Annotated in this window: 59 protein-coding genes and 1 riboswitch; of the genes, 6 read left to right on the forward strand and 53 right to left on the reverse strand. The window is 39.2% G+C overall.

Translation table 11 applies throughout. The features are described from left to right. From H0Z36_RS09115 to H0Z36_RS09175, 13 genes are all read right to left on the reverse strand, one after another. Positions 1-316 (reverse strand): polysaccharide biosynthesis protein (locus tag H0Z36_RS09115; protein ID WP_296865683.1); only part of this gene is annotated, 316 nt, incomplete at its 3' end. Positions 317-499: 183 nt separating this feature from the next. Then, entirely contained in the window at positions 500-1,906 is a 1,407-nt protein-coding gene (locus H0Z36_RS09120) for a hypothetical protein (RefSeq protein WP_296865684.1), read from the reverse strand. 177 nt (positions 1,907-2,083) lie between these two features. Then, positions 2,084-2,326, reverse strand: coding sequence for a hypothetical protein (locus H0Z36_RS09125; RefSeq protein ID WP_296865685.1), 243 nt, complete (start codon positions 2,324-2,326; stop codon positions 2,084-2,086). Positions 2,327-2,388: 62 nt separating this feature from the next. Continuing rightward, positions 2,389-2,619, reverse strand: coding sequence for an ATP-binding protein (locus H0Z36_RS09130; RefSeq protein ID WP_296865686.1), 231 nt, complete (start codon positions 2,617-2,619; stop codon positions 2,389-2,391). Positions 2,620-3,151: 532 nt separating this feature from the next. Next, positions 3,152-3,343 carry a hypothetical protein gene (locus tag H0Z36_RS09135; protein WP_296865687.1) on the reverse strand — a complete coding sequence of 64 codons (192 nt, stop codon included), beginning with the start codon at positions 3,341-3,343 and terminating at the stop codon, positions 3,152-3,154. A 329-nt stretch (positions 3,344-3,672) separates the two neighbouring features. Further along, positions 3,673-4,029 carry a hypothetical protein gene (locus H0Z36_RS09140; RefSeq protein WP_296865688.1) on the reverse strand — a complete coding sequence of 119 codons (357 nt, stop codon included), beginning with the start codon at positions 4,027-4,029 and terminating at the stop codon, positions 3,673-3,675. A gap of 124 nt (positions 4,030-4,153) precedes the next feature. Next, on the reverse strand, positions 4,154-4,897 hold the full coding sequence (locus H0Z36_RS09145; RefSeq protein WP_296865689.1) for a hypothetical protein: 744 nt from the start codon (positions 4,895-4,897) through the stop codon (positions 4,154-4,156). Between the two features lie 74 nt (positions 4,898-4,971). After that, positions 4,972-6,090 (reverse strand): glycosyltransferase, encoded by a 1,119-nt coding sequence (locus H0Z36_RS09150; protein ID WP_296865690.1) that lies wholly within the window; start codon positions 6,088-6,090, stop codon positions 4,972-4,974. A gap of 183 nt (positions 6,091-6,273) precedes the next feature. Further along, positions 6,274-7,392 (reverse strand): glycosyltransferase family 4 protein, encoded by a 1,119-nt coding sequence (locus H0Z36_RS09155; RefSeq protein ID WP_296865691.1) that lies wholly within the window; start codon positions 7,390-7,392, stop codon positions 6,274-6,276. A gap of 33 nt (positions 7,393-7,425) precedes the next feature. After that, positions 7,426-8,853 carry a sugar transferase gene (locus tag H0Z36_RS09160; protein ID WP_296865692.1) on the reverse strand — a complete coding sequence of 476 codons (1,428 nt, stop codon included), beginning with the start codon at positions 8,851-8,853 and terminating at the stop codon, positions 7,426-7,428. 89 nt (positions 8,854-8,942) lie between these two features. Next, complete coding sequence (locus tag H0Z36_RS09165; protein WP_296865693.1) at positions 8,943-11,843, reverse strand: O-antigen ligase family protein; 2,901 nt, start codon at positions 11,841-11,843, stop codon at positions 8,943-8,945. Positions 11,844-11,905: 62 nt separating this feature from the next. Next, positions 11,906-12,868 (reverse strand): Wzz/FepE/Etk N-terminal domain-containing protein, encoded by a 963-nt coding sequence (locus H0Z36_RS09170; RefSeq protein WP_296865694.1) that lies wholly within the window; start codon positions 12,866-12,868, stop codon positions 11,906-11,908. 150 nt (positions 12,869-13,018) lie between these two features. After that, the gene (locus H0Z36_RS09175; RefSeq protein ID WP_296865695.1) at positions 13,019-13,183 is read right to left on the reverse strand and encodes a hypothetical protein; all 165 of its coding nucleotides are present in this window, start codon (positions 13,181-13,183) and stop codon (positions 13,019-13,021) included. A 118-nt stretch (positions 13,184-13,301) separates the two neighbouring features. Next, positions 13,302-13,421, forward strand: a riboswitch (molybdenum cofactor riboswitch). 186 nt (positions 13,422-13,607) lie between these two features. Between H0Z36_RS09175 and wtpA the strand changes: the two genes are divergently transcribed. The 3 genes from wtpA to H0Z36_RS09190 all read left to right on the forward strand — a co-directional run bounded on the left by wtpA (position 13,608) and on the right by H0Z36_RS09190 (position 16,522). Continuing rightward, positions 13,608-14,627 (forward strand): tungstate ABC transporter substrate-binding protein WtpA, encoded by a 1,020-nt coding sequence (wtpA, locus tag H0Z36_RS09180; protein WP_296865696.1) that lies wholly within the window; start codon positions 13,608-13,610, stop codon positions 14,625-14,627. Positions 14,628-14,723: 96 nt separating this feature from the next. Continuing rightward, complete coding sequence (locus H0Z36_RS09185) at positions 14,724-15,518, forward strand: ABC transporter permease (RefSeq protein ID WP_296865697.1); 795 nt, start codon at positions 14,724-14,726, stop codon at positions 15,516-15,518. Next, positions 15,515-16,522, forward strand: coding sequence for an ABC transporter ATP-binding protein (locus tag H0Z36_RS09190; protein WP_296865698.1), 1,008 nt, complete (start codon positions 15,515-15,517; stop codon positions 16,520-16,522). The genes H0Z36_RS09185 and H0Z36_RS09190 overlap by 4 nt, the downstream gene beginning before the upstream one ends. 420 nt (positions 16,523-16,942) lie before the next feature. Here H0Z36_RS09190 and H0Z36_RS09195 read toward each other — a convergent pair whose 3' ends face one another. The 3 genes from H0Z36_RS09195 to H0Z36_RS09205 all read right to left on the reverse strand — a co-directional run bounded on the left by H0Z36_RS09195 (position 16,943) and on the right by H0Z36_RS09205 (position 19,458). Then, the gene (locus H0Z36_RS09195) at positions 16,943-18,508 is read right to left on the reverse strand and encodes an amidohydrolase (protein WP_296865700.1); all 1,566 of its coding nucleotides are present in this window, start codon (positions 18,506-18,508) and stop codon (positions 16,943-16,945) included. Between the two features lie 52 nt (positions 18,509-18,560). Then, a complete protein-coding gene (locus H0Z36_RS09200) occupies positions 18,561-18,971 on the reverse strand; it encodes a secondary thiamine-phosphate synthase enzyme YjbQ (RefSeq protein WP_296865702.1) in 411 nt (136 codons plus the stop codon). A 103-nt stretch (positions 18,972-19,074) separates the two neighbouring features. Beyond that, positions 19,075-19,458, reverse strand: a complete 384-nt coding sequence (locus tag H0Z36_RS09205; RefSeq protein ID WP_296865703.1) for a helix-turn-helix transcriptional regulator — start codon at positions 19,456-19,458, stop codon at positions 19,075-19,077. A 164-nt stretch (positions 19,459-19,622) separates the two neighbouring features. Between H0Z36_RS09205 and H0Z36_RS09210 the strand changes: the two genes are divergently transcribed. After that, positions 19,623-19,769: an aspartyl-phosphate phosphatase Spo0E family protein gene (locus tag H0Z36_RS09210; RefSeq protein WP_296865705.1), complete on the forward strand. Its 147-nt coding sequence runs from the start codon at positions 19,623-19,625 to the stop codon at positions 19,767-19,769. A 262-nt stretch (positions 19,770-20,031) separates the two neighbouring features. Here H0Z36_RS09210 and H0Z36_RS09215 read toward each other — a convergent pair whose 3' ends face one another. The 7 genes from H0Z36_RS09215 to H0Z36_RS09245 all read right to left on the reverse strand — a co-directional run bounded on the left by H0Z36_RS09215 (position 20,032) and on the right by H0Z36_RS09245 (position 26,230). After that, a complete protein-coding gene (locus H0Z36_RS09215; protein WP_296865706.1) occupies positions 20,032-22,524 on the reverse strand; it encodes an N-acetylmuramoyl-L-alanine amidase in 2,493 nt (830 codons plus the stop codon). A gap of 206 nt (positions 22,525-22,730) precedes the next feature. Next, on the reverse strand, positions 22,731-23,258 hold the full coding sequence (locus H0Z36_RS09220; protein ID WP_296865707.1) for a type II toxin-antitoxin system antitoxin SocA domain-containing protein: 528 nt from the start codon (positions 23,256-23,258) through the stop codon (positions 22,731-22,733). A gap of 19 nt (positions 23,259-23,277) precedes the next feature. Beyond that, positions 23,278-23,667 carry a hypothetical protein gene (locus tag H0Z36_RS09225; protein WP_296865708.1) on the reverse strand — a complete coding sequence of 130 codons (390 nt, stop codon included), beginning with the start codon at positions 23,665-23,667 and terminating at the stop codon, positions 23,278-23,280. A gap of 11 nt (positions 23,668-23,678) precedes the next feature. Next, positions 23,679-24,209, reverse strand: a complete 531-nt coding sequence (locus H0Z36_RS09230) for an HD domain-containing protein (RefSeq protein WP_296865710.1) — start codon at positions 24,207-24,209, stop codon at positions 23,679-23,681. 24 nt (positions 24,210-24,233) lie between these two features. After that, positions 24,234-24,641 carry a nucleotidyltransferase domain-containing protein gene (locus tag H0Z36_RS09235; RefSeq protein ID WP_296865711.1) on the reverse strand — a complete coding sequence of 136 codons (408 nt, stop codon included), beginning with the start codon at positions 24,639-24,641 and terminating at the stop codon, positions 24,234-24,236. Positions 24,642-24,747: 106 nt separating this feature from the next. After that, positions 24,748-25,113: a DUF86 domain-containing protein gene (locus H0Z36_RS09240; RefSeq protein ID WP_296865712.1), complete on the reverse strand. Its 366-nt coding sequence runs from the start codon at positions 25,111-25,113 to the stop codon at positions 24,748-24,750. 88 nt (positions 25,114-25,201) lie between these two features. Next, positions 25,202-26,230, reverse strand: coding sequence for a hypothetical protein (locus H0Z36_RS09245; protein ID WP_296865715.1), 1,029 nt, complete (start codon positions 26,228-26,230; stop codon positions 25,202-25,204). A 139-nt stretch (positions 26,231-26,369) separates the two neighbouring features. On the opposite strand from H0Z36_RS09245, the gene H0Z36_RS09250 reads away from it, so the two are divergent. Both H0Z36_RS09250 and H0Z36_RS09255 read left to right on the forward strand, forming a co-directional pair. After that, positions 26,370-26,609 carry an AbrB/MazE/SpoVT family DNA-binding domain-containing protein gene (locus H0Z36_RS09250; RefSeq protein ID WP_296865717.1) on the forward strand — a complete coding sequence of 80 codons (240 nt, stop codon included), beginning with the start codon at positions 26,370-26,372 and terminating at the stop codon, positions 26,607-26,609. Further along, the gene (locus H0Z36_RS09255; protein ID WP_296865846.1) at positions 26,609-26,941 is read left to right on the forward strand and encodes a type II toxin-antitoxin system PemK/MazF family toxin; all 333 of its coding nucleotides are present in this window, start codon (positions 26,609-26,611) and stop codon (positions 26,939-26,941) included. Before H0Z36_RS09250 ends, H0Z36_RS09255 begins: the two co-directional genes overlap by 1 nt. Positions 26,942-26,972: 31 nt before the next feature. On the opposite strand, the gene H0Z36_RS09260 is transcribed toward H0Z36_RS09255, so the two are convergent. The 30 genes from H0Z36_RS09260 to tilS all read right to left on the reverse strand — a co-directional run bounded on the left by H0Z36_RS09260 (position 26,973) and on the right by tilS (position 57,642). Then, on the reverse strand, positions 26,973-28,424 hold the full coding sequence (locus H0Z36_RS09260) for an MBOAT family protein (protein ID WP_296865718.1): 1,452 nt from the start codon (positions 28,422-28,424) through the stop codon (positions 26,973-26,975). A gap of 171 nt (positions 28,425-28,595) precedes the next feature. After that, positions 28,596-29,717: an LCP family protein gene (locus H0Z36_RS09265; RefSeq protein WP_296865720.1), complete on the reverse strand. Its 1,122-nt coding sequence runs from the start codon at positions 29,715-29,717 to the stop codon at positions 28,596-28,598. 14 nt (positions 29,718-29,731) lie between these two features. Next, entirely contained in the window at positions 29,732-30,799 is a 1,068-nt protein-coding gene (locus H0Z36_RS09270; RefSeq protein ID WP_296865721.1) for an MraY family glycosyltransferase, read from the reverse strand. A gap of 171 nt (positions 30,800-30,970) precedes the next feature. Continuing rightward, entirely contained in the window at positions 30,971-33,013 is a 2,043-nt protein-coding gene (locus tag H0Z36_RS09275) for a DUF5693 family protein (protein ID WP_296865723.1), read from the reverse strand. Between the two features lies 1 nt (position 33,014). After that, entirely contained in the window at positions 33,015-34,520 is a 1,506-nt protein-coding gene (gene murJ / locus H0Z36_RS09280) for a murein biosynthesis integral membrane protein MurJ (RefSeq protein ID WP_296865725.1), read from the reverse strand. A 39-nt stretch (positions 34,521-34,559) separates the two neighbouring features. Then, entirely contained in the window at positions 34,560-35,618 is a 1,059-nt protein-coding gene (csaB, locus tag H0Z36_RS09285) for a polysaccharide pyruvyl transferase CsaB (RefSeq protein WP_296865727.1), read from the reverse strand. Between the two features lie 26 nt (positions 35,619-35,644). Next, a complete protein-coding gene (locus tag H0Z36_RS09290) occupies positions 35,645-35,824 on the reverse strand; it encodes a hypothetical protein (protein WP_296865728.1) in 180 nt (59 codons plus the stop codon). Positions 35,825-35,964: 140 nt separating this feature from the next. Further along, positions 35,965-37,458 carry a lysine--tRNA ligase gene (lysS, locus tag H0Z36_RS09295; RefSeq protein WP_296865730.1) on the reverse strand — a complete coding sequence of 498 codons (1,494 nt, stop codon included), beginning with the start codon at positions 37,456-37,458 and terminating at the stop codon, positions 35,965-35,967. A 62-nt stretch (positions 37,459-37,520) separates the two neighbouring features. Continuing rightward, positions 37,521-38,000, reverse strand: a complete 480-nt coding sequence (greA, locus tag H0Z36_RS09300) for a transcription elongation factor GreA (protein ID WP_296865731.1) — start codon at positions 37,998-38,000, stop codon at positions 37,521-37,523. A gap of 134 nt (positions 38,001-38,134) precedes the next feature. Beyond that, on the reverse strand, positions 38,135-39,040 hold the full coding sequence (locus H0Z36_RS09305) for a hypothetical protein (protein WP_296865732.1): 906 nt from the start codon (positions 39,038-39,040) through the stop codon (positions 38,135-38,137). After that, the gene (locus tag H0Z36_RS09310; protein WP_296865734.1) at positions 39,033-39,947 is read right to left on the reverse strand and encodes a quinate 5-dehydrogenase; all 915 of its coding nucleotides are present in this window, start codon (positions 39,945-39,947) and stop codon (positions 39,033-39,035) included. Before H0Z36_RS09310 ends, H0Z36_RS09305 begins: the two co-directional genes overlap by 8 nt. Positions 39,948-39,992: 45 nt before the next feature. Continuing rightward, positions 39,993-40,523: a helix-turn-helix transcriptional regulator gene (locus H0Z36_RS09315; protein WP_296865735.1), complete on the reverse strand. Its 531-nt coding sequence runs from the start codon at positions 40,521-40,523 to the stop codon at positions 39,993-39,995. A 163-nt stretch (positions 40,524-40,686) separates the two neighbouring features. Beyond that, positions 40,687-41,643, reverse strand: coding sequence for a tRNA dihydrouridine synthase DusB (gene dusB / locus H0Z36_RS09320; protein WP_296865737.1), 957 nt, complete (start codon positions 41,641-41,643; stop codon positions 40,687-40,689). A gap of 1 nt (position 41,644) precedes the next feature. Beyond that, a complete protein-coding gene (locus H0Z36_RS09325) occupies positions 41,645-42,412 on the reverse strand; it encodes a type III pantothenate kinase (RefSeq protein ID WP_296865739.1) in 768 nt (255 codons plus the stop codon). Between the two features lie 16 nt (positions 42,413-42,428). Beyond that, entirely contained in the window at positions 42,429-43,385 is a 957-nt protein-coding gene (locus tag H0Z36_RS09330) for a P1 family peptidase (protein WP_296865741.1), read from the reverse strand. 46 nt (positions 43,386-43,431) lie between these two features. After that, complete coding sequence (locus H0Z36_RS09335; RefSeq protein ID WP_296865743.1) at positions 43,432-44,001, reverse strand: biotin transporter BioY; 570 nt, start codon at positions 43,999-44,001, stop codon at positions 43,432-43,434. A gap of 212 nt (positions 44,002-44,213) precedes the next feature. Beyond that, complete coding sequence (gene nadC, locus H0Z36_RS09340; protein WP_296865745.1) at positions 44,214-45,047, reverse strand: carboxylating nicotinate-nucleotide diphosphorylase; 834 nt, start codon at positions 45,045-45,047, stop codon at positions 44,214-44,216. 134 nt (positions 45,048-45,181) lie between these two features. Further along, the gene (gene nadB / locus H0Z36_RS09345; RefSeq protein ID WP_296865747.1) at positions 45,182-46,783 is read right to left on the reverse strand and encodes an L-aspartate oxidase; all 1,602 of its coding nucleotides are present in this window, start codon (positions 46,781-46,783) and stop codon (positions 45,182-45,184) included. A gap of 9 nt (positions 46,784-46,792) precedes the next feature. Further along, positions 46,793-47,701, reverse strand: a complete 909-nt coding sequence (gene nadA / locus H0Z36_RS09350; protein WP_296865749.1) for a quinolinate synthase NadA — start codon at positions 47,699-47,701, stop codon at positions 46,793-46,795. A gap of 15 nt (positions 47,702-47,716) precedes the next feature. Beyond that, complete coding sequence (panD, locus tag H0Z36_RS09355) at positions 47,717-48,088, reverse strand: aspartate 1-decarboxylase (protein WP_296865751.1); 372 nt, start codon at positions 48,086-48,088, stop codon at positions 47,717-47,719. Between the two features lie 3 nt (positions 48,089-48,091). Next, on the reverse strand, positions 48,092-48,940 hold the full coding sequence (panC, locus tag H0Z36_RS09360) for a pantoate--beta-alanine ligase (RefSeq protein ID WP_296865848.1): 849 nt from the start codon (positions 48,938-48,940) through the stop codon (positions 48,092-48,094). Between the two features lie 16 nt (positions 48,941-48,956). Beyond that, a complete protein-coding gene (gene panB / locus H0Z36_RS09365; RefSeq protein WP_296865753.1) occupies positions 48,957-49,787 on the reverse strand; it encodes a 3-methyl-2-oxobutanoate hydroxymethyltransferase in 831 nt (276 codons plus the stop codon). A 52-nt stretch (positions 49,788-49,839) separates the two neighbouring features. After that, complete coding sequence (locus tag H0Z36_RS09370) at positions 49,840-50,739, reverse strand: Rossmann-like and DUF2520 domain-containing protein (protein WP_296865755.1); 900 nt, start codon at positions 50,737-50,739, stop codon at positions 49,840-49,842. Between the two features lie 116 nt (positions 50,740-50,855). Next, positions 50,856-51,350, reverse strand: a complete 495-nt coding sequence (gene folK, locus H0Z36_RS09375; RefSeq protein ID WP_296865757.1) for a 2-amino-4-hydroxy-6-hydroxymethyldihydropteridine diphosphokinase — start codon at positions 51,348-51,350, stop codon at positions 50,856-50,858. An 88-nt stretch (positions 51,351-51,438) separates the two neighbouring features. Next, positions 51,439-51,813, reverse strand: coding sequence for a dihydroneopterin aldolase (gene folB / locus H0Z36_RS09380; RefSeq protein ID WP_296865759.1), 375 nt, complete (start codon positions 51,811-51,813; stop codon positions 51,439-51,441). Continuing rightward, positions 51,806-52,999, reverse strand: a complete 1,194-nt coding sequence (folP, locus tag H0Z36_RS09385) for a dihydropteroate synthase (protein ID WP_296865760.1) — start codon at positions 52,997-52,999, stop codon at positions 51,806-51,808. The genes folB and folP overlap by 8 nt, the downstream gene beginning before the upstream one ends. 43 nt (positions 53,000-53,042) lie before the next feature. Next, complete coding sequence (locus H0Z36_RS09390) at positions 53,043-53,567, reverse strand: HD domain-containing protein (protein WP_296865762.1); 525 nt, start codon at positions 53,565-53,567, stop codon at positions 53,043-53,045. Positions 53,568-53,731: 164 nt separating this feature from the next. After that, entirely contained in the window at positions 53,732-54,178 is a 447-nt protein-coding gene (gene ndk, locus H0Z36_RS09395) for a nucleoside-diphosphate kinase (RefSeq protein ID WP_296865764.1), read from the reverse strand. A gap of 117 nt (positions 54,179-54,295) precedes the next feature. After that, positions 54,296-56,158, reverse strand: coding sequence for an ATP-dependent zinc metalloprotease FtsH (ftsH, locus tag H0Z36_RS09400; protein WP_296865767.1), 1,863 nt, complete (start codon positions 56,156-56,158; stop codon positions 54,296-54,298). A gap of 98 nt (positions 56,159-56,256) precedes the next feature. Next, the gene (gene tilS, locus H0Z36_RS09405) at positions 56,257-57,642 is read right to left on the reverse strand and encodes a tRNA lysidine(34) synthetase TilS (RefSeq protein WP_296865768.1); all 1,386 of its coding nucleotides are present in this window, start codon (positions 57,640-57,642) and stop codon (positions 56,257-56,259) included. Between the last annotated feature and the right edge of the window lie 29 nt (positions 57,643-57,671).

Raw genomic sequence — 57,671 nt, forward strand, 5'->3', positions numbered from 1 at the left:
CGCCTATGTTAGTCTTTATGGCTTCAATTGGGTTGTATTCTGCTGCCGGTACCTGCTTTAAGGCTGCAGCATGGACTACATAATCTACTCCATCCATTGCCCGGTAAAGCCGGTCTTTGTCCCTGACATCACCTATGAAAAACCTCAGTTTAGGATGATGTTTAAACTCCTGTGCCATTTCAAACTGCTTCAGCTCATCCCGGCTGAATACTATGAGTTTTTTTATATCAGGATATTTATTTAAAACTATTTCGCAGAATTTTCTGCCAAATGAACCGGTCCCGCCGGTTATGAGAATTGTTTTATTGTTGAGCATTTAATCACCTTCTCCACTTTTATACCATAAAAAAACAGATATTCTCTCCAAAACTCTATTTTAATGTTTATTAGATTTTTTAATATTAAACCTCACTTATGGAAATTTTCCGACGCAAAATACAAGTAACCTTAATGTTTAACTCATTTCTGAAATATACAAAGTTACTAATCAAAAATCTTATCAAAAGCCCCTTTCAACAAAATTTAAAAATTTATAGACCTCATTCCTCTCAAAAAAACCTTCAATCAAATCACCTTTTATAGTTATGCTATCATACATTTTCCAAAACTTCGCATTAATTGTTTTTAATTCTTCTTCTCTTAAAGTATTTAGCCCATTTTGGATTAAATAAGTTATTTCATCATAAGAATTCACTTTATAACAATTAGGATGAAAATCATAAAAAACTTCCCCCATAACAATAACTGGCTTACCAATTAAAGCAGCTTCCAACCCTAAAGTGCTAGTTAAAGTTATAATTCCAACAGAATTATCAATTAATTCTTTATTATTTAAAAAAGGATCTAAAAAAATTACATTTGGGATTCTCTTTATTTCTTTATAAAAATATGAATCTCTTGTACCAACAGCAGATGGATGTTCCTTTACTGCTAAAATATAAGGAATTGGCAAAGAAAAAGCTATATATTTAATAGTAGATATCAAATCTGAAAAAAACATTGCTTGTCCTGAAGTAGAAGCCTCTGGTTGCAAATGTAAGGGAAATAAAAAATATTTTTTGTCTTTTAAAACACTAGGTGAATCCAAATATTTTTTGTAATTATTTTTTTTTAGTTTTCTAACTGTATTTTTTTTAACAGAATGCACAAAATTAATATTGACCCTAGTTTCATAATCTAAAACATATTTGTTTTTTGATATAATTCTTCCCAAAAATAAATAATCTCTGACTTTTTTTAATTTTGGCAGATAATAAAATAGCAAATTTGTATTGTGTATATTATTAACAGGGGCTTTTAAGTAACCTGGCTTAAATTCGTGGTTAATAAATTTATCATTAATTTTTAAATAATATTCTTTTTCTTGATCCGTTAACATCAAATTTTTCAAATTATATGAGCTTAACTTGGAATTTTTATATTTCTTGTCCATAATATCAATTCTATTAGGTATTCTAGACTGTATTAATCCAAAATACTTTATATTATTAGTATTAGCCAAATAATAAGCAATTTCTGTTAACAAATTTGCTGGCATTTCGTTAATTATTACATCGGGATCTTCATTCTGAATTATGTAGAATAAATCTGTAAAAGTCTTTTTTATGCTTTCAAGCGAATAATTCAAATCATTGAAAATTTTTAAATCTTTTTTTCGATCCCAACTTTCATAAAGCATTTTCCAAGTCAAATCGTGTAATAAACTATTATCATATGCATCACATCTAATTTTATTTCTTTCATAAACTTTAGCACATGATGAATAATATCTTAAATATTTTTTCTTAGCAAACTCAGAATTTATATATATTATAATATTATGTCCTAATAATTCTAATTCTTTTGATAAAAATCCCAAATATTCACTTATGTATGGTGCCCCATTTAATAAGAACAAAAAATTCAATTTTTTCACCTCTTTGGGAGTCTGTCAAGTTTTTTGCGTAACTCAACAGTAGTAACTTTTTGTAGAACTTTTTAGTCCATTCTTTTTTTGTCTACAGATAAAAAATCCCATTTTGAATATTTCTCAGACATCTGAACATGAGTATAACTTTACCGCGGTTTAATATTCCCACATTGTTCATCTATTCATATGTCTTAATGAATTCATTACCGGAATTTTTATAGCATTCTTTCCCGATCTATAGATTTTCTCTCGTTCGTTCTTTAAATGCTTGAGCATTGTTTTCCTACCGCTGCTCCAGTATGCTCTAATCTCAGTATAACCGTCAAGTATTTCTAAACAAAAAATACTAAATGATTTTAAGCGCCTGATTATTACCAAAAATGGTTTGGCGATGTTTAATTCTGAAGCTATCAGCATTTAAATAAATCACCTCCCTTTTATGTATTATGCGGTCATAGCAATTATAATAGCTGGATCCCCTAGCAGTTCCACCAGCCTTCTGTCCCTTTGTTAGACATGATGATAAGTGAGTTTTGACCGTAGAAGCGATTGATTAATCGAAAAAACATATTAGCTTCCGCATGTTCCATAGCCATAAACATTAAGTCATCAAGTATCACCAGGTCAGAAGCAAAAAGCTTTTTCATTCTTGCTCTTCTACTATTTCTGCTTATCTCCCAAATCTTAAAAAGGTTGATTAAGGTATCCATCTGAATAAAACTTACTTCATCTGCTGTTTTAACTCACTGTTTATTATCAACATCCCATACCCCCATTCAGGATTTACTGATAGACTTTGATGTCTCTTAATTCAGGCTTGGCTTTGATTTTGCTTAAATTTATCTTATCTAAAGGTATAACTAAAATTAGATGAGCCTAGTCATAAACTATTTCTTTAAGCATACTTCCAAAGTAAACAAAAGCTTATTCATGTCTTTTTATAATATCGAGAGTGATAAAAGGCATATCCAACCAGGCTACATATTTATAGCGGGAATATAATAAAAGAAGGTTATGTAGTAAAGCTTCACCTGCCCAAAATCTACCTATATCTGATAACCTGAGGGAAGATCTTCTACAACTCCATACCGTCTTTTGTTTGTTTTTTTTTGGTATATTATGCTCCTTTTTTATTTTGGATACATAATTCTTCACTGTACTTTCGCAAACATTTAAGTCAGGATATCTTTCTATTAACCAGTCTATTATCTGAGATGAGGAGAGATCCAGATATTCTTTGAGCTAGGATAAGATTTCTTTACAGAAATAGTCAAGTTTTTTCTCTCTCTTCCCCCATTGAGTTATAATTTTCTCTAATTTGTCTGGCTCAGAATTTCTGTATTTATAAACTGTATTTCTTGAAATATCCAGATGTCTATCTATCTGCGATAGGTTTAAGCCTAATTCAGTAAGTCTTTTTATTTTTAGATACATATGCCACCTTTCTGCTATTTCATTTCTTCTTCTCCCTTATGATTTGTTTTTCAGTTTAATCATAAGGGGAAGAAATATTGTGGTAAATATTGTTCATTTTTATTTAGCAGTTTTTGTTATTTTTATTTTAGCAGTTATATCTCACACAGGTTTTTCTAATTTATCAAAAAATATAAACAAATTTAATAAAAAGAGAGTTTTGCATAATTGATTTTTTTGAGCAAATCAATTCAATATATAGTGGCTTATTGATGATTAAATCACTATATATAATATTGTAACGGCGCTAATTATTGTAGAAATTGAATTATGCAAAATCCTCAAAATATTCATATATCTTTTTTTTCTATTTTATCAATCACATTGGAAACTCCTATACCCATAATCAGCCAAAACCACATTGCTACAGCCATATTATCACTAAATAAACTTATTTCGAAGTTCTGATATACAATAAAAGCGATGAAAAAGCATGCAGTTAATTTTACATAATGGTTAAATCGACCCATCCAAAAAAAATTCCAAAAAACAAAAAATAGAAGCAAAAGAATAAACAATCCTATTAATCCAATCCTTAATGCCGTAGCAAAAAATAAATTATGTTCTGAAATATTAATTCCTATTAACTCTGTCATGCTAATCCCTAACCCATAACCAAAAAAGGGACTTTCTATTATTTTATCCATTATCTGTTTCCACAATAATTCTCGACCTGTAAACAAAGGTTTACCAGTAAATTGAAATATATAATCATTGTATATACTAATCAAAAAATTTTGATTCCAAGAATATAAATATATGAAAAGGAAATTAAAGACAATTACCAAAAAAAAAACATAAATAATATAATTTTTTATTACAAATTAAAATATTCCATAATTTATATAATACTAAAAAAACTATTATTGCTAGTAAACTGGCACGCGATTGCGAAGATAAACAAAGCAAAATATCAAAAACCAACAAAAAAAAGAAAAGTGATTTTAACCATAAACCATTATTTCTTTTATAAACAGCAAATATAAAGAAAATTAAAATTAAACTTATTGATCCTAAACTATTATAGTTTAATGTAAATGACTTAAAAGGATAAGGGGTTCCACATATATACCAATAAACAAAATTAATAATAATAAATATCCCACTATAATATGCCAAAACTTTTATTTTCTGATCATCCCATCTTACTATCAATGCAAAGTTGAAGAAAGTAAAAACAAGTAAAAATTGTAAAAATCTTGATATTGCATATAAATTAATATCACCATTAACTAACCCTACAAAAAAAACAAATGTTATTCCTAAAAAAGCAGCTTCGATTAAAATTAATTTTTTCAAAATAGTCCTAGTAGTAATTAAAAACCAAAAAAATATAAAAGCACTCATAACTCCAAGTAATACTATACAACTTATGCCCAAATATTTTATATTCCTAATGTTAGATAATGTAAAAAAACACATAATCAAGAAAAATCCTAGAAACATAATATTAATATTTTTTACATTTATCCTCCAACTTTTATTACTACAAATAAAATCCTTTTTAATATTCACAATAACATCACCTAGGCAAATATTTTCTTGTCTATCCTTTAATTAATGGTGACCTTCATTTCACTCTTATATGTCTAATTTATTAAGTTATATAACTCAAAATATTGTTCAACATATTTATCCACCATATTCTTTATATCATAATTTTCACTTCTTCTTTGCATTTGTTTAGCTTTTTGAAAATACATTTCTTCATTATTTAGTAAATTAATTATCTTATTTGCCAGATCAAATTCATTACCTACTTCAAAAAGCAAATCTTGATCTCCAATAACATCTCTTAATCCTGGTACATTTGACCCAATTACCGGTTTTCCTGCTGCCATCCCTTCCAATGCTGCTAAACCGAACCCTTCCCAATTTGATGATAAAATAACAATATCTACAGTTTTAAGTATTCTTTCAACATCATTCCGAAAACCTAAAAAATGTATTCTTTTTTCAAGCCCCATTTTAGAGACCAACATTTTTTTTTCTTCTTGCAATGGTCCTTCACCCAATAATAATAAATGTACACTGTTTGGAAGTTTTTCCATGGCTTTTATTAGAGTTTGCTGATCCTTCTGTTCTGTAAAACTCCCCACCATACAAAGCAGCTTTGTCTTTTCAGAAAACTCCTGCTTTATTTCTCTCTTTTGATAGGGAATAGCATTAATAAATCTATCAAGGTTAATTCCATTTTCTATTACTTTATATTTTGTTCTTTCTTCTTGTGGGGGATTTATCCAATTTATAAGATTATCTTGAGTGCTATTTGAAATTGATATAATGCAATCGTATTGTGAATAAACATATCTATCAATTAACAAAAAATAAACCTTTCTGCGCCTCCTATTGCTTGTACTATGTTCTGTAGTTATAAATTTAATTTTCTTTGATTTTATAAGCATTTTAGATATCGCAACCCAATACTGCGTAGGAAATAAATGAGCATGAACTATATCATATTTATTTTTTTCTATTTTCTCTTTTATTTTAAATATATTCAAAGGATTATATATACTTCCCAAATTCAAAGCTTCAACTCTTACTCCTTTTGATTTCAAATTTTCTAAAAAAACACTATTATAAGATGTCAATAATAGAACTTCTGCTTCTATTTTGGGATAAGTATTAATTAAAGGCACGCTTTCTTCTATAAGTTTTTCAGCTCCACCCGAACCTAGATTATTGATAACATGAAGAATTTTCATTTTTAGAACTCACTTCCTGATTTTTTACTTAAAACAAACTCATCTAAATCTTGTTTTTGTCTAAGTTACTGTAAAAAGAATAAAAAATTAATCCCATAATAACATACATCAGCCGAGTTAAACTCAAAACAAAAAACTCTTTTCTTGATTATTCCTCAACAATCTGTTCCTTTTTTAAGTGCATCATAAGCATGTCATATAAACTCCCACCATCTCTTTTTTAATTATGTTTAAAGAATAGCTCTTAATTTTCTCAAGATTATTCGCTCTAAATTTCTCTTTTATTTCCTCTGACCAATAAATCTTTTCCACTGCTTCCGCTATACCTCTTACATCATCAACACCTACCACAAACCCATTTTCTCCATCCTCAACCAAATCTCTGCTCCCCCGGCAATCAGTAACTACAAGGGGAAGTCCGGTTGCCATGGCTTCCATGATATTAACCGGCAAGCCTTCGCGCTTAGAGGCGGATAACGCTGCATCAGCAATCGCCATAAGGTCGGGAACATCGTTTCTATAACCTAAAAAATGAACATGCTCTTCTACGCCCAGTTTTTTAGCCATTCTCTTGTATTTATTTTCTAATTTCCCCGTTCCTACCAGTAGAAGTTTTACTTCCGGTATTCTATATTTTAAAACTTTAACTGCTTTTATTAATAAGTCCTGATGTTTATTAGCATTTAATTCTCCAACACATATAAGAATAAAATCATTTTCTTTATAGCCATATTTCTGCCGTAAATTATTCTTCTCTCCTTCCTCTACCGGTTTAAAACGGGTAAGGTCTATTCCTACCCCATCGACTTTTTTTATTGTTCCTGCCTTAAAATTTCCTTTAATTGCCCTTTGATAATCCTCTTCATTTATGGTAATGAGACATTCGGTATACCTGGCAAGCCATTTTTCAAGCGGATAATACAGCAGCCAATTCCTCAAGGGCGCCCCTTTGAAAAAGTGAAAGCCATGTGCGGTATACAAAACTTTGGTTCCTTTTTTTCTGGCATTTCTTGCTGCAAGCCTGGTTAAAACCCCACCTACCGGAGTATGACAGTGAATCAATGTATAATCGTTCTCTTCAATAATTTTTTTAAGCTGTCTGTAGGCTTTTATATTGGGAAGTTTGAAAGGAGATCTTTCAAAAAGTATTTCATGTTTGACATCAGCAAAAGGGATTTCCCCCCCCCCTCTGCTGGCTACATGGACTTCAAACCCCTGCTCTTTAAACCACTTTATATAGGGAAGATGAAAATGCAGTATGTGACTGTCAACCGTAGCTGTAAACAATACTCTTTTATTCATATATTGACCCCATTTCTAATACTTCGAAACATCCTATTTCTCTTTCATAGCAGCAATTTCAGCATAACTACATATATCAAGGTCTTTTAGGATATCTTTCTTTAAGTTCTCCCCATTTTCATCTCCCTTAACACCTGCTGCGCTTTCTTTCATAAAGATGATTTTAAGGGTATTGAATATAATTTTTATATCAAGAAGCAAAGAATAATTTTTTATGTATAATAAATCAAACTTAGCTTTGTTTGCAGGATCGGTAGAATACCTTCCCAAAACCTGAGCTAAACCAGTTATCCCTGCCTTAACAAAAGTTCTATATTTAAATTCTTCAATCTCATCATTAAATTTTTCAACAAAACATGGTCGTTCCGGTCTCGGACCTACAACACTCATATCTCCTTTTAAAACATTTATAAATTGTGGTAATTCATCTAGCCGTGTAGCCCTGAGGAATCTACCTACTGGAGTTATGCGCGGATCGTTTTCTGTTGCTAATACGGGCCCAGTATATTTTTCTGCATCTACTATCATAGTTCTAAATTTATACAATTCAAACACCTTATTATTTTCAGTTACTCTTTCCTGTTTATAAAATACAGAACCACCATCATATAATTTAATAATCAGTGAAATAAGCAACATCAAAGGCAAAGTAACTACCAATGCAATTAGAGAAATAAGTATATCCATCAACCTTTTTACAATTTTCTGCTCAAAAGACAATCCCAGTTGTTCAAACTTTAAAAGCAGTATATCATTAACTTGAGTGATCTCTGCATTTGCCAGGGAAATTTCAAAAATACCCGGTATAACATATGTAACCTTATTATTCAATAAGCAATATTCGAGCAATTCCATTTTTTCTTCCTTTGGTATTTTACTATCAATATAAACTTCCTCTACATCATCAATTAATTTGTTTATATCGTTATTTGGCGAACTATAAATACATTTAATATAGTTATTTTTAATCTTTTTTCTTAAAAAATTTTCATTTATTAAGTTGGTTTTTTGGTCATCTGAAACAATTAATAATATATGTTTTTCTTTTTTGTTTTTTTCTACTATGTAAATTATCAACATTTTAAGAAATAATATCAAAGCAAATTGAATAATAAAACCTAATATAAAAACACTTCGCGGGAAAGCAAATCCTCTGGCGAAAAATACTATAGCTACTGTAAAAATATCTATTAAAAACAAAGCAATAATAACTGTCAAAGCATTTTCATATAGAGACTCCTTACTTATTGAAACAATGTCGTATATGTAAAATACAACCAGAGAAGATAATATGATATAAGATATACAATCATAAAATGGCTGTATGTTTTCTAATGCCGGATTCATATCAAACCGTACCAAAAAAGCTAAATAAAATCCTAAAATTACAAAAAAAACATAAGCCGTGAACTGAAATAAGTTTAAAAAACCTCCGTCGCGTTTGGGTTTTGAAGAAACCATCTTTTCCCCTTCCTCCTACCAACTGTAAATGAACAACAGACATTAAAAACTGTTTATTCTTCTCCAACTTTTTCTTCCTGCTTTAAGATTTAGTTTAATGGGGTAAAGTTAACGAGGTTGACATACTCTTGATAATAACTATCCCCTGAATCTTTAAGCCTTTTCGCTATCTTCTCCGCTTCTTTCACCTTCCCGGTTTTATACAAAGCCGCCGCATAATATGCCGCATTTTCTAAAATTGCGGGGTCGGTATTCTGGTTTAAAACCGGATAAAGCCGGACATAATCGATAAGGAATTCTGATCCTTTTCCGATGCTTCCCGTTCCGATATAGAGCCTGCGGGTTTCAAAGCCGTCCGGGATTTTGAGGCTCTGCCGGGCTGTTTTCCATTCCGCATCAGTTTCTGCCTCATGATTATAAAAAGCAAAGCTTACATTCTGAGAAGAACCGTCAGAACCGGTTATCCATCCCCATATGCCTATAGTCGCTCTGCTGTCAGCGTTCGGATTCAATTTATATTTTAACACTTTGTAGCGGACATCCAATATATATTCGGTTCCCGGATAAACCGGAACTTTGCCGGCCAGATTCAGGACAAGGGGCCAGCCGGTCAAATCTTTCTCAGCCCGAATTTTTAAGGCATATCCGTCTTCTGCTCCGGAATCTTTTATTGAAGTTAGCTTCCAGTTTTCATCTTCCTTAAAGGTATTTTTAAAATCAGGATCGGAAAACTCCGCAAGGAGCAGGTTTTCAAACGACGCTGCCAGAAGATTTTTGGCATCTTCATATTTTCCCGACATAAAATAAGCTTTGGCCACATAATTTAAGCTCCGGCTGTTCAAATTGAAAACAGGCCCGTCCCATCTGCGTCCGGGGTTAATACCTGCTTTTTTACTCAGATAGAGATTATAAACCTCTTCCATTTTCCGCGCTGTTTTCTTCACATCTGCTTGCGATTTGTTCTTTTCATAATAATTCATGGCTGCTGCCAGCACCTTAAGGTTAGATTCATAAACATTTATATCTAAAGGGTTGGAATGTAAAATTCCCTCGGCCTGTGCAAGCATAAGCTCCAGATTTCCGGTCATGGAAGCTGTATTAAGCAGTGATGATCTTACCTTTGGGTCATATTTTTTAAGTTTAGCTGCTTCGTCTATAGTTCGCTTAGTTTGTTCAAGGGCAAAGGAAGCCACATTTTCCTGCCCTTTCATTTCTCGCAATGTGTTGTAGCGCAAAGCATAAATATAGGCCAGGTCTGCCTTATATTCCCCGCTCAAATCGTTTAAGGCGGCAGCTTTTTCGTAATATTGCAAGGCCTTCCGGTAGTAATCGTTCCGTTCGGTCGGTTCTTTGGCTTCGCTCATCAGCTTGAGGTTTTCCGCTCCTCTTACCGCATAAACATGGGCTGCACGGTAACTAAGCCCGCAGGTTAAGAAAAGAAGCACAATAACCGCTGCAGCAGCAAGGTTTATAAAAAACCTAGGTTCTGTTTTAAGCTGCCATATGTCCTGCTTTTGGGCTTCTGCATTTATAAGGGCAAAAAGAGTCCAGAGCATAATGGCAACAGCCCCCAGGGAAAGGGTGAAATCTATAAAAGCATGCATGCCGATTGCCGTGGCAGTCGAAAATACTCCCCACATCATGACTGAATGCCTGTTTTTTTTGTATCCGGGCAATTTTAAAAGCCGGTAAACTGCAGTGATGAGCAAAAACCACATGGATAAAAAGCTTATCAGCCCCAAAGTGCCGGCTTCCACCCACACCTGCACAAAATGGTTGTGCGCTTCGGTAGTCCAGATAAGGTAATCCTGATACTGGTGGTAAAGCGCATTCCAGCCTCCGGCTCCCACCCCATTTACAGGATAATCTTTGACTATCTCAAGCCCCCAGCGCCAGAAGTCCGCGCGGCTGATGTAGCTGTTGTTTTCAAAATCGGTCAATTGTTTTATTTCCTGCACTATACGCTGATTTAAATAAGCTGTGCCAGATTCGGTTTGACCTAAAGCAAAAAATCCTCCCCCCATGCCGAAAAGCAATATTATAAGCAGGATGGCAGAAGCTGTTTTAGCCCCTTTCTTCTCTTTAAGGAAAGCTGTTCCTTCCAGGACAAAGTAGCCGGCAGCAGTTATGATTATCCCAGGGAAAAGATAACTCAGATTTGCACCTTCTGCGGTAATAGAACCGGCAAAGCCGTTATAGGCAAAGGCTGCTGCCGCAAAAACAAGGAGGAATATGTATATAAGCTTGAGTTTCTCGTATACCCCTGAAATCCCTATAAGGAGCATAAGGGCCCCTATAATGAATATAAGCCAGGCTCCTTTGGAGAGGGTGCCTAAAACGGCAAATATAAGGATAAATGCTGATAAAAGGTATATAACCTTTTGCAAACGGCCTTCAGCGGTTAAAAAAAGGGTAAGGCTTATTATGCTTACCGCTGCCAGGTAAGCAGCCGTGCTGTTGCTGTACTGTAAAGTGGAGTAGAGAATCCCATTTATAGCCGCACCCGGATAGTGAGAGTAACCGGCTACTGCCAGTATTCCTATCACCGCAACCCCTACACCGGCTGCCAGCATCACCTGAAGCACTGTCTCATATCTTTTGCAGTCTTTCACCAGTTGGCTCACAAGCCAGAAGATTACAAAATAATTAAGTGCTCTCAGAAAACCATAAAAAGCCTCTCCCGGATGAACTGCCCCGATAACGGCAATGAGATAAGCTCCGGCATAAGCCAGGACTGCCCAGTCCAGGGGAGTTTTCATAAAGGAATAATCCCTGCGCATTATTTTATCTATCCATACCAGAATAAAAACTGCCGCAGTGAAGACATGATAAAGGAACACGTCCTCTTTAAAGAAAAGCCCGCGGACAAAGGGAGGGTAAAATATCAAAATGCACAGGGCAACGAAGCATATCAAAGGAAGATATCGCTGATAGATGCTGGTTTTTTCTTCAGTTTTTTTTGTTTTTTTGGCAGAGGTTTTCTTTGCCATAAGGTTTCTCCTTCTCCCTGTTCTTTTTGGCTGCCGGAGGGATTTTATTTCCCGCAGAACGATTACGCGTTCTCACCATCTTCCCGCAGGTATTCAGCTAAAAATACGCCGAAAATTGACACCATAAGCCCCAATACTCCGGCAATTGCAAGATTGAGCATTTTTTTCGGCTTAACCGGCTCTTCCGGCACTACGGCCGGGGATAAGACAAGCACCCGTTCCTGGTCTTTTACAAATGCTTCCTTTATTTTTAATTCCATTTTCTTAGCTTCCAGAAGATCCACAGCATCTTTTTTGCGCTCCATTTCAGCCAGGAGCTTTTGCTCATCAAGTTCATAAGTTATTTCTTCTGCCCGGGTTCCTGAAGAGCTGTTGTTAATCTTATAATCTTTTAATTGCTTAACTGCCTGATCCAGTTCCTGCCTGGCAGCCTCAAGTTGTTTATCAAGCACATTAAAACTCTGCTTCATCCCCTCAGCCTCTTTTCCTTTCACATAAAGGCTTAATTCTTCCGCTATTGTATTGGCAATAAGGGCTGCCTGCTTCGGATCATTATCCTGCACCTTTATGACGACAAAACCGCTGTCTTTATCCTTTTCTGCAGTAATCTTTTCGGACAGCTGATGATATGTCCAATCAAGGTTAAGCCTGTCAATAACTTTATTTAAAATATAGCTGCTGCAGGCTATTTCAGGGTATTGTGAAACACTTATCTGGGGAATATATAGTTCAACTGCCCTGTCTTGAATTTTTCTTATGTCATCTTCAACATTCTCTTCTTCCCGCAGTATGTATTTTTCATTTTCATATACCGCCATCTGGCGATATCCAGGTGAAGTTAGAACCACTTTCGCCTCATAAACCGGCTTCATTATAAACCAGCTGATTATTCCACTTAAAAGCATGGCTCCTATGGTTACACCCACGATGGTTTTGCGCCATTTTTTTAGCACATTAAATATCTCTTTTAAATCTATCTCCTCGTAGTCATATTCATTATTCTGATAATTTTCGTTTCTATCCACCCTACACCATCCTTTTCCTCACTTTTACATCTGTTTTAGAGTAACACTATGTTTTTTAACTTGTCAATTAGATAAACTCGGAAATCCTACCTTTTTCGTCTAAGTTTAACAGCCTAAATTTTTTTCTACATTTTTACCGTAAATTCCTGCTTATCTGAAATAAATCAGGTTATCGGTTAAGTTTTTGGCAAGTTCGATTTTAAATACCTCTTTATCAGGGTGAAAGATTATCCGCATGAATTCAAGAAATATTTTTACTGCTCCTTCTATGTTTTCTTTGAAGTATCTGTCATGCGGGTTTTTTATGTAATCCACGGGACTCCTCCGTTAATTTAATATTTTGTAATATTATACCAGGTTTTTGCCAATTAAACTTTGCTCTCGAAAAGATAGAAAAAACCCAATTTCTTTGCTAAAATTTAAATATAAAAATTACATAAAACATCTTCGAGCTGTGGAATCTAAAGGCTTATGCCCATGATTTGCAGCCGATGGGTTAGATGAGAAATTGTCTAGCCTCCCGTGTTTGGAAAGAAGATGGTTAACAAGCTCAAGCGATAAGCTGGAGCTTAGATCTTTTTAGACACGGCAGACCGTGTCTTTTTTAATTTACAGGATAAAGGAGAGCCAGGCATTGCCCGTTTTGGTATTCCGGTAAATCAATATCAGGTTGGGGGTGGGAAAAAATTAAAAAGTAACTAAACTACACCAATAAATTCGTAAGGAGGTTTCTTTGACAATGTTTAAAAAAAATTGGTTTGTAGCTGTTCTTATGCTGGTCTTTTTAATATTCACCCTGGGCGGCTGTGGAGCAGACCAGAGTGATAAAAAACCTGCAGAAAATGAAAACTCCAAAGATCTTAAAGGTGAACTCATCATTTATCATGCCGGCAGTCTTACTATTCCCTTTGCAGAACTGGAAAGAAAATTTGAAGCCCTGCATCCCAATGTAGATATTAAAAGAACCGCGGGGGGAAGCCGCAAGATTGCCCGCCAGGTTGCCGAACTTGGAGACAAGGTGGATATTTTAGTATCGGCTGATTATACCGTCATCGACAATCTTTTGATACCGGATTATGCCAAATGGAATGCCTGGTTTGGTAAAAATTCCATGGTCATTATGTATACTGACAACAGCAAATATGCGGACGAAATTAACTCTGACAACTGGTATGAGGTGCTGCTCAGAAAAGGCGTAAATTACGGGCACAGCGAACCTAATATTGATCCATGCGGGTATAGAACCGTTCTGGTATGGCAGTTAGCGGAAAAATACTATAAACAGGATGGTTTGTTTGAACGCCTGAGCAACTCCTGTCCGGCAAACAATATCCGTCCCAAATCGGTTGAGCTTATCTCCCTGCTGGAAAGCGGAGCTTTAGACTATGCTTTTGAATATGAATCGGTTACCCGGCAACATGCTTTAAAAAATCCCAAATTTAAATGGATAGAGTTGCCGGAAGAAATAAATTTAAGTTCGGTAAATCACAGCGAATTTTATAAAAACGCTTCTATCGACCTTAATGGTGCGGAACCGGGACAAATCATAACTAAGGTTGGCGAACCTATTGTTTACAGTCTTACCATGCCGACTACAGGCGAAAACAAAGAACTGGCCGTTGAGTTCTTAAAGTTCTTCTTTAACAAAGAACAGGGACTTAAAATACTTCAAGACAACGGGCAGCCCGTTCTCGACAAAGTCACGGTTACCGGTGAAGAAAACCTGTCGGAAGAACTTAAACCTGTCCTTTTAAAATAGCTGCTCCTATTTTCAGGTAATATACGGCAGCAAGCCGGCCGCTTGTTGCCTCTTTTCCTTTTATATAAGAAATTTAACATGCCGGGGAGGATAAAAATGCTGAATAAAAAAACCGAGCTCCTGTTTGTAATATCACTATTTACCGGTGCAATTATCCTTCTATTCATCACGTACCCGATAATCAATACCTTTTCCCTGACTAAGCCGGCTCTTATCCTGGAAGCACTGCAGGACAGGGAAGTTTTACAGTCTATATATATAAGCATGGGAGCAGCCGCTATAACCACTTTTATTTCATTTTTGCTGGGAGTCCCCTTTGCCTATTTTCTGGCTCGAAAAGATTTTAAAGGAAAAAGCCTGATAGAAAGCATTATCGATGTCCCGATAGTAATCCCTCATACCGTGGCCGGCATATGCCTTTTAACCGTCTTAAGTCCGCGCTGCTGGTTTGGGCGTATGCTGACCAATTTGGGCATAGAAGTCTTGGGAACAATCGCAGCTATAGTCATTGCCATGACCTTTGTCAGCATGCCCTTTTTGATTAACACGGCCAAAGAATCGTTCAAATGGGTTTCACCGCGTTTGGAAAACGTATCCCGAACCCTGGGAGCAACCCATGCCCAGACCTTTTTCCTGATTACTTTTTCTCTATCCTGGAGAGATATTTTAGGAGGAATGATTCTTACCTGGGCCCGGGCTATAAGCGAGTTTGGGGCAGTAATTATTCTGGCTTACCACCCTATGATAGCCCCTACCCTGATCTATGAAAGGTTTACCTGTTATGGCATGATATATGCCGTTCCGGTAACAGCAATATTGATTATAATTTCATTGATTATCTTTATAATCTTAAGAATAATTGCTTCCGGCAGGAAGGAGGAAATTTTTTGATCGAAGTAAAGGACCTTTCCCTAAAAGCGGGCAATTTTAGGCTTAACAGCATTAATCTTACCATCAATACAGGTGAATTTTTCGTTCTATTAGGCCCTACCGGAAGTGGTAAAACCGTCCTTTTAGAGGCTATTGCCGGTCTAAAACCTTTAAACAAGGGAAAAATAATTATAAGCGGCAAGGATGTAACCGACAAGAAACCGGAAAAACGCAAAATAGCAATATGTTACCAGGACTATGCGCTTTTTCCCCATATGAAGGTAAAAGATAATATCACCTATGGACTAAGGTTTCAGCAAGATGGGAATAAGCTGAAATATCAGGAAAACTTTGAACTCTTAGTAAACCTGTTAAAAATTGAACATATCCTTGACAGATATCCGCTGTTTTTAAGCGGGGGAGAAAAACAGCGGGTGGCTTTGGCCAGGGCTTTAATTACCGACCCGGATGTTCTCCTGCTGGATGAGCCCCTTTCGGCGCTTGATGCAGGTATAAAGGAAACTATAGAATATAAGATGAAAAAACTGCATCAGACTTTAAAAACCACCACCATTATGGTTACCCATAATTTTCGGGAAGCCTATTATTTAGCTGACAGGGTGGGAATAATAAAAGGAGGAAACATCCTGCAAACCGGCTCGGTTGAAGAGATTTTCTGCCATCCCAAGTCGCTTTTTGTAGCTGATTTCGTAGGCATGAAAAACTTGTTTAAAATCGAAGACATAAAAAATACCTTTCCTCTGGAGCTTGAAAGCAAGGCTGGCTATCTTGGAATCAGACCGGAGAACATCTTTATCAGCGATAAACCTGTAAAAGATGCCTACTGTTTTAAAGGCAGGATAATAAACTTCATAAATAACGGGGTCTATATGCAGATTGATATAGAAAGCCAAGGGTATATTTTTACTTCTTATCTTACTCACAATCATTATTCTCAGCTGAACCTGACAGAAGGAAAAGAAGTATTTTTTGGGTTTTATCCCAAATACATGTGCCTCATTTAACGAAACCTGCAGACGGTTGGACACTCCCTTATTCCTGTTCGCAGCTTCTTTTAAAATAAGGGAGGTTCAACCAAATAATCTCCTTCTTCGGCACACCGAACAGAGATGTTCTTAGTTTTTTAAGCGCAAAGCTCTTTTAACAAAATAATTTTTTAGTATCCTAAAAGTATAAATCCCACAACTATACCTAATGCAAATGGACATATTTCCTCACAGCACCATTTTTTAGTTTTTCTATGACTTTAAGTTGATAAATCTTACCTCTTAACCAACAAAAATAAACAACCGCTAAAATAAGAAGCAACCCCCCTGCCGTTATTAAACTTTTTCCCCATATCTCTAACAACTAAGATCTCTCCTTTTAACAACAGATTTAAATTCTAATTTCAATTTGCCAAAACCTTCTACATTTCCCCTGATTCACTTCTCCCCTTTTCCCGCCAGCATTTTAAACACAATATCAAAAAGATTAACCTTCACCCCGTCAAAAAGCTGACCGGCAAAGTATACCTGCTCCGGCTTTACGGCTGACAACTTTTCCTCAGGAACGGCAAACGGATTTTGGTTGAGCACCACAAAATCAGCCTTATATCCTGTTTTAAGGGCTCCTAATCTATTCTCATCAAAGCTTAAACAGGCAGCCCAAGATGTGTACATCTTTAAAGCCTCCCGCAAGGTAAGCCGCTGACCTGCATTAGGATGGTTTACGGCTGCACTTATCCCTTCCCATGGATGAGGCATGGTGCAGGGAGCATCTGACCCTCCGGCTATCACAACTCCGCTCTGCAGCATATCCCGCAGAGGAATAAGCCTTTGTGCTCTATCCCCTAATATTTCCTCCAGATAAGATGCCGGCTCCTGTTCCCAGTATAGAAATGAAGGCTGAACCGCAAAGCATAATCCGAGTTTTCCTGCTTTTTCTAAAAGGTGGGACGGCACCAGGTCAGCATGGATTATTATATGCCGGTGATCATCGCGCGGAAAATCTTTAAAGGCAGTTTCAAAACCGGTAACTGCCTGCTCAAAAGCCGCATCTCCTATGGCATGAACTGCAATCTGCAAGTTCTCCCTGTTAGCCTGGCACATAAAATCGTTTACCTCTTTTTGGGAATAGAAAAGCTTGCCTTTATTTTCCGGATTATTAGAATAAGGTTCAAGAAGGGCGGCATCTTCTGAACCAAAACAGCCGTCTAAAGCAGTGACAAAACAACCTCCCAGGCGATTAAGCTTTCTCTTTTTAACTTTGGCAACATCCATGGTTTGAAAGAAAAGTCGAAAATGTTGGGGAAAAGCCCGGGTTATGCGTCTTACCGCATCAAAATCGGCATCATTTTTAAAGCCGTTGCCTTCGGCAGCATGAATGAGGTTTATCCCCTGGCGTGCCATATAATTGGATGCTTTGATGAGGCTGTTTAGAAGGCTCAAAGGTTTCACAAAAGAAGAGACAAAATTAACTCCCTGATAATAGGAATCGAGATAAAGCCAGCCGCTCTTTTCGTCAAATCCGGGACTTTCTCGGACTTCAGGCTGGAAGAGTTTAATGAGAGCAGTATTGGCAAGAGCTGCATGTCCGTCATATTTTACAATAAGCATAGGAGTATCTGTCATCATATCCAAATCGTGCCGGGTAAGATCCCTTTTTTCCTCTATGGTATGCTTAGAAATGCCAAATCCGAAAAGAAATTGTTCTTTGGGATGGTCTTTAATATAGGCAGCTGTTATTTTTTCTATATCGGCAAGGTTTCGAGCCCGGGTAAAGTTTAAGCCGAAATGGAAAAGGGCAAAACTTCCAAAGTGGATATGGGTATCGGCATAGGCAGGGGTAACCGCTTTCCCCTGTAGATCAATCTTATCCGGCACCCTACGGTAAATCTCCGGCAGTTCATTGCCTAGAAACACGATTTTTCCCTTATCTTCCACCATATAACTGTAAACCGAATCCTTCTCATCACATGAAATAAAAACCCCGTTGTAAAATACCTGCATAATCCCCCTCCCAGTCAAAACATTAAAAATTCAGGTACACTCCCTCTTAATTCTATTTCATCTCAATAATTTTAATGAATAAATTTCTTCTTCTGGGCCCGTCAAATTCGCAAAAGTAAAGGCTCTGCCATGTTCCTAATACAGGCTTTCCTTCACTTATAATTATGTTTTTTTCTACCCCTACCAGGGAAGATTTAATGTGGGCATGGGAATTTCCTTCAAAATGACGGTAGCTGGCGTTTACCGGGAACACTCGGTTTAAAGCTTCAATTATATCTCTTACCACATCAGGATCGCCGTTTTCATTTATCGTAAGTCCGGCGGTGGTATGAGGACAGTAAACTACCGCAATTCCTTCCCTTATTTCCGACTGTTCTATCGCCTGTCTTAAAAGATGGGTAATATCTATCATCTGCTGGGCTTTCTCAGTTTTAATGTCGAATTTGAATAAATTTTTGCTCATTCAAAATTCCTCCTTAAACGTTTCCCTGTCCCAGACATTTTGAAGTAATCTATAAAAAATTTTTTCTCTAAAGATATTTATCAGTTTTAATATACCATATTTTTCACCGCAAATATGGCAGCAAAGTTTTCAAAAGCTTTAAAATAAGCTCCTTTTCTCTAATAGAACAGCTGCCCAGCAGTTCAACAATTTCCCGGTCTATTCCACAGGTAAAATAATCCCCTGCTTTTTCCTCCGCCTTTGTAAAAAAATAAAAGTCGGTTTCATTTTCAGTTTTTTTCCCCCATAAAACATAATCAGCCGATAAATGCAGACATTCAACCAGCTTTGCTAAAAGGGGAAGGCTCATCTGCCTTTCGCCTCTTTCAATCTGTCCCATATAATAATCTGATATTTCCACTATTTCCGCCAACTCATGTCTCGTCAGATTAAGTCTTTCTCTGGCCTCTCTTATCCGCTGTCCTATCTCTTTGTTGTTCAATTTCATGCTGCTCCACTCCTTACTGTATCTAGGGTATTAAAACACCGGCCAGACGAAAACTTGCCTTTTGCTAATATTTTTTGTTTGCCATAAGCATATGTTTAGTATAAAATAATGGTTGCAAATGAAGAATTTAGCCAAATAAGTTGCTTTTAAGGGGGAAAATAATCGTGAAGGTAGAAGAAAAAATCGAAGTGCTGCGTCGGATGCTCAACGAAGCGGATAAAGCAAAGGCACACCCGGATATCCTGCTCGAGTTGAGTCAGCTTTTAGACAAATATATTGTGGAATACTACAAAAAAGAGGAAGAAAAATAAAGTCTAACTGTTTTTCAAATATATCCTTCAATCTCATAAAAATGCATAAATAAAAAAGGAGTAGGGAAACTCTACTCCTTTTTTATTATTTGATTAAATTCAATTTCACACAGAAGCCTTCTGCACCAGATAAAGAAATCAGGGCTTAAATTTATCTTTCTCCTGATTCGTCTGCTTCTGTTTTAAAATTATTACGAATCGAAATAGATTTTAATTCGAGAACCGTCCCCAAATTAAAAGGTGTTTCGGTTCGTAATAAATTTTAGCGGCGGGAGTGCATGTAACGCTCGATTCCGTCAGCTATAGCTTTTGCAGCCCGCATTTTGAAGCTGTCTGATTTAAGGAGCATTTCTTCTTCCGCATTGCTCAAAAAGGCTACCTCACAGAGTATTGAAGGCATTTTGGTATTGCGCAGAACCGAAAAATTAGCTTGTTTTACTCCCCGGTTGGTGCGCATAAGTTTTCTAACCAGCTCTTCCTGCACATATGTTGCCAGGTCTTCTCTGTCATCTTTCTGGATGAACAAATCCGGTCTGTCGGCCGGGGCGTAGAAATAAGTTTCGGTTCCGGCTGCTTCCGGGTTGGTGCTCGAGTTGTTGTGAATACTTACAAACACGGCAGCATTAAGTTTATTGGCTATCGCTGCCCGTTCCTCCAAACCTACGAAGCTGTCATCAATCCGGGTATATTCGACATCAAACCCCTTCTGCCTCAAAAGGCGCCCAACCTCTAAAGCGATTTCCAGATTAGGTATTTTTTCCTTATAACCGCTATTGCTTATAGCCCCGGTTTCTCTTCCGCCATGTCCCGGATCAATTACGATTAGGTTTTCATTACGTACCGGCACACTTTCTTTGCTCTGGATCATAATATTTAATATATTACCATCCCCGCTTCTACCGGTGCTGGAAGCTCCTATCCCTGTCGTATATATTACGGCTAATACCCCTGTTTCGTCTTCCTCCAGGGTTACCCTTTCTATAACGCGTCCGCTAAACCTGTAATTCTCCGACGCTTTTCCTAATTTCACATTCTTAAGCTGGAGTTCTATTTTATCTCCATTTATCCGGCGTCCATATTCAGCTACAGTAAGGGTAGTTATCACCACCCTTTCCCCTAAGCTGCCAAAAGATTTTTTACTTACATCCATTATAAAGTTTGGTATATATATCACATGAGTTTTACCTTCATCTTCAACCAAAGTCTGATATTCTATTCCATAGGGAACTTCTGCTCTTATTACTACCCCGTTTTCTTCATTTATCCCCTTAACCTTGAACAAATCGGTTCCAACCGGCTCTTTTATGTAGTTCAAACCTTTAAGCTTAAAGCCCTCAAATTCATAGGTTATGCTGCTGCCAGTTTTGTTTATTTCAGGATCAGCCTTGCTTCCGCACTCTATTTTTACTGTTATGCCCTTCTCATCTCGCAGGCGAGAAAGCCTTATTTCATCAGCTTTGATAGGTTCCGGTTCTGGTTCAGGCATCGGTTTTTCTTCAGGCTGGTTTATTTCATCAGTATTTTCAGGGCTATCCTCATCCGGCAGGGGAGCCGGGCTTATGCTGCTGTTATCACCACTGTTGCTGTCGTTCCAAATGGGTTCTACTACCCAGCCTGCTACCCACGCAATTCTTCCTCCCCGGCTTACCTGATACCAGCCGTTAGTTTCAGCTAAAACCGCTATTTTTTCACCTGCCGGCACCTGTTCAGCTATATCGAAACTGATGCCTGCTCCGGTGCGCAGGTTGGTAAGTGAAGTAGTCTGAACAAAGGAAGGAATCTGCCCGCTGTTATTGTCTCCTGCCGGCACAGAAGTTATTTTTACCGTCCTGGTTTGACCATCCCATTCCACCTTGCCTCCGAAAGCTTCGCCGACAAAGCGAAGCGGCGCAAGGGTTCTGTTATTCACAATTTTGGCAGGGACATCCAAATTCCATGTCTGTCCATTGACGGTAGGCTTTGTCGAACCTATCTTAAGAACCACCGTAATATTCCCCCGCACGGCTGTAACCGTTCTGTCGACTGCGTTCCAGTCAACTGTGGCTCCCATAGCCTCAAATATAGCCCTTAAAGGCACCAGGGTGCGGCCGTTTTCGATTACCGGCGGAACTTCAAAACTCAACAGACTGCCATCCAGATAAACCTTAACCGCGCCTTCATTGCCACGGGAGGGAAAGTTGGAGGGGGTTTCAGGATTTACCTGGTTAGAAGGAGGAGGGAAAAATCCCCCGCTTCCCTCAATTTTCTCGCCCAGAAAAGCTGCCACATAAGCAGTTGTCCCTGATGAGGTTTTTATTTTGACCCAGCCGTCTTTTTCTTCTATTACGGCAAAAACATCTCCTTTTTTAGCCTGCCCAGCCAGAGCAAAATTAGTTCCCGGCCCGGTGCGCAGATTGGCAACTTCAGTCTTGATTTTGAACATCGCTGTTTGTGCGGTTAAATCCTCAAGAAGGTCGTTTCTTATCCACCCGCTCAGGTTTTTAAACTGGATTTCCGTCCAGCCGTTCAAGGTCTGACCGGTTTCTACTTCTGTTCCCCGGTAAAGGTTGCCGATAATATCATAGTTAGTACCTGGTCCGGAACGGATATTTACAACCCCTTCTGCTACCTTAGCCTTGCCGGCCAGGGCAGGAAGGGGAAAGGCTATGGTTAAGGAAGTTATGATGAATAAAAACAAGGTTAATGCCAGATATATTTTTTTCGGGCTGCGAATAAGGCTAAAATTCAAATTATATCTCCCCTTTATTATAATCACAATTTTTCTCGTCATTGCTTCAGTTTGACTTTTTCGACATTTAATGGGATATATCCTGCTCATTTTTCGGCAAAATGTTTCTTCATTTTATATATAATATATAAGCGAAAATGAAGAATTTGCTTTCACCTGAATTTAAAAAAAATAAAGCAGTCTATTCTTTAAAATATAGCTGCCCAATCTATAGAATATATACTTTTATTAAACTAATTTATATGTTTTTCCAAAACATATATCGCCCTTTCTATTTCATCTGCAGAAAATTTATCACTCTTGATTTTTTGTACTGCTTCTATAACATCTCTGTTTGCCAGACATTTATTCTTACCTAGTTTTCTTTTTACAAAATCAACCGTAGTTATTAATTCTAATTCACGTCCACTCTTGTTGCCAAAATACTCTAGCACTTCTTCAATCAATGTTTCTTCAACTGCTGAAATTTTTAATTCTTCCTCTTCATATTCCCCGTATTCATCTCCTATAAAATCAATACGATGCTTGTTTCCATCCGGTACTATATCCAGTATGCCTTTTATTTTTAAACTGTACAAAAAATCATCTAATTCAGAACTATAAGGGCCATAATAGTGAATAGCATAATCAAAGCCTAAATTAACACCTTTTCTCTGTATCAGATATACAAGTTTTTGAACTACTTTTTTCCCAGGGCTTTCAACCTTCCTGGTGATTTTCTCCATTATCTTGACTAACTTGCCTTCTATGTAATTACCCACTTTATTTACCCCCTTTTGATCAATCTTCCATATCCCTAATTCTCTCTTTTATAAATTCTTTAGCTTTACCTGCAATATCTTCCTTAACATAAATTCGTCTCAGATCAATATTTTCCGCCATATTTCGTATTAGCAAAGACTCTTCTATAATAGTTGACAAATTCCGTCCGTATGGCACCCAAACCGGAATTGCCTTTTCATCATCCAACTTATAATGCTGAGGTATTTTGTGAATTACCTTATCTGGAGAATCAAACAAAAGTTTATCTTCTCCAAACTCTCTTGCAAGATCTTTTCTTAAAATATTGTAAATGCTTTTTAAATTCTTGTCAGCAAAATAAGTAGGTGTTTCATATATAACCGGCATAATTTTCCGGTTAAAAATACAGTCAGCATACTCATTACTCACTGCGTCTCTTTTTATATATTCCCACACCCTATTATCATCCCACTCCAGATATTCCCCAACTTCTTGCGGATATGCGCCTTAGTAATATTAAATTGACTGCCAAATTTTTGGCAAAATTTTACGCCAATATTATTTATATATTCGGCTATTTCCGTTTCACAAACAATTTTTTCCGTAAAATCTTCATGTTTTAGACCTGCTGGCAGTACATCTTCTGAACCATGAGAAAAAGGGGCATGTCCCAAATCATGAATTAAACCAATCAACCTTAGTATCTGTTTGTACCAGGCTTTTTGAGGTTCAGAAAAAATATTGTTCTTACTAGTTATAATATCAAAAACACGCGAAACCAGATGCATAACCCCTAAAGAATGAGCAAACCTGGTATGCTCAGCTCCATGATATACAAGATTAGTTAGTGCCAATTGTCGTATTCGCCGCAGCCGCTGAAAAGGCCGAGAATCTATTATCCGCAATTCTTCCGGACTTACATAAATAAAACCATGAATAGGATCCCGAAACAGCTTGTAATCATAATCCATTTTCTCCCTCCCCCCGCTAAAACACTAATCCTCTCCCAAACTCTCCTTTACCCTCTCAATAACTGTCTCATAGCTCATCTCATAATACCTCTTCATATCTTCATACTCAAAAACTGATTGAACAACAAAATCTACTCTCTTTTCTTTATCTCGCTCTAAAATTAGTACTCCGTTTTTTATCACTTCCCGCTTTAAAAGAGGGGATGCTTCATTAAGTATAACCACATCAACATCCGTCCCAGCTATGTCAGCAAGTTCCCTTTTCAATTCCAAATAAGACATAGGCTCAATCTCTTTGTTCTGCAAAAAAACAGCTACATCTATATCATTGTAGCGTTTTCCTTGCACAAAAGAGCCAAAAATATAGGCAAATATTATGTTTTTCTGTTTCTTAAGGTATTCGTTAATTTTTTCCAAAATAATATTATCCACTCTAACACCTGGCTTTCATTTTAGAGTAAGCAGAGGAATATAGCTCCTGACAGATTACAAAAAGTTTTTATGTACTAAAAAAATAAATTTTTCAAAATCTTTCAACTTATTTTTTCATAACATCATATATAATTTTTTTGTCCAGGTTAACATACTCATGAGCCAGAATGTTTCTAAGCCCAATCATATTTTTATAAGTTTTTAAATCATTCTTCGATATATATTTATGATTATACAAGATCTCGAAAGCTTCCGTCATGCTGTCAGCATTGCCTAACCTGTTATCTGCTACAATATGCAAAGCAATGTCGGTCATCATATTTATCACATTAAATAAATTGTACTCTACCACATCCTGTGCCACGTCATTTTGTAAAAATTCATCCCAAGAAAGATGTTGATATTTCTGAATTTTAACCAAACAAACATAAATCTTCTCTAGCCTCTTTTTTATAACTTCTGCCTTTACCATATAAAAACCAGCCTTTCTTTTTTTATAAATCTAATTGTAATTATTTTACTTTTAAACCTTTTTTCCTTCTTCGCTGATAAAAATAGCTTTACCTGAATCCTACTTCCTTCAGCTTCTCATCCAGATTATTTTTATCCAGCTTCACCCCAAAATCAGCCGGTATAGTTTCATCTTCTATCCCCAGCATTTTATGAGCCATCATAGTTCCGATATGAGGATAAAAATGGCTGGCATCATAGTAGTTTTCAAGATTACAGGTAACAGAGTTGGGATACATAAAGTGATAGACTTCCCCAAAAACCTCGACACAATCATAAAGCCACCTCTCATAATAAGGCGTAAGCCCTTCTTCCTCTATAAGCTGCATGAGCGGAAGGGATTCCGGGGTAGTGAATACTATAAATTTAGTATCAGGGTTAGCCTTTTTTAGGCGAAGGAGTATCTCTTTTACCGGCATATATTCATAGTCGCGATAAATTTTTTCCCGGTAGGTGTTTACCGTCCTCGCTATTTTAATCTCTCTCTCCTCAGGAGTAACTGGGAGCAGGGTCTTTACATTATTTCGGTCATAGGCAAAATTAACGGGCGTGCCGTTTTGGGCAGCTTTAAAATTTTTAAGGGCAAACTGGTAAGTGTCATGTGAAAAAAGCATTTTATAGCGATAACCAAAACTGTTGGCTTTTTTTATATAAAAAGAAGGTTTTTCAATTGGAGAAGGCAAGCTCTTGTTTTTATTGGTAGTCCAAAAATCAAGCCCTATTATTATATAATCAAAACGGCGTCCCCGCTTTTTTTTGGCATACTCGACATAGTCATAGTATTCTTCAAGAAGCATGTTGCTCACACCATAATTGTAAGCCTTCATCCCGGTAAAATCATGCTGGTCTATATAAGTAACCCGGCTACTGCCGAGGATTAAGGCATTATAATCAAAGGAATGAAATGTTACATAATTAGTCTTCTGCTGCCTTTCATCAAAAGGCATCTGCACTTGATTATAAGAATGGCTGTGATTAAAACACCACAAAGGATCGATATACCAGTTAAAAAACCCCAGCAGGCAAAGGAAAAGCAAAATAAAAAACAGGGTGCTGAAAAACCAGGATTTATAGTTCATCTAAAAACAAATCCTCCTTTTTTAACATATAGTGAAATAGAAAATTGTACCCCTGGTTCCTGTCTCCCCTATTTTACTCTTTGACAACTGTATAAACCAAGTATATACTAAGTATATACTTAAAGACAAAGGTGATTATATGTTTACTCATATTCAAAAATGGGGCAACAGCCAGGGAATAAGACTTCCGAAATCCATCCTGCAAGCTGTTGGCCTGAAGGAAAATGATAAAGTAGAAATAAAAATTAAAGACGGCGGTCTATTTATCCTTCCTGCCAAAAAACATAAAACCCTGGAGGAAAGGATAGCTGAATCCCAGGGGAACTATAAGTGCAGTGAATGGGATACCGGCAGACCTGAAGGGAATGAGATATGGTAATGGTTTACACACCAGAACCAGGAGACATTATAATACTGGATTTCAACCCGCAAACAGGTCATGAACAAAAAGGCAGGAGGCCCGCCCTGGTTATCAGCAATAAAACATTTAATCGCTTTACCAAATTAGCTCTGGTTTGTCCAATAACTAATACTAAAAAAGGGGTTCCACTTCATGTGCCGCTTGATAGCCGCAATAAAACTACCGGGGTTATTATGTGCGAGCAAATAAAATCATTAGACATATATGCCCGCCATGCTGCCTTTGTCGAAAAAGTGCCCCCCGACATCCTGGAAGAAGTGCTTGATATTATAACAGGATTTATAGAATAATCTGTGAAACAAAGACCCGTCCCCTGTTTCACTAGAAGTTGAAATAAAGAAACTGGGTAACATTGGTAAGATGAATTATGCTCACAAAAGCCAGGAAGCCTATTATCAGTGCATAAGCCAGGTTAGGTTTAAACCGGTCTTTCAGTTCTACCGAATTGCGGCAGGTTAAAACTACTATCAGGGCTAACAGGATATACAAGGAAGCTTCCATGGTGTTCTGCAGGGTAAAACTCCCATAGGGGTAAGGAAGTTTATCCAAAAAAACTATTTTCCCTTCCAGATTGACAGGAAGGACTACCCCGTTTAATCCTATCATTCCCCGCAAGACTTTTATAGCATCATGCCAGGTTTTAGCCCTGAAAAATACCCAAGCTGCATTTACAAAGTTGAAAGTTATAAACCAGGCTAAAATGTTTGGCATTCTTATTCCGGTTTTTTTCCATAACCGGTGGATTATAAGGGCTAATCCGTGCAAAAATCCCCAGAATACAAAGTTCCAGCCGGCTCCATGCCAAAGACCTCCGATAAGAAAAGTTATCATAAGATTACGGTAAGTTAAAAGCTCGCCTTTGCGGTTTCCACCTAACGGAATATAAATATAATCTCTCAAAAACCGGCTTAAGGTCATATGCCATCTGCGCCAGAAATCCTGAATATTTAAAGCTTTATAAGGGGAATTAAAATTTACCGGCAGTTTTATATTGAATAATAAAGCCGCCCCGATAGCCATATCGGTATAGCCACTAAAATCAAAATAAAGCTGAAAAGTATAGGATAAGGAAGTAATCCAGGCCTCAAAGAAAGTAAGCTGGTAAGTGCCGTCAAATCCCCAGTTGGCCCAGTAAGCAAAGGTATCAGCTATCATGACTTTTTTAAAAAGGCCGATACTGAAGATAAAAAGGCCCCTGGCCATATTTTCAAAGTTTATATATTTATTCCTCTCATCCATAAACTGGGGCATCATTTCCTTATGATGAACAATCGGCCCGGCGATAAGCTGGGGAAAAAAGGTTATAAAAAGGGCATAGTTTAAAAGGTCATATTCTTTAGCTTCCCCCCGGTAAGCATCTACTATGTAGGCAATCTGTTGAAAAGTAAAAAAGCTTATGGCCAGGGGAAGCACTATATGAAGCATAGGCAGCTTTGCCCCAAACAGATAATTAATGTTTGAAATAAAAAAATCTGCATATTTAAAATATCCTAAAAGGCCAATATTGAACACAAGACCTAAAATAAGCAGGGTTTTAGCTTCAGCTTCATCCTCCTGGGCTTTATCCCCTATTCTCCTGCCCAGAAAATAGTTTACCCCCAGAGAAACAAGTATTAACGGCAGATATTTAATATTCCAATAGCTGTAAAAGAAAAGAGAAGCTAAAATCAGCCAGGCTCTGGCCAATCTTGTCTGTTTCTGGGCGAGCAAAAAATATCCGGCAAATGCTGCCGGCAAAAAAGCAAAAATATATACATAAGAATTAAAAAGCACTTTTTTCTAATAGCCCCCTTTTTAAACTTCGGACGGTTCTCCTAAAATTATTTCGAATACAAAATACCTTTAAACTTGGGGACGGTTCCGAAATTAAAAAGTATTTCATATTCGAAATAGTTTTTAACTTGAGAACCGTCCCCAAATTAAAAACTGTTTCGATTAGAAATGTTAAAGGTAGCCTTCGCTTCCGGTAAATTGCGGCGTATATGAAGGCTGGATGTCAATCCCATGTCCCGGGCTGGGAAGGTTTTGCCGCTGCTCTTCCGGACTTTGTTTTACCTCTGGAACTGTTTCATTCTGGCTTTCAGAAGAGTTTCGATCAGCCAGCTTGCCTGCAGGAGAAGAAGCATAAAACCCGGCCGGAGGTGCACTTACCACCTCTAAAGTTTCCCCCGCAAAAAGTTTATCCAGTATACCGGCGGTCTGCTTTTTATCTGCTATCCAATAACTGGCAACCATAATTCCATCTGCGTTGTATTCATCATAAAAATAGCCGGGCAAGGTCTGGGTTATAATGGAATCAGCGCTAAATCCCGGCGCCCAGCTCGCCATTTTGATCATATCCGTTAAACCCATGTCGGTTTCTACATATTTGTTGAGCTGCTTTACTAAACTGGGAAGTTTAGCAATGGTTTTCGGTTTTAAAACCTCATCAGCTAATGCCCTGATAAACTGCTGCTGCATCTGGGTGCGGGCAATATCACCCTGGATATAACCCCTAAAGCGGACAAAGGCTAAAGCCTGCCGCCCGTTCAGCCTCTGTAGCCCCGGCTGTAAATCTATATCTTCACTCGGTTTATACATGCGCTGGGGAACATCAATGGTAACTCCTCCCAAAGTATCTATTATTTCCTTAAAGCCGTTAAAATCTACACTTACGTAGTAGTCTATATTAACATCTAAAAGCTTTTCAACAGTTCTTACTGCATAGCGGGGTCCTCCGACAATGTTGGCGGCACATATTTTATCTATTGGGCTTCCTTTTATTTCTACCCTGGTATCCCGCGGAATTGACAAAACTACTGCTTTATCCAGCTTGGGATCGATGGAAACCAGCATCATGGTATCAGAACGGGCATTGGTTTCACCCGGCCTTTTGTCTATGCCTAAAACTAATATATTAGTCCGGTGCCCGTCTTTTATATTTACTTCTTCTCTTTCTTCTCCAGATTTAACCTCTTTCGCTGCCGGAGCAATATGTTTAGTCAGAAAAACACCGGCACCGAAAAAAGCACCAAAAACTAAACCGGTTATAAGTGCAAAGATGAAATATCCCTTAATTTTCCCCATAATTCTCCTACTCCTTATCCATTAAAACGATGCGCCTCTCCCGACTTAAGAGCCGGAGCGGCAGCTGTATCTCCTCTTAAAAGACCGATTTTATCAGCCGCAAATATGACTAAAATCAACAGGGCTCCCAATGCCCATAAAGCCCTGGGACTGCTGGTAAAGCTCAGGAGAACAGCAACAGATGCAAAAACACCGCTTATTCCGTATATAACCAGAACGCATTTTCTATGGCTTAGCCCCAACGCCATCAAACGATGATGCAGGTGTTCTTTGTCCGGCTTAAATATAGGAGTTCCTTTGTTAACTCTCCTTATAATGGCAAAACAAGTGTCAAAAATAGGTATCCCCAGTATTACTATGGGCAGGAAAAGAGATATAGCCGTAGCCCCTTTAGCCGTACCCATAACTGCCAAACAGGCTAAAACAAAGCCTAAAAAGTTGGATCCTCCATCTCCCATAAAAGTTCGGGCAGGATGGAAATTGTACGGCAGAAATCCTGATATTGCCGCAACTAAAAGCAATGATACATAAAATACCGGCATATTGCCTTTCAAAAGGGCAATAATTCCCAGTGAAAGCGCAGCAATAAGGGAAACCCCTCCTGCCAAGCCATCTAAACCGTCAATCAGATTTATAGCATTGGTAATCCCGATTATCCAGAGAAGGGTAACCGGAACACTTAATACTCCGAGGTTTAAAAGACCGTCAAAGGGATTGGTAACAAAGTCCACAGTTATCCCGCAGTAAACTGCCATCGCAGCAGCTGCTATCTGGCCTATCAGCTTTATCCAGGCAGAAAGCTGATACATATCATCCAGTATGCCTACTAAAAATATTATAATTCCTCCATAAATTATCCCCCGGAAGGCAAAGGGTAAATCTTGCATGAACAAAATCCCCAGCATAAAAGCTGTAAATATTCCTACCCCACCCAAACGTGGCATAGTGTGGGCATGAACCTTGCGAGGATCAGGCCTGTCAACGGCACCTACCGCAAAAGCCAGCTTTATACTTAAAGGCACCACCGTAAATGCGATTACAAATGTCGCAATGATGAACATTATATATATATCATTAAACATAAAGTTAACATCTCCCCAACTCATAAAATACTAGCATAATTCTAGCACCAAGGCTAAAGCTTGTCTATATGGGGAACTCATCCATTTGTTGAAGAAAAAAACATATCTTTTAAGTGCCTTTACCGATTTATACGCCCGTCTCTTTCAAATCTTTCTTATCTTTTCGGTTTTTTATTCTGGAATATATGGAATACTTTTCCTGACAGTAACCCGATAAATCTTTTCTATTATTATAACTCCTGCCAGGGCTATAAAGCCAATTATTACGCCGACTAATAGTCCGTTTAAAGTGCGATTTGCAGAAATCGTCACCGCAGTAAATACATGACAGAAGCTGTTTACCATAGATATGCTGCCTATAACCGTGCCCAGGCCAAAAATGAATAAAAGCCAATCTTTCTTATACTTCTGATAAAGATAAATCATCAACATAAGTGAGGGATAGCCGATTATTATCTCTTTAAACCGCGGCCGAGCCAGGAAAATAGTCTCCAATATTTCCCGGATCCTTATCTCCAGTGAAGATACCTTGACTTCACCGGTATGTCCGCTGCGTGCCACATAATAATAGATGCCTATAAAGGCTAATCCCAGGAAGAAGAGTATAAGGTAGTTAGGTTCTTCGCGTAAAAACTGCAGGACATATTCCACTGCACTTTTTTCGCCTTTGAAAACTGCTACATAATTGACGATAAACATAATAAGCGGGAAAACAAACGCCAGTTTTACCCCTCGGAAATACTCGATGTTCATGATATACCTTATATCCGACAAACTGGTCCCCACCGTGTACATACCTAAAGCATTTACTCCCAGGATAATCGCCAAAGAAACTGTAAACTGCAAGGGTAAGTTTTGGTTCCGGCTTTTCTTAAGATAAAGGAGCAAAAGCAAACTGGAAAAAGAGGGATAGATTATAGCCGCTGCCAAGGCATAAAGCTTGGAGAAATCGGCTTTAAGCACAATATTTATTCCGAAGAGAACCAGTATTCCAATTCCCGCCATAAGCCACCAGAAAATCTTTTTAGGGCGGCATAAGTAGGCTAAATAAAGCATTGCTACCCATAAAATGCTTAATGATACCATAAAATAATGAAACTCTCCCGGCATTTTCGGAGATAAGCGGTTTAAAGGCTCTCCTAAAATAAATCCTTTTTCAGCCATTGTCTGGTGAAACTCTCCGATTACCCTTATGGTGTTATCTATATTTTCTGAATAAGTCAGCTTGTCATCTTCAAACGGAACCACAAAAAGGAAACGTATTCCCCGGTCAACAACTGCCCTTACCCAGCGGTAATAGCGTTCATTTATATCTTTTAAATATTCGTCATTGCGGCTGGAGTAAAGGCGGTTAACAGGATAGCCGGTATCTCTTATTACTTTGTCCAGCCCGTTCTGGGGCAGAAATCCGAGCTGGCTGGAGGTTTCAATTATAGCTACAGTGATTCCCTTTTTCTCTATAATCTCTTCAATGATTTTTAATTTATCAGGACTTCCTGATACTTCTCCATTGAAGAGTATATATTTAACCCCATACTCATCTATCAATTTCTCATATTCTTTTATATAGGAAATCCGCGACCCGGTGCTGTTTCCGGGAACCAGCACAATCTTAAAACCTGCTTCTTTAAGCTGATCTAAAACATCCTTCTCAAAGCCGACCAGGACATCGCGGGGATAAGCTTTTGTAGCCGTCTTAGGCGGTTTTTGTATCTCAGTGTTTATAATAAAACCGTGTTTGTCTCCCGATTTAAATTTAACAAGCTCACCAGGGGCAAACCGCTGGCTTAATCCTTTATCCAAAAAACGGGCAACAGCCGGATCGCCGGTTACTGCAGTCAAAGCAGCCGGACTTATTTTTTCTTTTTCCTCCAGGCGGGCTATTTCTGCATATAAAACTGGATCATCTACGCCTGCTTCTCCTTTTAATTCCCCAAAGGAGCATAGCTTTATATCTCCCCTGTATTCCAAATCGGTAAGAGATGTCTCTTTCACTGCCACATATTCTACTTTAGCCAGCTTAAGCCGTGATAAAACCTGGTTAATGTCATAATCTGCCATATCGGCAGCTTTTTTAAACTCCCGGTAGTCAACCATAGTGATTATATTCTTATTCCGGCTTTCATTAGTCATCCGCAGAATTATGCCTGAAGAAGAAAGAATCAGAGTAATCAAGAGTAAAATCCACAAGACTTTTTTCGGTGAAAGCTTCATTTTAGGCTGCCTCCCTCAAGTTTAGTTCTCTTATAATGCCCATAAAATAAGCTGTCCCTACATAAGCAAAACCGCTTATGATCAAGGGCAGAATAAATCCGAATATAATGTCGGAAAAACCGAGATATTTGAAAAAGACTATAACTGCCAACATAAGCCCCATCGGCAAAAGCAATTTCACGCTAAAACGGGCAAAATCAGACCTTAGATAAGTGCCTACTTCTTTCCTTACCATTATCCCCATAATCAAGGCATAGCCGGTGAGACTGAATGCCGTAGAAAGGCTTATGGCAATTATTCCCTTCTCAAGCAAAACAAGATCCAGAAGGACATTCAAGGCCAGGCATATAACGCTTATTTTCATAGGAACCGTAAACTTCTTCAGAGCATAATACACCCGGTTGAATATCTCCTGGCTGACATAACCTACCACTGCAAAGCTGTAAAAAAGGAACGCAGAAGAGGTCATACCCGTAGATTCCCGGGTAAATGCCCCCCGCTCATATATTAAAGTTATTATTTCATGATGATATATTACTACATATATTAGATAAGGAACCAGTATAAATGTTAAAACTTTAAATATATTTTCTAGAAAAAAAGTTATATTCCGGTAATCCTTGTCTATGCAGTAGCGGGAAAGGCGGGGAAAGGCTACACTTGCCATAGCTACTATAAATATGCTGGTTACGGTAATAAAAAGGTTCCCCCCAAAACTTAAAGCAGATGTAGTCCCTTCTTTTAAATGGGTAGCAAAGGAGCGATCCACAATAAGGCATAAAGCTAAAAGGGAGTTGCCCAAAAGCACCGGCAAAAGCTTTCCTAAAAGGCCTTCTGCATTGAAAGCCGGATATTGGCTCCTTTTAAAAGAAAACCTGTATTTCTCCTTGATTATAGCCGGCAGCTGAATCAGGAACTGTAAAAGCCAACCGGCGGTAGTTACATAGCTTAGAAAGACTACATCGGCTCCTTTCAGGAGCAAAGCCGCGATAATAAGCAGATTAAAAGGTATGCTTATGGCTGCTGCCCATAGAAAACGGCCGTGTACCTGCAGGACGCCTGCGGTAACAAAGGTAAGTGTGACAAAAAGAAAAGTTGGCATCATAATGCGGGTGGTTATAACTGCAATCTGGGCAGCCTTCCCTTCTATTCCCGGAGCAATAATACGGGCTAAAAAAGGCGCCAAAATAATCCCGGCTATTGACACCAATGTTCCCCAAAAAGTTATGCGGGCATACAGATAAGAGATATAGCGATTGCGTTCCTCTATGCCGGCATGGTTTATATAGTAAGTAAGGTTGGGTATGTTTATTGATGATAAAGCTGTGCCTACCCCGGAAAAGAAAAGGGCAGGCAGGCTGAATATAGTCTGAAAAACATCAGTTAAAATACTCGTTCCAAATACAGATGCAAAAACTATATCCCGCACAAAACCCAACATTTTTGAAAAAAATATAATCAAGGAAACCCCTATGAAATTTTTACCGGTCTGTTCACTTTTGTTCATAACAAATCCCTTCCTGCAAAATAGCAAAGATACCCGTTTTTAAAGCAGAGTAAGTGCCAAAGCGACATTCTCTTCCGCTTTTTTTGTTAACTCTTCGGTTTTTTCGTCAATTTTTCTCCTTAAAGTCGGGTCTTCCAATAGGCTTTTCAGCTCTTCTCTTATTTTTGGATTTTTCATGTTCAGAGGAGTTAAATCAAATTGTTTCAGAAATGCTTCTACTTTAGGATCATAGGAAATTCCGGCAAACGGAACCCTGCTTATCGCAGCAAAAATCAGGGAATGCAGCCGCATACCTATAACAAAATGAAGCCTGGAAATCAAAGCCAGATGTTCCCTGCTGCTCAAAGGACGGTCAATAATGTAAGGTCTATGGTTCATCAAATCGGCAATCTTTCTCGCTTCCCTGGCATCTTCAGGATAAGATAACGGCATAAAAACTATTTTATAGCCTTTTTCCATTAAATAATCCAGGGCTTCTGCCAAAGGTTTTTCGTAGCCAGCCAGGTCACTCCAGGGCCTTACTGATACTCCTACAACCGGCATATCAACATTATCTTTTATTTCAAAGAGCAAATCCTCTCCTATCTTTACATCAGGTTTTAAGCTGAAAACTGGATCAGCGGTAACCTTATAATCCCTCTTTACCCCCAAACTTCGCAGAAATCTGCCTGATTCTTCATCCCTTAAGGTTATAATATCTACTTTTTCAGCGATAAACCGCATCATAAAGCGGCTTATCTTCCGGTTTAGCGGTCCTATACCCTGGGCATAGAACATAACCGGACAGCCCAAGATTTTGGCTAAAGCTACTATACTCAGGTAATACAAGAAAGAGCGCAGGCTGGTTACATCCTGAAATATGCTGCCGCCTCCGCTTATCAATAAATCAGCTCTTTTGAGCTCTTTTATCACTTTAAAAGGATTCATATAGTAAACAGCAGAAATCCCATGCAGAAGAGAAGTCCGCTGCGGGTTACCTGAAAAAACCACAAAATCTATCTCCGGATGTCTGGTCTTTAAAGATGAAGTTATTGCTGAAAGCAATGCTTCATCTCCCGCATTGTCAAATCCGTAATATCCTGAAAGCACAACTCGCATATCCTTAAAAAACTCCCCTGTCCACTTTATTTATCTCTTTTCATTTTTATTATCCCAGGTAAAAACAGGCCTGAAAGGGCAATAACCCCTTTCAATAAGGTTTCCTGCCAAGGATAACGGTTTATAATAAGGTCAAAGCCGAAATAGAAAAAAACTATTATCCCTAAATAAAAGGCCAAACCTGCTTTAGGCTTATTATTTCTCATCTTTCTCAACCTCAAGGTTTATTCTTTTGTATGATATAGCAAAATCATCAAAGGAGCAACTTAAGTTTTTCCACATAAAAAAAACAGGACAGGAGTAAAACTTCTCCTTATCCTGCCTTAATATCGCATAAGCTTCATTTTTAGCGGGGACGAAGGGTGGGAAAGAGGATTACATCGCGAATAGACGGCGATCCGGTCATCAGCATAACCAGCCGGTCAATTCCTATTCCCAAACCTCCGGTAGGCGGCATTCCGTATTCCAAAGCATTTATATAGTCTTCATCCATCATATGGGCTTCTGCATCTCCGCCCGCCCTTTTTTCCATCTGTTTCAAAAATCTTTCTTTCTGGTCAATCGGATCGTTGAGCTCGGAGAAAGCATTGGCAATTTCCCTGGCCATTATGAAAACTTCAAACCGGTCGGTAAATTCAGGATTATCCTTATTCCGTTTGGCCAGGGGAGATATTTCCACCGGATGTCCGTAAATAAAAGTCGGCTGAATAAGCTTTTCTTCAACAAACGCTTCAAACACCTCGTTTATGATTTCTCCGCGGGTGGCATTCGGCTCCACTTTTATCTTAAGGTCAGCCGCTGCTTTCCGGGCTTCTTCATCCGTTTTAATCTTATTGAAATCTACCCCGGCATATTTTTCAATGGCTTCCAGCATAGTCATCCTGGTCCACGGCGGGGTAAAATCTATTTTCTCCCCTTCAAACTCGGCAATCATAGTTCCGTTTACCTTATACATAACCGTAGAAACCAAATCTTCAGTCAAAGCCATCATGTCAGTATAGTCCGCATAAGCCTGATAAAGCTCAAGCATGGTAAATTCCGGATTATGTTTGGTAGAAATCCCTTCATTGCGGAAGTTTCGATTTATTTCATAAACTTTTTCCAGACCTCCAACGATAAGGCGCTTCAAATAAAGCTCAGGGGCAATACGCAGGTAAAGCTGCATATCTAAAGCATTGTGATAAGTAATAAAAGGACGCGCAGCCGCTCCTCCGGCAATCGGGTGCATCATCGGTGTTTCTACTTCTAAAAAACCTCTTTCATCTAAATAGCGGCGTATCTCCTTTATTATTTGGCTTCTTTTTATAAATACTTCTTTTACTTCCGGATTTACTATCAAATCCACATAACGCTGACGGTATCTAAGCTCAACATCTTTAAGCCCATGCCACTTTTCCGGCAGGGGGTTTAAAGATTTGGCAAGATAGGTAAAATCGCGCACATGAATGCTGATTTCGCCTTTTTTGGTAGTAAATACTTCCCCTTCTACTCCTAAAATATCCCCTATATCCATCTTTTTGAAAAGCTCGTATTTTTCTTTTCCTACATCATCCTGGCGGAAATAAAGCTGAATATTTCCGCTCATATCCTGCATATTGGCAAATCCTGCTTTACCGTGCAGCCGTTTGGACATAATACGTCCGGCAATCTTCACCGTTTTGCCTTCATACTCGCTATAGTTGTTTTTAATAAGGGCTGCTCCCGCTGTCCGCTCAAAACGGACGCCAAAAGGATCAATTCCCGCCGCTTTGAGTTCATTTAATTTTTCAAGGCGCACCTTTTTAAGTTCATTTATATCTTCAACGGTAAGCTCTTCCTGGGTAAAATCATGTTCTGCCACCTTACACACTTCCTTAAACTTAAAATTTATAATCGCAGTTATTATGATAACATAATATCATTTTATCTTTCTACATTTAATATTTCATATTTTATGATTCCTGCCGGAGCTTCAACTTCTACTATATCTCCTTTTTTCTTGCCTATAACTGCTCTTCCTACGGGAGATTCATCTGATATTTTGCCATCTTTAATTTTAGATTCTACGGAAGCTACTATGGTAACCGTAAACTCCCTTCCACGTTCCAAATCTCTCAAAGTCACCCTAGAGCCCAAACTTACTGTCCCTACTGCAATATCGCTGTCTTCAATCAGTCTGGCATTTTTCAAGGTTTTTTCCAAACTTGCTATTCTGCCTTCAATAAATGCCTGTTCATTTTTGGCATCTTCATACTCTGAATTTTCGGAAATATCACCGAAGGCAATAGCTTGTTTTATTCTTTCTGCAACCTCTTCCCTCTTTACTGATTTTAAATACTCAAGCTCATCCTCCAACTTTTTAAGCCCTTCTTTGGTTAAGATAACTTCTTTTCCCTCTGCCATCTAATCGCTCCCATCGTTAATAATTTATAAAAGCGAGTCCCCCGCTCGCTTCACGTCCACCTATATATAAATATAAGCTGCAGCTGCCTGCAGTCATATTTTTACTTCAATATCTTTATGGTATTATATAGACCTCATATAGCCTTGTCAAGAAATATATCCCATAAACCTACTCTCTCCCCTAATTCTTTAAGTTTTACAAATAGCTTCCCCATCCCAGATTCCAGGTTTTCTTCTCCATTAGAAGGCAAAATTCCTGCCAATTTTAAAAGACATGCCTCAAAAACCGGGGCCAGGCAGGACAGGCAGGTATTGATGCCGTTTCGCCTTAACTCCTCTTCTATATCGGGAACCAGTTCGGTTGTATTATTGCCGTATTCCAAAGCATAAATTCCGGGCGATTTTATTCTAAAATCCCGTGCCACACTGTCAAAAAACAGAATTAAATCCCCTTTTTCCCAATTATCGGGGTTTATATAGCTGGAGCTTAAAGTATACCCTTTCTCATAAAAAAATTTATAGGCTAAAACCTCATTTTCTTCTGGACATGTATTCTGGAGTGAAACAGGCACCCCATATTTCAAAAATTCTTCAATAAATTCAGCCTGGTAATTATTCTTCCCTACAATAATCAAACGATTTACTTCTTTATGGGAAAGATAATCCTCGGTCATTTTCAAAGCTAAGGCTTTTATAAAATTATCCCCAAAGGTGAGCGGAAAATTATCGGATAATTCAAGAAGTTCTGGCTTAAATCTCCGGTCAACTGCAAGTATATTTAACTCATATTCACTTATAATATTTATAGCTTTATCTATTATTTCATGTCTCTTTATCGGAGCCAAAATTTTAAAATTTTGCCTTCCTAATACTAATTTTACAGTGCAGCCCTTCTTGTCAATATACGGCAGGTATAACAGCCTTTCTAACCGGGGTGAAAAAAAAAGAGGAGTCAGTCTATCCAAGAAAAACTTTTGATAGACAATTCCTCTTTTATCTTTTTCATTTAAACTGAAAAAAGCAAAATCCAATTTAAGCATCAAATCTCTCCAAATCAACTACTCCCGGTTTCAAATCGAGCTCCCTTAACATGGCATAATAATCCTCCGGGGCAATCTGATCTAAAGGCTTCTTCATCAAGGTAACCATTAAGGCTTCAATTACATTAGTCCCGAAAGACCTTCCGCCCATATCAGGAGTAGTTGTAATAACCTTGCTTATTCCCCTCTCCTTTAAGAGCTTCATGTCATCCCGGGTAGTAGTATTAGTTATTACTATCTGTCCGCTCAGCCTTTCCGGAAGATAGCGACGGATATAGTTAAAATCTCCGGCTAAAACATCTGCTTTATAATAATATTTAGAGTGTTTAGGAATTATGTCATTCTGTTTATCCCCTGTAGGATAAATTTTATCAAAAGGAAGTCTAACTACAAAAGGTGCAGCTATGCTTCCTACAATGCGCAGGGTTTTAAGCGAATGAAGAGGTAGCGGAATCCCCACCGTGTAGATAAAATCTCCCAAAGTAAGCCTGGCTCCTACCTGTTCAAAGGCTTCTGCCATGCCGAAACGGTCAACCGCACATACCATCAGGACATTTTTCCCTCTAAGGTCAACAATTCCTTTTTCCTGGATCTCAAGAATACACTTGCGTTCCAGGGTATTCTTAAGTCCGCTGCCGTCTACTATGGGGGTTTTCTTAGCTGCTGCCACCAAACGCTTAGCATCCTTTATAGTATATCTCTTGCCAGCAATATAGACATAAAGGTCAATTCCTCCCATGCCAAAGGCATCAACCTTGCCGTCGTTCTCTTCAATAAGGCTTATAGCCTTGGCAAAATCCCCATCAGTTCCTATCCTTTCAATTCGGAAACTTTCACCCATAAACTCTGTTTCAAAGGCATGGTCTCTCTTTGAAGAACCCAAACTTACGCTCAATATATGCTTCATTATTCATTTGCCTCCTTTTTAACTTAAAAACTGTTTTCTATATCGTCAGCGGGCATTTTTCAACATCCGTAAAATCTTTTCAATTTCCTGCGGGTCTACCCACTTGTCTTCAGTAATAGGTGAGGTTCCTATTTCAACTGAAATAACCTGCCCGGTCAAAACTCCTTCCATCAATTTTATCCGCTCATCTGAACCAATGCATATAACCACATCAAAGCTGCGAAATCTGGCAATTAAATCCATAAGCTCATTCAAAAGCTCCCGCCCGCTGCGCTCTTTAATAAAATTCTGCCTTTCCTCCTCGGTCATAAGCAGAATATGATCTACACCTTCCCGCCTTAAAATATTCTCAATCTCTTCCTTGTTTTTAACAGGAAAACCTACACAGGCAATCGACTGCCCCTTGCGCAGTTCGCCGATACTTTCCAAGCGGGAAATAAAAGTACGGTCAATATTAAGTTTTTCAGCCACTTCCTGTTGGGATAAACCTTTAGAACGCATGAGCAAAGCCTTCTGCAAAACCTTTTCGATCTTCTGCCAACTTATAATCTTATCCTGAATCCGGTAAAAATCCACCCCTTCACCTCCACCTTTCGCTGTACACCAAGCAAATCAGCTTTGCAACCTGTTGCGCACAAAATTGTTCACAAATTGTTTTCCAATTATTTTAGCATCTTCAAAAAAACTTGGCAAGCAGGTCTAAAGGCAATAAAAAAGACAGCCTAAACTTTTTGCTGTCTTAAGTCAGAGATTTAAGTAAATTTATTATCTCCTCTTTAGAGGTGAGCCGGTTTATTTCTTCTCTTATTTTAGCTGCCCCCCGCATGCCTTTTATATACCAGGCCAGGTGCTTGCGCATCTCCCGCACTGCCACGGCCTCTCCTTTAAAATAGCAGGCCAGTTCCAAATGTTTTATGGCAACCTCTACTTTTTCTTCCCATGAAGGAGGAGGAATTACCCTTCCATTTTCAATGAGTTCTACGGCTTCACGAAAAATAAAGGGGTTTCCCATCGCTCCCCTTCCTATCATAACCGCGTCACAGCCGGTAGATTCAAGCATCCTTAAGGCATCTTCCGCCTTCCATATGTCTCCATTTCCTATGACCGGGACTGATAAATGTTTTTTAAGCATCTTTATGCTTTCCCAGTCAGCCTTTCCTGAGTAAAACTGGTTTCGGGTTCTTCCGTGCAGGGTTACGGCTGAAGCCCCTTCTTCTTCAGCTATAGCTCCTAACTCCAGATAGTTAATGTTATTTTCGTCCCATCCTCGCCTCATCTTTACGGTAACCGGAACTTGGACCACCGAAATCACTTCTCTTATTATCCTGCGTGCCCGGGGAAGATCAAGCATTAAAGCGGCTCCTTCCCCATTTTTTACAATTTTAGGAGCTGGACAGCCCATATTTATATCAATAATGTCTGCTCCCATATTCTCAACTTTTAAAGCGGCTTTAGCCATATACTCCGGATCAGAGCCAAATATCTGCACGGCAATCGGCTTTTCTTCCCCGGATATATCTGCGATCTCCTTGGTTTTTGCCTGTTCGTAAAAAAGCCCCATATCACTTATCATTTCAGTAAAAACCAGACCGCAGCCGAAGGATTTGATGACTATACGGAATGCTTTATCGGTGACTCCTGCTAAAGGTGCCGATACTACCCGGTTTTTTATTTCCACTTTACCAATTTTAAACATTTTACCCCCTGTTTAATTCATAGATTAATCTGAGTCCATCCAAAGTCAGAAACTCATCAATTACATCAATCATTTTCGTCTCTTTGGCAATGACAGTAGCCAGCCCGCCGGTAGCTATTACTTTAGGATTTCCTTTCAGCTCTTCCTTCATTCGCTTAACAATGCCTTCAACCTGTCCTACAAAACCATAAATTATTCCTGCCTGCATACTTGCCACAGTATTGCGGGCTATTACCTGTTTAGGCTTAACCAATTCAACACGTGGCAGCTTGGCTGCCCTGGCCACCAATGCTTCCATCGATATCCTTATCCCGGGAGCAATTGCTCCTCCAAGATATTCTGCCTTCTCGCTAACCGCACAAAAAGTAGTTGCAGTACCAAAATCTATTATAATAAGGGGGCCGCCATATTTATGATAAGCAGCCACCGCATTTACAACCCGGTCGGCTCCGACTTCCCGCGGATTTTCATATTTAATGGCCAGCCCGGTCTTTATCCCCGGTTCTACTATCAAAGGCTTACAGGAAAAATATTTGCGGCACATAATATCCATTTCCATCATCAAGGTGGGAACCACAGAAGATATTACCACTGCGCTTATCTGGCTCATCTTAAGATGGCTGTGTTCAAAAAGCGCCATTATAAGCATTCCATATTCATCAGCCGTCCGCAAGGTATCAGTCCTAAGGCGCCAGTGGGTAAGCAGTTTTTCGCCTTCATAAACTCCTATAACCATGTTGGTATTGCCTATATCAAAAACCAAAATCATACCTTCCCCTCCATCTTCAATCCCGCCAGGATTTTATTCCTTTCACCGTCTCAGCGGCATAAACTGCCCGCAAAACCGCCCTGGCTAAGGCTTCTGCCGCTAAATATCCGGCTATATTTACATCTGCTTCCACTTCACCGGTCGCTAAAGCAAATACCGTATCCCCATCATAGTTAGTATGCACTGGCCTTATAACCTTGGCAAGTCCGTTATGTGCCATCTGGGCCATTTTATTGGCCTGGATTTTATTAAATTTGGCATTGCAGGCAACCACCGCAATGGTAGTATTAGTTAAAACTTCCCCCTCTACCTTTATCCCGCTTAAAGCTTGAAAAGTCCGACAGCTGCCGACTATAACCCCGTTATCATCCCTGACTCCGGCCACAATTCTTCCTTTTTCCGGGTCAAAGACATCGCCAAAGGCATTTACCGCAACTATGGCTCCTACCGTAAGCCCATTGTTTAAAGTAATCGACCAGGTGCCCATTCCTCCTTTGGTGCTGTTGACATAGCCCCTGAGCTTGCCAATCGTCGCCCCCGTCCCTGCCCCAACATTCCCTTCGCGGACTTCTTTTCCCGCCTTTTTGCAGGCTAAATAGCCCATTTTTCGGTCAGGACGGACTTTAGGATTTCCCACCCCCAAATCATACAAAACAGCTGCCGGCACTATGGGGACTATCGCCGTACTGGTCTTATGCCCAATTTCCTCTTCTTCCAAATATTCCATAACACCACAGGCTGCATCCAGACCAAATGCGCTGCCACCGGCTAAAAGCACAGCATGTACTCTTTCCACCGCATTAAGCGGAGACAGCAAATCAGTTTCCCGGGTGCCAGGTGCAGAACCTCTAACATCAACTCCGCATACGGCTCCTTCCCTCCCGGTCAATATAACAGTGCAACCTGTCAAAGCATCCAGATCCTCCACCGATCCCACAGTAATCCCTTTTACGTCGGTAATTGAATTAGCCATACCCTCACTTCCCCTCTCAAATAAGCTCCTACTCGCGTCCTTTCATTTATTCATTATCAAATTCTCTCTTTAAATCCATTCTCCTGCTTAATTCGACAGCCAAAAATGCTGCTACAACTACTTTTAAGAGATCAAAGGTTATAAAAGGAAAAAAGCCAATCTTCAATACCTGCATTACATTTAGAGCTTTGCCCATATACAGATTAAGGATAACATACATATAGGGAAGTCCTATTATATACAAGATTGCTACCCCGATTATGCCTGCAGCTAAAAAGTTTGTCAAATTCGTGCGGCGAATAAGTTTAGACTGCACCCAAGCCGCTGCGGGAAAAGCTAAGATAAATCCAAAACTCGGCTTAAGAACATAGGCAATTCCGCCATATGGAGGAGAAGAAAAAACCGGCATACCTATGAGACCTAAAAGCATATAAGCCAACATGCTTAAAAAAGCGGCATTAGGACTTAAAATACAGGCCGCAAGCAGCATAATAAATGGCTGCAGACTAAAAGGAATAATCACTACCGGCTGAAAAACCCGCACCAGAATAGTAACTACACACATGAGGGCAGTAAACAAAGCTGCCATTACCAGTTCTCTAGTTGAAATCTTCACTGTTAACCTCTCCCTTCACATTTGTTAACTAAACAGCAATATTAGGTTAACAATGTCCCTTTGCTATGTCAACATTTTATCCGCAATTATACCGGAATGCTGTATACATAGATTCATAAATTTAAACATTTCCTCCTAAAAAAAGTGCGGGTTTTCAACCCGCCAATAATAAAATTTATATAAAGGTTTTAAGCTTGGAGCTAAAACAAAGCCTAAAGCATAAGATTAAAGCTTATATCCAAGCTTGCGGCCGAATGGGTTATAGCCCCGCACGATATAAAATCTACCCCGGTTTTGGCTACTTCCAGAATATTATCCTCAGTGATCCCTCCGGAAGCTTCTAGGAGAGCCTTTCCTTTTGCCATCTCAACCGCCTGTCTCATCATATCCAGGCTCATATTATCCAGCATTATAATATCCGCCTGAGCAGCCAAAGCTTCTTCAAGCTGTTCCAAATTTTCTACTTCCACCTCAATTTTCACGGTATGAGGCACCTTGCGGCGAACTTCAGTAACCGCCTTTTGAATTCCTCCCGCTGCCTTGATGTGATTATCTTTTATCATAACCCCGTCATAAAGGCCAAACCGGTGATTACAGCCTCCCCCTACGGTTACCGCATACTTTTCCAAAAACCTGAGTCCCGGAGTAGTCTTTCGGGTATCTACCAAAACAGCTTTGTAATACCTTATTATTTCCGCCATCCTATAAGTCTTAGTAGCTATACCTGATAAACGCTGCAGAAAATTTAATGCCAACCTTTCCCCGGTCAAAAGTGTTCTAGTCTTTCCCCTGACCCGCGCAATTACATCTCCTTTAGCAATAAAATCTCCATCCTGCTTCAAGCCTTCAAAAACTATATTTTTATCTAAATAGCTGAAAACCGCTCGACAAACTTCGATTCCAGCTAAAATCCCGTCTGTTTTCGCAATAAATTCTCCACAAGACTGGTGTTCATCTGAAATCAAACTTTCCGTAGTTATGTCGCCATGTCCTATATCTTCCTCTAACGCCCGTTTTATGAGGTCCTCCAGCCACAAATGATTCACCTCAAATCCTCCCTTATTTTAAAAAACATTTTATTTCGAAACGAAATTCTTTTTAATTTGGGGACGGTTTTCAAGTTAAAAACTATTTCGAATATGAAATACTTTTTAATTTCGGAACCGTCCCCAAGTTAAAATTAGCAGTTGGTGAAAGTGGTATGTTTGAGCCATTTTATGTCGTCACGGTTCGGATAATCGCTGCGGTAGTGTCCGCCGCGACTTTCTTTGCGCCACAGGGCGGCTAATATCACTATATGGGCAATGGTCAAAAGGTTTACAGTTTCGTAATATTCTACTATATTATCTCCCATGGTAAGTTTTTGCCACAGCTCCTCTACCTTACGATGGGCATCTTTAAGTCCTCTTTCGTTCCTTATTATCCCTACATTTTCCCACATTATGTTCTGCAAGGCTTTTTTAGCTTCAGAAGGTTCAATTCCTCTTTTAGCCGGCTTCAAAACTAAATCATCGTTTATAGCTGCAACTATCTCTTCCGGCTTGACGTGTCTGCGATACATAATTTCCTCGGCATTATCTATAATACGGTGGCCAAATACAATTCCTTCCAAAAGTGAATTGCTGGCCAATCGGTTGGCTCCGTGCACTCCCGTGCAAGCAGTTTCCCCACAGGCATATAAGCCAGATATGCCGGTTTGTCCCATGGTATCAGTGACTATTCCTCCCATAACATAATGGGCAGCCGGAGAAACCGGCACCCTTTCTTTTTCCAAATCTATACCTTTTTCTTTTAAAGTCCGATATATGTTGGGAAAACGGTTTTTTACATCCGGAATAGAGCGCATATCTAAATAGACATATTCGCTGCTCTCCGCCATCATTTCGCTTAAAATAGCCCGGGCTACTATATCGCGGGGAGCCAAATCTTTTAAGGGATGATATTTTTTCATAAAAGCTTCACCTTTACAGTTGTAAAGAACGCCTCCTTCTCCCCGAACTGCCTCGGATATAAGAAATCGCTGGGTATCGCGGCTGAACATGACGGTAGGATGAAACTGAATAAATTCCAGGTCGCCAAGTCGACAGCCGGCCCGAAAAGCGGCTGCCATTCCGTCACCTGTTGCCACCCCGGGATTAGTTGTATATTTGTAAAGCTGCCCGACTCCTCCCGTAGCTATTACCACAGCTCTGGCTAAGTATATTATGTTCTGTTTTAAATTAAGGTCATATACTAATGCTCCGTAAACCTCTTTAAAACCAGCATCAGTAAGTATATCTATGAGAAAAACATTCTCTTTTATTTTTATATCCGGATTTTCCTGACATTTCTCGGCCAAAGCGCTGCGAATAGCCTCCCCAGTTGCATCAGCCGCATGCAGGATGCGCGGTTTGCTGTGTGCACCTTCCCTGGTCAGCGATATGCTGCCATCTTTCATATCAAAAGTAGCGCCCATATCAATAAGCTCTTTTACCCGCTCCGGCCCTTCCCGGACTAAAACATCAACTGCTTCTATATTGCATAAACCGGCTCCGGCCTCTAAAGTATCTTCTAGATGTAAAAAAGGGGAATCTTCTTCATGGACTGCCGCCGCAATTCCCCCCTGAGCCAAGCCGGTATTTGATTCATATATGCTCTTTTTTATAAGCACAGTAACTTCTCCATGAGAAGCCGCTTTAAGCGCAGTAAAAAGCCCGGCAATTCCTCCGCCGATAATAAGAAAATCAGTTTTCACAACTGGAGTCTCTTTTGTCCATCCGCTTATATACCTTAATATATCCATAATCCATCCTTACCCTAATGCAATCATTCTCTCTAAAGCATGACTCGCCTTTTTCCTTATGTCTTCCGAAATTTCAACTTCATACTGTCTTTTTTCTAGAGCCAAGGCTAAATTTTCTAAGGTTATTGTTTTCATATCATGGCAGATAAAATTATTCCTGGCCAGATAAAATGTCTTATCAGGACAGTTTTTAGTTAAGGTATATAAAAATCCTTCTTCAGTCCCAATAATAAATTCTCTATCCTTGCTCTCCTTAACATATTTTAAAATGCCGGCAGTAGATCTTACCGCATCAGCCATAGCCGTAACCTCGGGCGGACATTCGGGGTGTACCACTATTTTAGCCTCAGGATGTTTTTTCTTCTGTTCTTCAATCTCTTCTGAGGTTACTACATCATGAACAGGACAAAATCCTTCCCACAATATGATTTTTCTTCCTGTCTGCCCTGCAACATATGCTCCTAAATTCCGGTCAGGCACAAATATTATCTCAGTCCCTTCTGGAATAGAGTTTACTACCTGAACCGCATTGGAAGATGTGCAGCATATGTCGCTTTCAGCCTTTACTTCGGCTGAAGAGTTTACATAACATACAACTCTAGCATCTTTATGCTTTTCCTTCATCTTTCGAAGCTTATCAGCCGTTACCATATCAGCCATAGGGCAACCGGCTTTCACCTCTGGAATAAGCACCGTTTTGGAAGGATTCAAAATCTTGGCACTTTCTGCCATAAAATGAACCCCGCAGCAAACTATAACCTCTGCATCAGTTTCGGCCGCTTTACGGGCAAGCTGCAGGGAATCTCCTACAAAATCCGCATTATCCTGTATTTCCGGCAATTGATAATAGTGAGCCAGAATTACTGCATTCAGTTCTTTTTTTCTTGCCGCTATATATTTAACCAGGTCACTTGTCATTAAAATTTCTGCCTCCTATTCATAATTTCCTAGACAAACTTTCTCAATCTGGTTCTTTTCATTTACATAAACCAGTTTAGGCTTATATTCTTTGCATTCTTTATCATCTACTACTGCATAAGTAAGAATTATAACTATATCTCCTTTCTGCACTAAACGGGCAGCCGCTCCGTTAAGACAGATAGTCCCTGAACCCCGTTCTCCCTCTATAACATATGTTTCAAACCGGGCTCCGTTGTTGTTATTTACCACTGCAACCTTCTCATTGGGTAGAATATCTGCTGCTTCCATCAATATCGGGTCAATAGTTATACTGCCAACATAGTTAAGGTCAGCATCAGTAACTACCGCCCGGTGAATTTTTGATTTCAGCATATATCGAAACATTTTTTACACCTCCACCAACAGGTTGTCTATAAGCCTGGTCTTCCCTATCCTGACCGCCAGGGCAACAAGAACTCTCCCTTCAATTTTATCAATGTAAGCCAAATCTTCAGCCCTTACTATCTCAATATAGTCAATCTCTGCCCGCGGCCTTGATTTTATCATTTCTTCCATCTCCCGTTTTATACGGGGGACATCCCTCTCACCTGATTTTATAAGCTTTAAAGCATGCTGTAAAGACTGATATAAAACTAAGGCTTCCCTTCTTTCTTCCGGGGCAAGATAAACATTGCGCGAACTCATAGCCAGTCCATCTTCTTCCCGGACAATAGGAACCCTCACTATCTCTATCGGGAAATTGAGCTCCCTTGCCATCTTCTCAATTATTGTAACCTGCTGGGCATCTTTCTGCCCAAAAAAAGCATAATCAGGCAGGCAGATATTAAAAAGCTTGCTCACTACCGTGGTTACTCCCCTGAAATGTCCGGGACGCGAAGCACCACACATTTTAGAAGTTATTTCTCCCTCAACTTCAACAAAAGTGCTGTATCCTTCAGGATACATTTCCCTAACCGATGGGGCAAATAGTATATCTGCCTTTTCCTCGGTTAACAGCTCAATATCCCGCCCCAAATCGCGGGGATATATGTCATAATCTTCCCCTTTCCCGAACTGGATAGGGTTTACAAAAATACTCACTATAACTGTGTCGCATCTTTTTTTGGCTTCCCTGACTAAAGACAGGTGCCCTTCGTGCAAATACCCCATGGTAGGAACAAGTCCTATAATTTTGCCCGCCCTTTTATAGTCAAGACATATCCTTTGTATTTCACTTATGTTTTTTACTACCTTCATGCGTTTTTCCCCGATTTTAATATAGTTTTTCCAAAACATCATCACTCATATTAAAACTGTGTTCTTTCCCCGGAAAAACCCCGGCTTCTACTTCTGCCTTATAATTAAGCAGTGCCTCCCTGATAACAGGTTCAAGGTTGGCATATTTTTTTACAAATTTAGGTATATGTCCTTTAAACATTCCCAGCATGTCATTTATCACTAAAACCTGTCCATCACAGTAAGGTCCTGCTCCTATACCGATAGTTGGTACAGAAACTTCTTCGGTAATCTTTTTAGCCAAAGGAGTCGGTACGCATTCCAAAACTATAGAAAAAACTCCGGCCTTTTCCAAAGCTTTTGCATCCTCAATAAGCATTCTGGCTGTTTCTAAATCTTTTCCCTGAACCTTGAAACCTCCCAGCTGGTTTACCGACTGGGGAGTAAGACCGATATGTCCCATTACCGGAATTTGAGCATCTAAAATAGCCTTTATTGTCCCAACCCTTTCTTTTCCCCCTTCCAGTTTAACCGCATGCGCTCCTGCCTCCTGTATAAACCGTCCTGCATTGCGCACTGCTTCCTCCCTGGAAATATGATAGGAAAGAAAAGGCATATCACCTACTACCATAACATTTTTTACCGCCCTGCTCACCGCCCGGGTATGATGGAGCATATCTTCCATAGTAACCGATAAGGTGTTTTCATATCCCAGGACTACCATTCCGAGCGAATCCCCTACCAGAATCATATCTATTCCAGCTTCATCCACCATAGCCGCAGTAGCATAATCATAAGAAGTCAGCATGGTAATTTTCTCGCCTTTTTCCTTCTTAGCTTTCAATGTTGCCGTAGTTACCTTTCCCATATTATCCACTCCTTTACACTATGCTGGTAAAAATCATCATCCAGCATAGATTCTAACTAGTGGATACTGCCCGCATAAGCTCTTTTTTGAAAAGATGTCTGAACTCTTCCAATATTTCTTCATCAATACTTCCTTTTTCTAAGGCAATATGAGCAGTAAACATTCCTAAAAGGCTATACAGTTTCATCAGCTCTGAAGGCAAGGCTTCTTCCATACAGCTGAGATGTCTTAAAACCGTGGAAACATCTCCTCTTGCAATAGGTCCGGTAAGTGCTTTAGGTATTCCAATCTTTTCTATGTTGTTTACAGTTCCATTTATTAAGGGCATTAAAGCTTTGACAGCCATATTTTTTGGTATTCCTGTAGTTTCTAAAAGCTTTACCCCGAAATCAACCAGAGTAACCAGATAATTGGAAACTACACAGGCTCCTGCATGGTATAAAGGTTTTGCTTCGCGGCTTATGAAAAAATACTCTCCATGCATTGCTTCCACGATATCTACCGCCACATCATAAGCATCCTTGTCCCCCTCTATGCTGAATACCGAACCAGGTAATATTTCGATAGCCCGGTCGGGACTGGCAAATGACTGAATAGGATGAACAGATAGGACTCGCGATCCAAAAACCTTAGCCCGATCTAAAATTTCTGAAGACTGGGCTCCGCTCATATGCAGGACAATCTGTTCTTCATAAAAAGCCCGCGAATCAGCTAAACGATCTACTACCCCTTTTATTGCCGAATCCGAAGTAGTTATAAAAAGAACATCTGATAAACGGGAAACTTCTTCCGGAGAAGTCAGGGTTATACATCCGGTTCTTTCAGCAAGCTGCCATGTAGCTTCGGGTTTTATATCATAAACACCCGTAACCTCATAGCCTTTCTCGCTTAAAACAACCCCAACCGCTGTCCCTACCACTCCCGCTCCAATAATTCCGATAGTCTTACGCATAATCTACCCCCCCTGACATAAAACAGGCTGGACCCTGTTTTAAAACGCATTTTACCGTCTCGTTTCTCTTAAAATACAAGCGGAATGCTTAAAATAGGTCGTCCCGCGGGAGAATATTAAATTTTCCTTATATCCTCCATCTTTTCAATCGTCAACGCCTTAGCCAACACCTCCCCAATTTTTGCCCCATCATCAGGAAACACCAACTCCGGTCTGATTTCAATAAGGGGCACCAAGACAAACAACCTCTCACGCATGTAGGGATGAGGAACCTTAAGTTCCTCAAAATCCATCACTTCTTCCCCATACAAAAGAATATCGATATCTATATTTCTAGGGCCCCACTTTTCCTTGCGCTCCCGGCCCATTTTAATTTCTATTTCCTGCAGCTTTTTTAACAAATCAAGCGGAGGAATATCAGTCTCAATCTCAATTACCTGATTTAAAAACTCCTCCTGATCAGTTTTTCCCCACGGTGCAGTAGCATAAAGCGAAGAAATTCCGGTTAATTCTATGCCTTCTATTTCCTGTATGTTTTTTATGGCATTTTCTAAATTTCCCTTTTTATTGCCCAAGTTGGTTCCTAACCCTAAGTAAACTCTTTTTTTCATATTATAAACGCTTCCTTTAATTTAGCATATAGATTTATTTTAAGAAAAAATATTTTTTTCTTGCATATTATAATAAAAAATTATTTTCTTAATTTTTTGCTAATTCAGATTTTTGGCGATAAATCTGCACTGCAAAGTAGTCAAAATCGCCTTTAACTGGTGCATCAGGTTTATAAACCGTTACTTCTACCGCCTCCAAGGGAAAACGGTTTAAAACCTCTTCAGCCACCTTCTCGGCTAATGCCTCAATCAAGTCAAAAGATTTGCCTTCCACTATTTCTTTTACTGTGCAATAAACTTCATCATAGCTTACAGTCAGTTTCAAATCATCATTTTTTCCAGCCAAACCTAAATCTCTATACATAATAACATCCAGCTTAAATCTCTGTGGGTTTATCTTTTCCTCGGGAAAAACCCCATGGCAAGCAGTAAAGGTTAAACCTTTAGCTATGATCTTATCCATTTTCCCGCACCACCGCATCGGTCATCAAAGCTGCCCGCTTCGTTTCTTTTACATCATGTACCCTCAATATATCAGCTCCGTTCATAATCCCCATAACTGCTACCGCCAAACTTCCTTCCAGTCGCTCGTGGACTTCAAGGTTTAAGGTTTTTCCTATAAACGATTTGCGGGAAGCCCCCAGAAGAATAGGCCGCCCTAAACTCTTGAACTCCCACAGCCTTTTTACAATAATCCTGTTTTCTTCAACTGTTTTGCCAAACCCAATGCCGGGATCTATTATTATTTTATTCCGACTCAAACCAGCTTCTTCTGCCTGTTGTATAGATTCCTTAAACTCCAAAACAATATCTGAAATCAAATCCTCGTAAGGCTCGCCCTGCCTCATCTGCATACGGTTATGCATGATTATCACCGGTGCATTATACTCTACCAGAACCGGCAAAAGGCCAGGATCTAACTGAAATCTTCCGATATCGTTTATAATATGGGCACCCAATTCCAAACATTCTCTAGCTACCCTCGCCCGAAAAGTATCTATTGAAATTATAAGGTCTTCTTTAACCAGTTCCTTTAGAACAGGAATAACCCTTTGAAGCTCTTCTTCCTCTGATGCCATAACAGAGTTGGGACGGGAAGAGGCTCCTCCAATGTCAATTATATCTGCTCCTTCTTCTTTCATCTGCAAGGCTCTTTCTACCGCTGCCTTAGGGTCTATATACTTTCCTCCATCAGAAAAAGAATCCGGAGTAACATTTAATATTCCCATAATGATAGTTCTTTTTCCGAAATCCAGCGTTTTGCCCCCGTTAAGCTCCATGGTAAACTCACGGGGTTCTAAACCCTCTAAAATCTCTTCAATCTCTTCGGCTAATTGTTTTAAACCAAAAGGCTGAGCTTTTAATTTTTTTATAAGAAGCCGGTAATGTTTTAAAGTTCCCATAAGAAGGACGTCTGTGTGTCCCACGCTGGATAAAGCATCGCGTTTTACCGCAGCTTCTCCGCCTTTAGAAAGCATTTCCTGCTTTATTATATTAGCCGAGCGGCAAGGAATATTTTTAAGCTTTATACAGTGGAAAACCGCTTTAGGTTCCATATATGCATACCCTGCCCGGTCTACCCCTATGTCTTCTAAAAATCTTCTTGCTTCATCCCTGTTTTTTATTAATATAGCATGGTGTCCCTGCAATTCAACTACCCCTTTGCTTCTTTTTATTGCTTCAGTTAGTTAATCAATATTCAAAATTGGTTACTGTAATTTCCTTACTATTAACTTTTGGACATATTCCGCGCTGAGGACATTTAGTGCATACCCGGGAAAGATTATCCGCACGATGTATTCTTTCCCCCAAAAAACTCATATCTCGGCTTATATTGCGGTGTTCGTATACTGCCTGACATATTATATCAACTTCATGGGGGTTAAAAAATACCCGTGGTAGTATGTCCCTGGCTATGCGGGCCCCAAGTGCAGCATGATCAGCACCGTATTCATATTCCTTCCATTTTGCTATATCATGCAAAAGCCCTGCCGCATATATAACCTCCTTGGCCGCCAGTTTTCCGCCAAGCTCCGCTTCCTTTACAAAATAATTAAGGTCGTTATGTTCTAAAACCAGAATATATGCGATGCGTGCTACATCTATATGATGATAAATGTCATGCTTGCAAAACTGTGGTTCTATTTCCATTTCCGCATTACGCTGCATATGGCTGTTGAATACCGAATCATTAAGCAATAATTCTATTCTCTTCAACGCATTCACCTCATAAATATTTTTTTCCAAAGGGTAATATATTATATTAAACCATATCTGCAAAAATCCTTCACCCTAATTTTATTTTTATCCTCTGGGAAAAAAATAAACCACCTCGCAGAACTAATCTGACAAACAGCCGGGCATCTGCCCGGCTGCGTAAATTAAAAAATCCACCTGTCTAAAGCCCTTTCATAATCTAAAATTTCTGCATCTTTAAAGAATAAACCTATCTCCCTAGCTGCTGCTTCAGGGGAATCAGAACCGTGAATTACATTCTGGGACATACATATTCCAAAGTCCCCCCGAATAGTCCCCGGCAAAGCTTCTTTAGGATTAGTCTTGCCCATCATCGCTCGCATAGCTGATATAGCACCATCACCTTCAACTACCATAGCAACTACCGGACCAGAAGTTATAAATTCCAAAAGTTCAGGGAAAAATGGCTTTTCTACATGTTCAGCATAATGTTTCCTCGCTAAATCTTCATCAATTTTAAGCATTTTAAGGCCGGCAATCTTAAAGCCCTTTTTTTCAATGCGGGTTATTATTTCTCCTACCAACCCTCTTTGAACTCCGTCAGGCTTTACCATGATGAATGTTCTTTCCATTTCTACTCCTCCTGTTTCTCTATTTTGCTTTAACCTTCTTTATTATAAATAACGCTGACCTTATAATAAATGGTCAGCGCCAAACTGCTTGATTCTTTTTATTCCACATCTTAAAAATTATTCATTATCTTTTACGGCTTCCTGCGTTTCATCTCCAGGACCTTCATCTTCTCCAAGATTTTCTTCACCTTTGATGATTTTTTCAAATTCATCAGCTTCCATAGTTTCAACTTCCATAAGTTTTGCCGCAATTCTATGAAGTTTATCCATATGTTCAACGAGGATATTTTCTGCCTTCTTGTAGCAGCTTTCCATAATAGCACTCGCTTCTTTATCTATGGCATAAGCAATCGCATCGGAATAATTGCGTTGCTGCGAAATATCACGACCTAAAAAGACTTCCTCGCTCTTCTGTCCAAAGGTTAAAGGCCCTAATTCCTCTGACATTCCGTATTCTGTTATCATTTTGCGCACAATGCTGCTGGCTCTTTCTAAATCATTCTGAGCCCCTGTGCTTATATCTTTCAAAACCAGCTGTTCAGCCACCCTGCCTCCTAAAAGGGTAGCTACTTCATCTAAAAGATATGATTTAGTAATATAATTGCGGTCTTCTTCCGGTAAGAGTAACGTATAGCCACCGGCTCTTCCCCTTGGTATAATGGAGATTTTATGCAATTTGTCCGTATTGGGTAGGAAATAGCTTACCAGTGCATGACCTGCCTCGTGATAAGCCACCAATTTCTTTTCCTTCTCCGAAATTACCCGGGATTTCTTTTCCGGTCCGGCGATTACCCTTTCTATCGCCTCTTCCAATTCCTCCATCCCGATTTTGTTCTTATTCCTGCGGGCAGCTAAAAGGGCAGCTTCGTTTACCATATTAGCCAGATCTGCCCCGGTAAAGCCCGGAGTCCTTTTGGCCAAAACTTCCAGATTAACATCATCAGCTAAAGGTTTATTTCGAACATGTACCGTTAATATAGCTTCTCTTCCTTTTACATCCGGACGATCAATAAGTATATGCCTGTCAAACCGTCCCGGCCTTAAGAGGGCCGGGTCCAAAATATCAGGACGGTTGGTAGAAGCCATTACGATAATCCCTTCACTGGTACTGAAACCATCCATTTCGACCAGAAGCTGATTTAAAGTCTGTTCCCTTTCATCATGTCCTCCGCCCAAGCCTGCTCCGCGCTGGCGGCCTACCGCATCTATTTCATCAATAAAAACTATACAGGGTGCATTTTTCTTGGCCTGTTCAAAAAGATCCCTAACCCGGGCTGCTCCTACCCCAACAAACATTTCCACAAAGTCAGAACCGCTTATGGAAAAGAAAGGAACGCCCGCCTCACCGGCTACCGCTTTAGCCATCAAGGTCTTACCGGTTCCCGGAGCCCCAAACAGCAAAACCCCTTTAGGTATCTTAGCTCCCATGCGGGTAAACTTGTGGGGATTCTTAAGAAATTCCACAACCTCCTGCAGTTCTTCCTTGGCTTCATCTGCGCCGGCCACATCTTTAAAAGTAACCTTGACATCTTCACTGCCAAGCATACGCGCCCGGCTGCGTCCGAACTGCATAACCCGGTTGCCCCCGCCCTGGGTTTGATTCATGATAAAAATGAGAAAAGCTATCAACAATATTATGGGCAACAAAGTGCTCAAAAGAGACATCCACCAGGGAGGCGGCGGGACAGGATCACTGTCATAGTCTACCTTTTTTTCGAGAAGAAGAGGAATAATGCCGCTTTCCTTGGAGGTAGTGACCGTATATCTGGTCTTATCCTTCAAGGTTCCGGAAATCTTGTAGATATTGTCATCTATTTGTACTTCAGCAGTCGCTACCTTATTCTGCTGAACAAGCTTTATAAATTCTACCTCGGTTAGCTCCTTAGCCTGCTGTTCCTGGGTCGGATACATTTTCATAGCAAAAAGAGCCAGTAAAACTATTAGGACATATATTGCTATATTCTTGAGTGCCTTATCCAAAACATTTCCTCTCCTTTAACCATCATAATGAAAATTTCCGTCATATTGTAGCATACCTGCCTCTTCTTTGCAATTACTGCCAATCTTTTTTCTATTTCTTAACTATTTTCTTCATTATCGTTCTTTTTTATAACCAGAACCTTTTCTGTTCCTGAAGTTATTGCACAGATTTCCGATACCCTTATACCTAGTATAGCATAAATTTCATCATAAGAAGCTATCAGAGGAATTTTATCTCTCTCATTGACCGGGATTTTTTCATCAATAAAAAAATCCTTAATTTTTTTGCTGCCCTTAAGCCCTGCCGGCCGAAAAACATCGCCTTTTTGCCGGCTGCGGATAAAAATGGGAAATCTGATTTTACCATAATCCAGCTTGGCCTCTGCCGAAATTTTTGACGCTTCCTCAAGGCTTACAACCTCCAGTTTATAAGCCTGCTTTAGCTCAGGAATATAAACTTCTCCCGGAATAAAAGCCTCATAACAATAGCTTATCACCGGTTGATTTCCGACCATAAAGATTAATTCTTCATAAGATTTGTTTACCTTCACATCTCCGCTCAAATGTATTACTTTGGAAGACCCAGCTTTAGAAAGCAAACCTATCACACTTTGGACATCCTTTATATTAATATTTTCTTCACTCCCGCTCCTTATTTCCCGCAAAGCCTTCATTATTATCCGCCTTTTCAAGGCTAAATGCAGGTTATTCAAAAAAGAAATATCCAAAACTATTCTGTTGTCTTCCCAACATTTTAAAACTTTATCCCAGTTGTTTTCCGTCTCCCTTTCCAAAAAATCATTCTCTATCCGGGCTATATCGGCCAGCTGACCTAAGCTTTCCCTGATGCGAGGGTTAAAATTATTCTCAAGATAAGGAATAAGTTCATTCCTTATTCTGTTGCGGGTATAAGTTTTCTCATAATTGCTGACATCAATACAGTAGGGGATCTTGTTTTCTTCAAGATAATCCAAGATTTCCGATTTGCTCACACATAAAAAAGGCCGTATAACATCTCCGTTAACCGGCATAATCCCCCGTAAGCCTCTGATTCCCGTTCCTCTTATCATATGATGGAGCACCGTTTCTGCCAAATCATCTTGATGATGAGCAGTAGCAATGCGTCCGGTGCCGATTTGCTCTTTAATCTCCCGGAAAAAGCGGTATCTTTCCTCCCTCCCGGCTTCTTCCAGGGTTTTGCGGCTAGTTTGCGCAATCTTTTTTATATCTACCCGCCGGATATAAACAGGAACCCCCATCTCACGGCAATAATCCTCTACAAATCTCGCTTCATCATCCGCCTCTTTCCTTATTCCGTGGTTCAAATGGGCAGCAAACAAAGAAAAATTAAGCCTTTCCTCAAGCCCTTTCAAAACATGCAACAAGGCCATAGAATCCGGCCCGCCGGAAAGCCCTAAAACCACTTTTTCTTCGGGTAAAATAAGTTTTTCTTCAATTATAAATTTGGATACTTTTTCCAGCATAAAATTCCCCTTTCGGGACGATCTTCAAA

Source organism: Thermosyntropha sp. (assembly GCF_017656155.1).
In the GTDB taxonomy this organism is placed as follows: domain Bacteria; phylum Bacillota; class Syntrophomonadia; order Syntrophomonadales; family Syntrophomonadaceae; genus Thermosyntropha.

Coding starts and splice junctions, on each gene's coding strand:
- H0Z36_RS09125 (WP_296865685.1), bottom strand. CDS start 2,326: ATGCTGATAGCTTCAGAATTAAACATCGCCAAACCATTTTTGGTAATA.
- H0Z36_RS09130 (WP_296865686.1), bottom strand. CDS start 2,619: ATGGATACCTTAATCAACCTTTTTAAGATTTGGGAGATAAGCAGAAAT.
- H0Z36_RS09135 (WP_296865687.1), bottom strand. CDS start 3,343: ATGTATCTAAAAATAAAAAGACTTACTGAATTAGGCTTAAACCTATCG.
- H0Z36_RS09140 (WP_296865688.1), bottom strand. CDS start 4,029: ATGGATAAAATAATAGAAAGTCCCTTTTTTGGTTATGGGTTAGGGATT.
- H0Z36_RS09150 (WP_296865690.1), bottom strand. CDS start 6,090: ATGAAAATTCTTCATGTTATCAATAATCTAGGTTCGGGTGGAGCTGAA.
- H0Z36_RS09155 (WP_296865691.1), bottom strand. CDS start 7,392: ATGAATAAAAGAGTATTGTTTACAGCTACGGTTGACAGTCACATACTG.
- H0Z36_RS09160 (WP_296865692.1), bottom strand. CDS start 8,853: ATGGTTTCTTCAAAACCCAAACGCGACGGAGGTTTTTTAAACTTATTT.
- H0Z36_RS09165 (WP_296865693.1), bottom strand. CDS start 11,843: ATGGCAAAGAAAACCTCTGCCAAAAAAACAAAAAAAACTGAAGAAAAA.
- wtpA (WP_296865696.1), top strand. CDS start 13,608: ATGTTTAAAAAAAATTGGTTTGTAGCTGTTCTTATGCTGGTCTTTTTA.
- H0Z36_RS09185 (WP_296865697.1), top strand. CDS start 14,724: ATGCTGAATAAAAAAACCGAGCTCCTGTTTGTAATATCACTATTTACC.
- H0Z36_RS09195 (WP_296865700.1), bottom strand. CDS start 18,508: ATGCAGGTATTTTACAACGGGGTTTTTATTTCATGTGATGAGAAGGAT.
- H0Z36_RS09200 (WP_296865702.1), bottom strand. CDS start 18,971: ATGAGCAAAAATTTATTCAAATTCGACATTAAAACTGAGAAAGCCCAG.
- H0Z36_RS09205 (WP_296865703.1), bottom strand. CDS start 19,458: ATGAAATTGAACAACAAAGAGATAGGACAGCGGATAAGAGAGGCCAGA.
- H0Z36_RS09230 (WP_296865710.1), bottom strand. CDS start 24,209: ATGGATTATGATTACAAGCTGTTTCGGGATCCTATTCATGGTTTTATT.
- H0Z36_RS09240 (WP_296865712.1), bottom strand. CDS start 25,113: ATGGTAAAGGCAGAAGTTATAAAAAAGAGGCTAGAGAAGATTTATGTT.
- H0Z36_RS09245 (WP_296865715.1), bottom strand. CDS start 26,230: ATGAACTATAAATCCTGGTTTTTCAGCACCCTGTTTTTTATTTTGCTT.
- H0Z36_RS09250 (WP_296865717.1), top strand. CDS start 26,370: ATGTTTACTCATATTCAAAAATGGGGCAACAGCCAGGGAATAAGACTT.
- H0Z36_RS09255 (WP_296865846.1), top strand. CDS start 26,609: ATGGTTTACACACCAGAACCAGGAGACATTATAATACTGGATTTCAAC.
- H0Z36_RS09265 (WP_296865720.1), bottom strand. CDS start 29,717: ATGGGGAAAATTAAGGGATATTTCATCTTTGCACTTATAACCGGTTTA.
- H0Z36_RS09270 (WP_296865721.1), bottom strand. CDS start 30,799: ATGTTTAATGATATATATATAATGTTCATCATTGCGACATTTGTAATC.
- H0Z36_RS09275 (WP_296865723.1), bottom strand. CDS start 33,013: ATGAAGCTTTCACCGAAAAAAGTCTTGTGGATTTTACTCTTGATTACT.
- murJ (WP_296865725.1), bottom strand. CDS start 34,520: ATGAACAAAAGTGAACAGACCGGTAAAAATTTCATAGGGGTTTCCTTG.
- csaB (WP_296865727.1), bottom strand. CDS start 35,618: ATGCGAGTTGTGCTTTCAGGATATTACGGATTTGACAATGCGGGAGAT.
- H0Z36_RS09290 (WP_296865728.1), bottom strand. CDS start 35,824: ATGAGAAATAATAAGCCTAAAGCAGGTTTGGCCTTTTATTTAGGGATA.
- greA (WP_296865731.1), bottom strand. CDS start 38,000: ATGGCAGAGGGAAAAGAAGTTATCTTAACCAAAGAAGGGCTTAAAAAG.
- H0Z36_RS09305 (WP_296865732.1), bottom strand. CDS start 39,040: ATGCTTAAATTGGATTTTGCTTTTTTCAGTTTAAATGAAAAAGATAAA.
- H0Z36_RS09310 (WP_296865734.1), bottom strand. CDS start 39,947: ATGAAGCATATATTGAGCGTAAGTTTGGGTTCTTCAAAGAGAGACCAT.
- dusB (WP_296865737.1), bottom strand. CDS start 41,643: ATGTTTAAAATTGGTAAAGTGGAAATAAAAAACCGGGTAGTATCGGCA.
- H0Z36_RS09325 (WP_296865739.1), bottom strand. CDS start 42,412: ATGATTTTGGTTTTTGATATAGGCAATACCAACATGGTTATAGGAGTT.
- H0Z36_RS09330 (WP_296865741.1), bottom strand. CDS start 43,385: ATGGCTAATTCAATTACCGACGTAAAAGGGATTACTGTGGGATCGGTG.
- nadB (WP_296865747.1), bottom strand. CDS start 46,783: ATGGATATATTAAGGTATATAAGCGGATGGACAAAAGAGACTCCAGTT.
- nadA (WP_296865749.1), bottom strand. CDS start 47,701: ATGACAAGTGACCTGGTTAAATATATAGCGGCAAGAAAAAAAGAACTG.
- panD (WP_296865751.1), bottom strand. CDS start 48,088: ATGTTTCGATATATGCTGAAATCAAAAATTCACCGGGCGGTAGTTACT.
- panC (WP_296865848.1), bottom strand. CDS start 48,940: ATGAAGGTAGTAAAAAACATAAGTGAAATACAAAGGATATGTCTTGAC.
- panB (WP_296865753.1), bottom strand. CDS start 49,787: ATGGGAAAGGTAACTACGGCAACATTGAAAGCTAAGAAGGAAAAAGGC.
- H0Z36_RS09370 (WP_296865755.1), bottom strand. CDS start 50,739: ATGCGTAAGACTATCGGAATTATTGGAGCGGGAGTGGTAGGGACAGCG.
- folK (WP_296865757.1), bottom strand. CDS start 51,350: ATGAAAAAAAGAGTTTACTTAGGGTTAGGAACCAACTTGGGCAATAAA.
- folB (WP_296865759.1), bottom strand. CDS start 51,813: ATGGATAAGATCATAGCTAAAGGTTTAACCTTTACTGCTTGCCATGGG.
- ndk (WP_296865764.1), bottom strand. CDS start 54,178: ATGGAAAGAACATTCATCATGGTAAAGCCTGACGGAGTTCAAAGAGGG.
- tilS (WP_296865768.1), bottom strand. CDS start 57,642: ATGCTGGAAAAAGTATCCAAATTTATAATTGAAGAAAAACTTATTTTA.